Origin of the sequence: Nocardioides sp. CFH 31398 (genome assembly GCF_022436705.1) — a bacterium.
Taxonomy (GTDB): Bacteria; Actinomycetota; Actinomycetes; order Propionibacteriales; family Nocardioidaceae; genus Nocardioides.
The window spans coordinates 1-57671 of sequence record NZ_JAKUHT010000025.1; the positions used below are offsets into that span (position 1 = coordinate 1).

The following is a 57671-nucleotide window of genomic DNA, read 5'->3' on the forward strand; positions in this document are numbered from 1 at the left end:
CTCGCCCCGCGCCGAGCAGCCCGCCCCCGCGCCGGAGCGCGCGGCGCCGCGACCCGCCGCGGTCGCCGACCTCGCCGAGCGGCGTCGTCCCACCCCCGCCGCGCCCGCCGTCGCGGAGCTCTCCAAGATCACGACGCTGCACCCGCGCACCTACAACGAGGCCCGCACCGTGGGGGAGAACTTCCGCGAGGGCACGCCCGTGATCATGAACCTCTCGGAGATGGACGACGCGGACGCCAAGCGCCTCGTCGACTTCGCCGCGGGGCTGGTCTTCGCCACGCGTGGCACCATCGAGCGCGTGACCAACAAGGTGTTCCTGCTCTCGCCCCCGAACGTGACCGTGGCCGCCGAGGACAAGCAGCGTCTCGTCGAGGGCGGCTTCTTCAACCAGAGCTGACGGCGTACCCGTGGTCCTCGTCGGACAGGTCGTCCACACGATCCTGTGGATCTTCATCGCTCTGCTCTGGATCCGGTTCGTCGTCGACTGGGTGCAGGTCTTCGCCCGCTCCTGGTCGCCCTCGGGCCCGCTGCTGGTCGTGCTCGAGGTCGTCTACTCGACGACCGACCCGCCGATCAACGCGCTCCGCAAGGTCATCCCGCCGCTGCGCCTCGGCTCGGTCGCGCTCGACCTGAGCTTCCTGATCGTGCTCCTCGGCGCCTACCTGCTGCTCCAGCTCAACTCCGCGACGCTGCTGAGCGCCTGAACGCTCCCTGAGACCCGGCGTCCGCGCACGCCGCGACTTCGCAGGTCACGGGCGTCAGGCGCTATGGTCGTGCGGATGGGTCCGTCGTGAGGCGGGCCCGGCAATGCTGTCTATCGAATGGGTGAGGTCATGCCGCTGACGCCTGAGGACGTGAGCAACAAGCGCTTTACTCCCGTCCGGCTCCGCGAGGGCTACGACATGGGCGAGGTCGACCAGTTCCTCGACGAGGTCGAGGCCGAGCTGGCCCGACTGGTGCGGGAGAACGAGGACCTGCGCTCGAAGCTCGCGGCCGCCCAGTCGGGCGGCGGCTCCCCGGCGTACGGCGGCGCGGCCGCCCAGTCCGCGCCGGCCGCCCCCGAGCCGGCCCCGCAGCTGCAGAAGCAGCCGGAGCCCACGCCGGAGCCCACGCCGGAGCCCACGCCGGCCCCCGCGACGCAGCCCGTCGCGGTCGCCGCGGCCCCGAGCGGTCCCGGCCCGGTCGAGACGATCCGTGTCGAGACGGTGCCCGAGGCGTCCAACGCCGCGGCGCGCCTGCTCGAGATCGCCACGCGCAACGCGGACGAGCTCGTGGAGGAGGCCAAGAACGAGGCCGACAAGATCGTCGGGGCGGCCCGGACCAAGGCCGACCGGCTCACGACCGAGTCGAAGGCCAAGGCCGACCAGCTCGAGTCCGACGCCCGCACCCGCGCGCAGATGCTCGACCAGGAGACCGCCGAGCGTCGTCAGCAGGTCTTCGGCGACCTGGAGCGCGAGCGGGACAAGCTCAACAGCGAGGTGGAGAACCTGCGCTCCTTCGAGCGTGAGTACCGCTCGCGCCTGAAGAGCTACTTCACCCAGCAGCTGGAGGCCCTCGGCAGCCCGTCCGAGACGCCGTCGCAGCCCGCGGAGGGGACGCCGGCGCCGAAGCGCCTGCGCTCCATCCTGGGCGACGAGGAGGCCTGAGCCTCCGTCCGGCCGCCGCCGGGCACCAGCACCGCACGCACGGCCCCGAGCCCCACGCCACACGTGGGGACCGGGGCCGTCGTCGTCGGTGCGGCGTGCCGTCGCGGGCCGTCCCCGACGGCCCCCAGGCGGTTGTGGTCGTGGGTCGCCCTGCCACTAGGGTGCTGCTCGCCACGTGCGTCGGGGACCCTCCGTGGACTTGTCCGGGGCCGTCGGGGGTACGGCGGTGGGTGCACGTCGTGCCACGGCACGGACGCACCGGCAGACGGGGCCTGCGGCCCACGGCACGAACGACGAAGAGGGCCACCGTGACCAAGTCCGACGCGACACCCGAGAGCATCTCGGCCGACGCCGTGGCACCGCAGCTCGCGGTGGCCGCGGGCGACGACCCCTGGACCGCCGCCGAGGTGCAGGAGGTCCTCGACGAGCTCAACGAGGCCCGTCAGCGACTCGGTGCGCTGGTGCGGGGCCAGGAGGAGGAGCTCGCCGGCCTCATGCGCGACGCCGGCGACGGCGCCGGCCACGACCAGGCCGACGTGGGCGCCACCAGCTTCGAGCGCGACCACGAGCTCACCGTCGTCAACAACGAGCGCGAGGCGCTCGAGCGGATGGACCACGCGCTGGCGCGGATCGCGGACGGCACCTACGGGCTGTGCGAGTCCTGCGGCAACCCCATCGGCAAGGCCCGGCAGATGGCTTTTCCCCGTGCGTCACTGTGTATGACGTGCAAGCAGCGCGAGGAACGCCGCTGACGTCCGCGGACGCCGCCCCGGGCGAGGACGGTCCCGGCGAGGTGACGGCGAGGTCCGGGTCGCGCCGGCGCGCGCCGTACCTCGGGCTGCTCGCCGTGGTGGCCGCGGCGGCGTACACCCTGGACGTGGTGACGAAGGTCCTGGCCGTCGAGCGCCTGGACGGGACCTCGAACGTCCCCGTCGTGGGCGACTGGCTCACGCTGACCCTGGTCCGCAACCCCGGTGCGGCGTTCTCGACGGGCACCGAGTTCACCGTCGTGCTGAGCGTCATCAGCATCACCGCCGCCCTCGTCGTGCTCTGGGTGGCACGGCGGGTGGGCAGCCGCTGGTGGGCTGTCGGGCTGGGCCTGCTCCTGGCCGGGGTGCTGGGCAACCTCACCGACCGGATGCTGCGCCAGCCGGGCCCCTTCGAGGGCCACGTGATCGACTTCCTGCGGATCCCCAGCTGGCCGGTCTTCAACGTCGCGGACATCTGCATCAACGTCGCGGCCGGCGTCATCATCCTGCAGGCCTTCCGCGGGGTCCGTGTCGACGGCACCCGCGAGGGCGACCACGCCGCGCGCGGGGACGCCGACGAGGACGCCGACGAGGGTCACGCCGAGGCCGGCGCCGACGCGGACGCGCGGCGGGCGGGGGAGAGGGCCGAGTGACGGCGTCCTCCGAGCTGCGGGTCGTGCCCGTCCCGGACGGGCTCGCCGGCGAGCGCGTGGACGCCGCGATGGCGCGGATGTTCGGGTTCTCCCGCAGCCGCTGCGCCGAGCTCATCGCCCAGGGCCTCGTCGTGCTGGACGGCGAGACCGCGGCGAAGTCGACGCGGGTCGGGGGCGGGTCCCTGCTGGAGGTCACCATCCCCGAGGAGGCGGACCCGCTCGCGGTGCGCCCCGAGGTGGTCGAGGGCGTCGGGATCATCCACGACGACGACGACATCGTCGTGGTCGACAAGCCGGTCGGCGTCGCCGTCCACCCGTCACCGGGGTGGACCGGCCCCACGCTGGTCGGGCACCTGCGCGCCGCGGGGTTCACCATCGCCACCAGCGGCGCCTCGGAGCGCCAGGGCATCGTGCAGCGGCTCGACGTCGGCACCTCCGGCGTCATGGTCGTCTGCAAGTCCGAGCACGCGTACTCCGTGCTCAAGCACGCCTTCCGCGACCGCGAGGTCGACAAGACCTACCACGCGCTCGTGCAGGGCCACCCCGACCCGCTCGAGGGCACCGTCGACGCCCCGATCGGCCGCCACCGGGGCGCGGACTGGCGCTTCACCGTGCGCGAGGACGGCAAGCCGTCGATCACCCACTACGCCACCCTCGAGGCGCACCGGTTCGCCAGCCTGCTCGAGGTGCACCTCGAGACCGGTCGGACCCACCAGATCCGCGTCCACATGTCCGCCCTGCGCCACCCCTGCGTCGGCGACCTCACCTACGGCGCCGACCCCACGCTGGCGGCGCGCGTCGGGCTGGAGCGGCAGTGGCTGCACGCCGTCCGGCTCGGCTTCACGCACCCGGGCGACGGGCAGTGGGTGACCTACGAGTCGCCCTACCCGGCGGACCTGGCGCGCGCCCTGGACGTCGTGCGGGGCAGCGCGTGAGGCGGGTGGGCCGGTGACCGCCGTCCGGCTCGCCGAGACCCACGAGCTGCCCGCGGTGGCCGACCTCCTCCTCTCCGCCCGGTCCGCGGCGGCGGGGTGGATGCCGCCCGTGCCGGAGCAGGCCGTCCCGCTGGTGAGGCGGGACCTCGCCGGCTGGGACCTCGACGTCCGCGAGGTGTGGGTGGCGACCGAGGCGGACCACGGCGGCGGCGAGCGGGTGGTCGCCTTCGCGGCCCTCGTCGACGACTGGCTCGAGGCGCTCTACGTCGACCCGGCCGCCCAGCGCGGCGGCCTCGGCACGATGCTGCTCGACGTGGTCAAGGCCCGCCGTCCCGAGGGCTTCTGCCTGTGGGTCTTCGAGGCCAACCGCCCCGCCCGGGCCTTCTACGGCCGCCACGGCCTGCTGGAGCTCGAGCGCACCGACGGCTCGGCCAACTCCGAGCGCACCCCCGACGTGCGCATGGTCTGGCCCGGCGCCGACCCCCTGGCGACCCTGCGCCGTCTCGTGGACGACGTCGACCACGAGCTCGGCGACCTGCTGGCCCGCCGGGTGGCGCTCAGCCGGGTCATCCAGGACCACAAGGCCGACGCGACCCGGGACCCCGGGCGCGAGGCCGAGGTGGCCCGCCGGGTGGCCTCCCGCGTGCCCGAGCTGGGGGAGCAGCGGGTGGCCCGGATCATGGCCGCGGTGATCGCCGAGAGCCTCGACGCGGCCCGCGCCGAGGGCACCCAGGACCCGCTGTCGGTGGTCCCCGGCAGGCTCGACCCGCTGGCGTAGGCTGACGGCCTTCCCCGCCTGATCGTCACTCCACGCGCAGCACCGCGCCCGTCGGCGCACCCCGCTCCACCGTCCTGCCCCTTCGACCCGGCGAGGAACCCGGCACCACGATGGCGACCCCCGCGAGCGACCAGTTCGTCCACCTGCACGTCCACACCGAGTACTCCATGCTCGACGGCGCGGCCCGGCTCGGGGCGCTGACCCAGCGGGCCGCGGAGCTCGGCCAGCCGGCGGTGGCGATGACCGACCACGGCAACGTGTTCGGCGCCTACGAGTTCTACAAGAAGGCGAAGGACGCCGGGGTCAAGCCGATCATCGGCATCGAGGCCTACTTCACGCCGAACAGCTCGCGCTTCGACAAGTCGGGCCACTTCTTCTACGACGGACGCAAGGACCCCCGCGGCGACGTCTCCGCCGGTGGCGCCTACACCCACATGACCCTGCTGTCGGAGACGACCGAGGGCATGCACAACCTCTTCCGGCTCTCCACCGGCTCCTGGCGCGACGGCTACTTCAAGCAGCCCCGCATGGACCGCGAGCTGCTGAGCGAGCACGCCCGCGGGCTCATCGGCACGACCGGGTGCCCCTCCGGCGAGGTGCAGGTCCACCTGCGCCACGACAACTACGAGGCGGCCCGCGCGGTGGCGGGCGAGTTCCAGGACATCCTCGGCCGTGAGAACTACTTCCTGGAGCTGATGGACCACGGGCTGTCCATCGAGACCGTGGTCCGCGACGGGTTGCTGCGCTTGGCGAAGGACCTGCGGATCCCGCTGCTCGCGACGAACGACTCGCACTACGTGATGAAGGCCGACGCCGCCTCCCAGGAGCACCTGCTCTGCATCAACTCGGGCTCGACGATGGACGTGCCCGCCGGCGACGGGCCGGGGCAGCGGTTCGCGTTCTCGGGTGACGGCTACTACCTCAAGAGCGCCGCCGAGATGCGCGAGGTCTGGCGCGACCTGCCGGAGGCGTGCGACAACACGCTGCTGGTGGCGCAGCGCTGCGACGTCGAGTTCACCCCCGGCAACGGCACGTACATGCCCCGCTTCCCCGTGCCGGAGGGCCACACGGAGCAGACCTGGCTGGTCGAGGAGGTCGACCGCGGCCTGGCCGTCCGCTACCCGCACGGCGTCCCGGACAAGGTGCGCGCGCAGGCGGACTACGAGCTGGGCGTCATCACGACGATGGGGTTCCCCGGCTACTTCCTCGTCGTCGCCGACTTCATCAACTGGGCGAAGGACAACGGCATCCGCGTGGGTCCGGGTCGTGGTTCCGGCGCGGGCTCGATGGTGGCCTACGCCATGCGGATCACCGACCTCGACCCGCTCGAGCACGGCCTGATCTTCGAGCGCTTCCTCAACCCCGACCGCGTCTCGATGCCCGACTTCGACATCGACTTCGACGAGCGCCGTCGCGGCGAGGTCATCCGCTACGTCACCGACAAGTACGGCGATGACCGGGTGTCCTACATCGTCACCTACGGCACGATCAAGGCGAAGCAGGCCGTCAAGGACTCCAGCCGTATCCTCGGCTACCCCTTCGCGATGGGCGACCGCATCACCAAGGCGATGCCGGCGTCGGTGATGGGCAAGGACGTCCCGCTGCAGGAGGTCTTCGACCCGAACCACAAGCGGTACGGCGAGGGCGGCGAGTTCCGGTCGCTGTACGAGCAGGAGAGCGACGTCAAGCGGGTCGTCGACACCGCGATCGGCATCGAGGGCCTGAAGCGCCAGTGGGGCGTCCACGCGGCCGGCGTCATCATGTCCAGCGAGCCGCTGATCGACGTCATCCCGCTGCTGAAGCGGCCCGCCGACGGCGCCATGATCACGCAGTTCGACTACCCGACCTGCGAGTCGCTCGGCCTGATCAAGATGGACTTCCTGGGGCTGCGCAACCTCACGGTCCTCGACGACGCCGTGAAGAACATCGAGCTGAACCGCGGCGAGACCGTCGTCCTGGAGGAGCTCGACCTCACCGACGGCCCGACCTACGAGCTGCTGCAGCGGGGCGACACCCTCGGGGTGTTCCAGCTCGACGGCGGCCCGATGCGGGCGCTGCTGCGCTCGATGAAGCCGGACACGTTCGAGGACATCTCCGCGGTCGGTGCGCTCTACCGGCCGGGCCCGATGGGGGCGGACTCCCACAACAAGTACGCCCGCCGCAAGACCGGCCGCGAGGACGTCGTGCCGATCCACCCCGAGCTGGCCGAGCCGCTCGAGGACATCCTGGGCGAGACGTACGGCCTGATCGTGTACCAGGAGCAGGTCATGGCCATCGCCCAGAAGCTCGCGGGCTACAGCCTCGGACAGGCGGACATCCTGCGCCGCGCGATGGGCAAGAAGAAGAAGGAGGAGCTGGACAAGCAGTACGTCGGCTTCTCCGGCGGCATGAAGGAGCGGGGCTACTCCGAGGCCGCCGTCAAGACGCTGTGGGACATCCTGCTGCCGTTCTCCGACTACGCCTTCAACAAGGCGCACTCGGCGGCGTACGGCCTGGTCTCGTACTGGACGGCGTACCTCAAGGCGAACTACCCCGCGGAGTACATGGCGGCGCTCCTGACGTCCGTGAAGGACGACAAGGACAAGATGGCGGTCTACCTCAACGAGTGCCGCCGCATGAAGATCCAGGTGCTGCCGCCGGACGTCAACGAGTCGCAGGCGACGTTCACCTCGGTCGGGCCCGACATCCGCTTCGGCCTCACCGCCATCCGCAACGTCGGCGCGAACGTCGTCGACGGCATCGTCGCCGCCCGCGCCGAGAAGGGCCGCTACACCGGGTTCGACGACTTCCTCGACAAGGTCCCGGCGCCGGTGTGCAACAAGCGCGTCGTGGAGTCGCTGATCAAGGCGGGCGCCTTCGACGACATGAAGCTGCGCCGCCGGGCGCTGGTCGCCGTCCACGAGGGCGCGGTCGACCAGTACGTCGACATCAAGCGCAACGAGGCGATCGGCCAGGACTCGCTCTTCGCCGGGCTGGACGACGGCGACGGTGGCGCCGGCTTCGGCGTGAGCGTCGCCGTGCCGGACCTCGACGAGTGGGACAAGACGACGCTGCTGGGCCACGAGCGCGACATGCTCGGGCTCTACGTCTCCGACCACCCGCTGCTCGGGATGGAGCACGTGCTGTCGCGGGGCACCGACTGCACCATCGGCGCCCTGCTGCTCGACGAGGACCGGCCGGACGGCGCGATGGTGACCGTCTGCGGCCTCGTCACCTCCGTGCAGCGCAAGATCACGAAGCGCGGTGACGCGTGGGCGACCGTGACCCTGGAGGACCTCGAGGGTGCGATCGAGGTGCTGCTGTTCCCCAACAGCTACCAGCTGGCGGCGCCGTTCCTCGGCCAGGACGCCATCCTCAGCGTGAAGGGCCGGCTCTCCCGCGACAAGGAGACCCCGGAGCTGCGCGGGCAGGAGGTGACGGTGCCGGACCTCAGCCAGGGCAGCTCGGGGCCCGTCGTCCTGTCGCTGCCCTCGACGCGGTGCACGCCGCCGGTCGTGGCCTCGCTCAAGGCGGTCCTCGGGACCCACCCCGGGACCACCGAGGTACAACTGAGGCTGATGGCCCGTCAGCAGACCACCGTGCTCCGGCTCGACGACGCGCTCCGCGTGACGCCGAGCTCGGCGCTGTTCGCCGACCTCAAGCAGCTCCTGGGTCCGGGGTGCCTCGCGGGGTGACGTCGGACGTGGAGGCGCGGGGCCGGGTGGCCTGGCCCGCCGTGGTCGCCGTGGCCCTCGTCGGCGCCGGTGCGCTGGCCGGGGTGCTGTGGTGGGCGCTGTGGACCCCGCCGACCGGGGTGGCGCTGGCCGGCCGCTTCGTCCTGGACTCCGACGGGGCGCGGGCGGACTTCGACGCCACCGGCACGTACGTGGTGATCGCCCTGGTCCTGGGGCTGGTCGCCGGACTGGTCGTCGGCTGGGTCACCCGCCGTGACGAGCTCGTGGTGGTCGGGGTCGCCCTGGTCGCGGCCGTCGCCGCCGGGCTCCTGATGTACGCCGTCGGCCACCTCCTGGGCCCGGCGGACCCGGCCTCCCTGGCCGCCGACGCCGAGGACTACGCCCCCCTCGAGGGCGACCTCCGGCTCGCGGGGTCAGCCCCCTTCCTCGCCCTGCCGGGCGGGCTGCTCGTCGGCCTCGTGGTCACGCTGCTCGGCTTCGCCCGCCACGGCGGACCCGCCCCGACGCCCCCGGACCCGGGTCGCCCCGACGACTCCGCCGGGCTCAGCATCACCCCGGGTCGGCCCGGACGCGCGCGCTGACGACGCCGACCCCGCGCGCCGGGGCCGGGCGTCCGGGCCGACCCGGGCTACCGGGGGCGGCCGACCCGGGCGGTGGCGGCGTCGGTGAGACGGACGAGGTCCGCGGGGGCGAGCTCGAGGTCGAGTCCGCGGCGACCGCCGGAGACGAAGACGGTGTCGTGACCCAGGGCTGTCTCGTCGAGGACGGTGGGCAGGGGCCGCTTCTGGCCCAGCGGGGAGATGCCGCCGACGACGTACCCGGAGGAGCGCTCGGCGTCGGCGGGGTCCGCCATCTCCGCCCTGGGTGCGCCGAGCGCGCGGGCGACGGCCTTGAGGTCGAGGCGCTCGGTGACGGGGAGCACCGCGACGGCCAGCCCGGCGGCGGTCCGGACGACGAGCGTCTTGAGCACCCGCTCCGCGGCGACGCCGAGACGTTCGGCGAGCACGTCCGCCGCCTCCTCGCCGTACGACGCGCTGCGCGGGTCGTGCTCGTAGGGGTGGCCGACGACCTCGACCCCGGCGGCCGCGGCCGCCCTGGTGGCGGGGGTCTCCGGGGAGCCCGCGCCGCGTCGCGACGAGCGGCGGCTCAGTTGGGGGACCAGCCCGTGCGGGCGACGTCCGTCGCGGGGAGGGACGGGATGGCGTTCATGGCGCGGAGCTCGGAGCGCAGCATGTCGGTCACCATGTCGAGACGGACGGCGACGTCGTCGGCCTCGAGCAGCCGCTGCCGGTCCGGGTGGGGCAGGGGAGCGGTGGCGGCCAGGACCCACGACAGCATGACCGGGTCGTGCGGGAGGCGGCCGGTGTAGGGGTCGCCGCTGATCTGGGCGAGGGTCGCCCGGTAGGCCGTGAACGTCGACTTCACCCGCTCGACGGTCTCGGGGGCGACGGCGACGTCGTTCTCGGCCAGCACCTCCACCTGGCCGACGGGGAAGTCGCCCGAGGTCTCGAGGCCGTCCAGGCGGATCCGGTCACGGGCCGTCGCGACGACGGTGAAGCCGCCGTCACCGGTCTCCTCGACGTCGCCCAGCTGCAGGCGGCAGCCCACGCGGTGCAGCGACTGGCTCCCGTGGTCGCCGACCTCGAAGCCCTCACGGATCGCCACCGACCCGAAGAGCCTGCGGGCCGGGTCGGACTCGGTCAGGAGGTGGCGGACGAGCGCGGTGTAGCGGTCCTCGAAGACCCGCAACGGGACCCGTGCGCCGGGGAACAGGACGCTGTTCAACGGGAACATCGGCAGCGCCTCGGTCACCCTGCGACTCTAGACCCCGCGTCCCCGGTCCCGGCCCCGCGCCGGTCCCGCCCACGGCCCCTGCCGTTTCGCGACGGCCCCGCCGCCCCGCCTAGAATCGGGGTCATGTTGCGACGCATCGACCTCCGGACGACGGCTGCCACCCCGGGCGCCGAGCACGGTCATGTCGACTACCGCGACGCGCTCCCGCGGGCCGACTTCGACATCGAGGCCGCGATCCCCGCCGTCCAGGCCATCTGCGACGAGGTGCGCCGGCGCGGTGTCGTCGCGATCACGGAGTACTCCGCCCGCTTCGACGGCGTCGAGCAGACCGACATCGCCGTCCCGCCCGAGGCGTGCGCGAAGGCCCTGGCCGAGCTGGACCCCGCCGTCCGCGCCGGCCTCGAGGAGTCGATCCGCCGGCTCCGGGCGACCTCCGAGGCCGAGCTCGAGTCCGACACCGTCTCGAGCCCCGCCGACGGCGCCCAGGTGCGCACCCGCGTCGTCCCCATGGGCCGTGTCGGCCTCTACGTGCCGGGCGGGATCGCGCCACTGGTCTCCAGCGTCGTCATGAACGTCGTCCCGGCCCAGGTCGCCGGCGTCGGTGAGATCGCACTGGCCTCCACGCCGCAGAAGGAGCACGGCGGGCTGCCGCACCCCACGATCCTCGCGGCGTGCGCGCTGCTCGGCATCGACGAGGTGTACGCCGTCGGCGGTGCCCAGGCCGTCGCCATGTTCGCGTACGGCGCTGGCCCCTGCCGCCGCGTCGACCTCGTGACCGGACCCGGCTCGATCTGGACCGTCACCGCCAAGCGTCTCCTCAAGGGCGTCGTCGGCATCGACTCCGAGGCCGGCCCCACGGAGATCGCCGTCCTGGCCGACGACACCGCCGACCCGGCGCACGTCGCGGCCGACCTGCTCAGCCAGTCCGAGCACGACCAGCTCGCCGCGAGCGTGCTGGTGACGCCGTCCGAGGCGCTCGCCGACAAGGTCGAGGTGGCGCTGGAGGAGCAGGTCTCCCGCACCCGCCACGAGGAGCGCATCCGCACCTCGCTGCGCGGCCCGCAGTCCGCGATCGTCATGGTCTCCGACCTCGAGCAGGGCCTCGCCGTCGTCGACGCGTACGCCGCGGAGCACCTCGAGATCCAGACCGCCGACGCCGAGGAGTGGGCGCTGCGCGTGCGCAACGCCGGCGCGATCTTCGTCGGCCCGCACACCCCGGTGAGCCTCGGCGACTACTGCGCCGGGTCGAACCACGTCCTGCCCACCGGCGGCTGCGCCTGCCACTCGTCCGGCCTGTCGGTGCGGGCGTTCACGCGCACCGTCCACATGGTCACCTACGACCACGCCGCGCTGCGCGACGTGGCGCCCCACGTGGTCGCGCTGGCCGAGGCCGAGGACCTGCCCGGCCACGGCGAGGCCGTCCGCATCCGGGTCGAGCCCCGGTGACCGCCACCGGAGCAACGGACGCGGCCTGGCCGCCGATCCGTCCGGAGCTGCGCGGGCTCGAGCCGTACGGCGCCCCGCAGCTCGACGTCGCTGTGCGCCTCAACACCAACGAGAACCCGTACGGGCCCTCGGAGGCCGTCGCGGCCGACATCGCGGCCGCCGCCGGACGAGCCGCGGTCGGCCTCAACCGCTACCCCGACCGCGAGCACGTCGCGCTGCGGCAGGCGCTGGCGGCGTACCTCGAGCGCGACACCGGTGTCGCGCTCGACGTCGACCAGGTGTGGGCCGCCAACGGGTCCAACGAGGTCATGCTGCAGCTGCTCATGGCGTTCGGCGGCCCGGGCCGGACGGCCCTCGGCTTCACGCCGACGTACTCGATGTACCCGGAGTACGCCCGCGGGACCTCGACCACCTGGGTCACCGGCCACCGCGAGGCCGACTTCACCCTCGACCTCGACCACGTGCGGGCGCTGGTGGCCGAGCACCGGCCGTCGGTGGTGCTCATGCCGAGCCCGAACAACCCGACCGGCACCGCGCTGGCGCCCGAGACCACCGACGTGGTCTGCACGGCGGCCGCGGAGGTCGACGGGCTCGTCGTCATCGACGAGGCGTACGGCGAGTTCCGCCGCACCGGCACCCCGAGCGCGATCGAGCGCCTGGGCGCGCACCGCAACCTCGTGGTGTCCCGCACGATGAGCAAGGCGTTCGCCCTCGCCGGCGGGCGGGTGGGCTACCTCGCCGCGGCACCGGAGATCTGCGACGCGCTGCGCCTGGTGCGGCTGCCGTACCACCTGTCGTCGCTGACGCAGGCCGCGGCGCTCGCCGCCCTGGACCACGCCGACGAGCTGCTGGGCCGCGTGGCCGACCTGCGCGCCGAGCGTGACGCGCTGGTCGACCACCTCCGCGGCGCGGGCCTCCAGGTCGCCGACAGCGACGCCAACTTCATCCTGTTCGGGCGCTTCGACGACCGCCACGCGGTCTGGGAGTCGCTGCTGGCCCAGGGGGTGCTGGTCCGCGAGACCGGCCCCGAGGGCTGGCTGCGGGTCTCCGTCGGCACCCCGGACGAGAACCAGGCCTTCCGCGACGCGCTGGCCGCCACGCTGAAGGAGAACGTGCGCCCATGAGCACCACAGCCAGGACCGCCCGCATCGAGCGCGCCACGAAGGAGTCCTCGATCACGGTCGAGCTCGACCTCGACGGCACCGGCCGCGCCGACGTCTCGACCGGCGTCGGCTTCTACGACCACATGCTCGACGCGCTGGCCCGCCACTCGCTGGTCGACCTCACCGTGCGCGCCGAGGGCGACGTCCACATCGACGGCCACCACACCGTCGAGGACACCGCCATCGTCATCGGCCAGGCGCTGCGGCAGGCCCTCGGCGACAAGTCCGGGATCCGGCGGTACGGCGACGCCACGGTCCCGCTCGACGAGGCGCTCGCGCACGCGGTCGTCGACGTCTCGGGTCGCCCGTACTTCGTCCACTCCGGCGAGCCCGACGGCCAGCCCTACGCGCTCATCGGCGGCTCGGGCGTGCCGTACGCCGGCTCGCTGACCGCCCACGTGCTCGAGTCGCTCGCCCACCACGCGCACCTGACCCTCCACGTGCGCCTGCTCGGCGGCCGCGACCCGCACCACATCGTCGAGGCGCAGTTCAAGGCCGTCGCCCGGGCGCTGCGCGACGCGATCGCGTTCGACCCGCGCGAGACCGGCGTGCCCTCGACCAAGGGTGCGCTCTGAGCGGCGCGAAGCGGGTCGTCGTCCTCGACTACGGCTCGGGCAACCTCCGCTCGGCGGTCCGCGCGGTCGAGCGCGCCGGTGCCGAGGTCGAGCTCACGGCGGACCGTGCCGCCGCGATGGACGCCGACGGCCTGCTGGTGCCGGGCGTCGGCGCGTACGCGGCGTGCATGGCCGGCCTGCGCGCCGTCCGCGGCCACGAGACGATCGGCCGCCGCCTCGCGGGCGGCCGCCCGGTGCTGGGCATCTGCGTGGGCATGCAGGTGCTCTTCGAGCGGGGGATCGAGCACGGCGTCGACACCGAGGGCTGCGGCGAGTGGCCCGGCACCGTCGAGCGGCTCCGGGCACCCGTCGTCCCGCACATGGGGTGGAACACGGTGCAGGCCCCCGAGGGCACCGAGATGTTCGCGGGCCTCACCGACGAGCGCTTCTACTTCGTGCACTCCTACGGGGTGCGCCGCTGGGAGCTCGTCACCGACGGCCGCACCCGCGCACCGCTGGTGACCACCACGACCCACGGCACCGAGGACTTCGTGTCCGCCGTCGAGAACGGCCCGCTGTGGGCCACCCAGTTCCACCCCGAGAAGTCCGGCGACGCCGGCGCCGCGCTGCTGCGCAACTGGATCCAGACCCTCTGAACAGAGCGGTGGTCGAGGTGCGAGGAGCTCCGGCGACGAGCCTCGAAACCCCGCGAGGAGAACGATGACCTACCTCCAGCTCCTGCCCGCCGTCGACATCACCGAGGGCCGGGCCGTCCAGCTCGCCCAGGGCGTCGCCGGCTCCGGCAAGACCTACGGCGACCCGGTCGCCGCCGCGATGCGGTGGCAGGACGCCGGCTCGGAGTGGCTGCACCTCGTCGACCTCGACGCCGCCTTCGGCCGCGGGCAGAACCGCGCGCTCCAGGCGGAGATCGTCGGCGCCCTCGACATCGACGTCGAGATGAGCGGTGGCATCCGCGACGACGAGTCCCTCGAGGCCGCGCTGGCCACGGGCTGCCGGCGCGTCAACATCGGCACCGCCGCGCTCGAGCAGCCCGAGTGGTGCGCGAAGGTGATCGCGGAGCACGGCGACCGGATCGCGATCGGCCTCGACGTCCGCGGCCGCACCCTCGCCGCGCGCGGCTGGACCCGCGACGGCGGCGACCTGTACGACGTCCTCGCCCGGCTCGACTCCGAGGGCTGCGCGCGCTACGTCGTCACCGACGTCAACAAGGACGGCATGCTCGCCGGGCCGAACCTCGAGCTGCTGCGCGACGTCTGCGCGGCCACCGAGGCGCCGGTCATCGCGTCGGGCGGCGTCACGACGCTGGACGACCTCCGCGCGCTGATGGGCCTGGTCGACTCCGGCGTCGAGGGCGCCATCGCCGGCACCGCGCTCTACGAGGGCCGGTTCACCCTCGAGGACGCGCTCGCGCTGACCCGCGGGGACCACCCCGCCGGACCGACGTCGTGAGCCTCGCCGTCCGCGTCATCCCCTGCCTCGACGTCGACGCCGGGCGCGTGGTGAAGGGCGTGAACTTCGTCGACCTCCGCGACGCCGGCGACCCCGTCGAGCTGGCCCGGACCTACGACGCCGAGGGCGCCGACGAGCTCACGTTCCTCGACATCTCCGCCTCCCACCAGGGCCGCGAGACGACGCTCGAGATCGTGTCCGCGACGGCCGAGCAGGTCTTCATCCCGCTGACCGTCGGTGGGGGAGTGTCGTCGACCTCCGACGTCGACCGCCTGCTGCGGGCGGGCGCCGACAAGGTCGCGGTCAACACCGCTGCCATCCACCGCCCGGAGCTGGTCGCCGAGATCGCGGACCGCTTCGGCAACCAGGTGCTCGTCCTGTCGGTCGACGCCCGGCGTGCGGCCGGCACCGACAGCGGTTTCGAGGTCACCACCCACGGCGGGCGGAAGTCCGCCGGCCTGGACGCCCTGGCGTGGGCCGTCCGCGCCGCCGAGCTCGGCGCCGGCGAGATCCTGCTCAACGCGATGGACGCCGACGGCACCACCGACGGCTTCGACCTCGAGCTGATCGCCGCCGTGCGCGCGGCGGTCACCATCCCCGTCATCGCCTCCGGTGGCGCCGGGCGCGCCGAGCACTTCGCCCCCGCCGTCGACGCCGGCGCGGACGCCGTCCTCGCCGCCACCGTCTTCCACTTCGGCGACGTCTCCATCGGCGAGGCCAAGTCCGCCCTCGCCGCCGCCGGTCACCCCGTGCGCTGACCAGCCGGCCGAGGAGCCGGGTCGTCCGACGTCCGTGAGGCCCGGACGACGGCCCGGATCGTTGTCGGTGCCCAGGAATACCGTGCGCGGGGTACGACTTGTCCATCGGCACGGACCCCACCGTGCGCGCAGCGCCAGGAGGGCACAGGGCTTGAGTTCCGACACGTCGCAGGGCGCAGCGCCCGGCACCACGGAGAGCGAGCAGCCGGAGGAGTCGCTCGACCCCGAGCTCGCGCCCGACCACGGTGCGGCGCGCTCGGTCTCGATGCGCGACGGGCTGCACGTGCTCGCCGTCGGCATCCGTCGCCAGCCGTGGGTGTTCGCGATCTCGACCTTCGGCGGCGTGCTGTTCGGCGCGCTGACCGTCGCCGACGCCTGGGTGCTCGGGTGGGCCACCCAGAACGCCCTGATCCCGGCGATGCGCGACGGCGAGGTCGGCACCGGCGTGCTCGTCTCGGTCGTCGCGCTGTTCGTCGGCGTCGCCCTGCTGCGCGCGGTCGGGATCGTCGCCCGGCGCCTCGGGGCCGGGATCATGCAGTACCGGCTGCAGGCGGCGTACCGCCGCGAGGTCACCCGGCAGTACCTCGCCCTGCCCATGTCGTGGCACGCCCGCCACCCCACCGGCCAGCTGCTGAGCAACGCCAACGCGGACGTCGAGGCGGCCTGGTCGCCGATCGCGCCGCTGCCCATGGCGCTCGGCACCGTCGCGATGATGGTGATCGCCGTCGTCCAGATGCTCGCCGCCGACCTCGTCATGGCCGCAGTCGGTCTGCTCGTGTTCCCGGCCGTGATCGGCGTGAACCTCGTCTACCAGCGCCTCACCTCGCCCCTCATCACGCGCGCCCAGCAGCTCCGTGCGGAGGTCAGCGAGATCGCCCACGAGTCGTTCGACGGCGCCCTGGTCGTCAAGACGCTGGGTCGTGAGGCCGAGGAGACCGAGCGCTTCGGCGAGCGCGCCCGCGAGCTGCGCGACACCCTCGTCCGCGCCGGCCGCATCCGTGCGGCCTTCGACCCGGCGCTGGCGGCGCTGCCCAACCTCGGGGTCATGGTCGTGCTCGTCGTCGGCGTCTCGCGGGTGCTGAGCGGCGCGACCGACCCCGGCGCCGTCGTCACGGTCGCCTACCTGCTCACCGTCGTCTCGTTCCCCATCCGCTCGATCGGCTGGCTGCTCGGCGAGTTCCCGCGCAGCGTCGTGGGCTACCGGCGCGTCCACCACGTGCTCGACGAGACCGCCCGCATGCCGTACGGCGACGCGACCCTCCCGGAGCCGACCCGGGCCGCCAGCGGCACCCGGTTGGACGTCGAGCGGCTCGCCTTCTCCCACGTGCCCGGCCAGCCGCTGCTGCGCGACCTGTCCTTCAGCGTCGAGCCCGGGCGCACCGTCGCCCTCGTCGGCGCCACGGCCAGCGGCAAGAGCACCCTGACCGACCTCGTGACCCGTCTCGTCGACCCCGACGGCGGACGCCTGCTCGTCGACGGCGTCGACCTGCGCGACCTCGACCACGGCCAGCTGTCCACCGCGGTCTCCGTGGTCCCGCAGACCGCGTTCCTGTTCGACGACACCGTCCGCGGCAACGTCACGCTCGGCCACGACGTCACCGACGACGAGGTGTGGGCGGCGCTGCGGACCGCGCAGGCCGACGGGTTCGTCGCCGCGCTGGCGGGGCCGAACGGGGTGGGCCTCGACGCCCGCCTCGGCGAGCGCGGGACCAGCCTGTCGGGCGGCCAGCGGCAGCGCATCGCCCTGGCCCGCGCCCTCGTCCGCCGGCCGCGACTGCTCGTCCTGGACGACGCCACCTCGGCCGTCGACCCCGAGGTGGAGGGCCGCATCCTCGCCGCGCTCCGGGGCGCCGAGGACGAGGCCGGGGCGACCCTGCTCGTCGTCGCCTACCGCAAGGCCACGATCGCGCTCGCCGACGAGGTGCTCCACCTCGAGGGCGGACGGGTCGTCGGCCGGGGCACCCACGCCGAGCTGCTCGCCACGAGCCCGTCGTACGCCCGGCTGGTGAACGCCTACGACAGCGACCCCGACGTCGAGCCGGCCGGCGCCGCGGGGGGTGCACGGTGAGCACCCGCATGGACTCCGGCGACCAGATCGGCATGTGGGCGACGCTGCGCCGCGGCGTCGAGCACTCCCCGGAGCTGAAGCAGGGCATCGTCGGCACCCTGCTGCTGGCGCTGCTCTCGACCGGCGGCCAGGTCGTCGTCCCGATCGCCATCCAGCAGACCCTGGACAACGGGCTGGGCGCCGACGGCGGCCCCGACGTCGGCTTCACCGTCCGCATGGGGATCCTCGCGGCCGCCGCGGTGCTGCTGACCGGGGTGGCGTCCTACCTCATGACGACGCGGCTGTTCCGCACGGGCGAGGCGGGTCTGGCGACCCTGCGCACCGAGGCGTTCCGCCACGTCCACGACCTGCCGCTGCTGACCCAGAACACCGAGTCCCGCGGCGCCCTCGTCTCCCGCGTCACCAGCGACGTCGACCAGGTCAGCCAGTTCCTCGTCTTCGGGGGCATCCTCTTCGTCGTCAGCGTCGGGCAGGTCCTCGTCGCCACCGTCGTGATGGCGGTCTACTCCTGGCAGCTGACGATCGTCGTCTGGCTCGCCTTCGCCCCGCTGTTCCTGTCCCTGCGCTACTTCCAGCAGCGCCTCTCCGCGGCGTACGGCGTGGTGCGGCGCCAGGTCGGCACCATGCTGTCCGCGATCTCGGAGCCCGTCGTCGGCGCGGCCGTCGTCCGCACCTACGCCGTCGAGGACCGCACCCAGGCGCGCATCGACGAGGCCATCCGCCGCCACCAGCAGGCCAGCACCCGCGCCCAGGGCTTCACGGCCGTCTCGTTCTCGCTCGGCGGGCTCTCGGGCGGCCTGGCGAACGCCGGCGTGCTCGTCGTGGGCATCCAGCTCGGCCTCGCGGGGGACATCACGGCGGGGGAGGTCCTCGCGTTCGCCTTCATCGTCACGCTGTTCGTGGGACCGGTGCAGATGGGCACCCAGATCCTCACCGACGCCCAGCTCGCCATCGCCGGCTGGCGGCGCGTGATCGGGATCCTGGACACCCCGGCCGACCTCGTCGACCCCGGGGCCGACGGGGCCACGCTGCCCCGCGGGCCGATCGACGTCCGCTTCGACCACGTCACCTTCGCCTACCCCGGCGGCCCGCCGGTGCTGCGCGACGTCGACCTCGGGGTCGCCGCGGGGACCCGCCTGGCGGTCGTCGGGGAGACCGGGTCGGGCAAGTCGACCTTCGCCAAGCTGCTGACCCGGCTCATGGACCCGGCCGAGGGCGCCGTCCTGCTCGACGGCGTCGACCTGCGGCGCATCGACCAGCGGTCCCTGCGCTCGAGCGTCGTGCTCGTGCCGCAGGAGGGCTTCCTGTTCGACGACACGGTCGGCGCCAACATCCGCTATGGCCGGCTCGCCGCCACGGACGCCGAGATCCTCGAGGCGGCCCGCGACCTCGGCCTCGACGACTGGCTCGGGGGCCTGCCGCGCGGCCTCGCCACCCGCGTCGGGCAGCGCGGCGAGGCGCTGTCGGCGGGGGAGCGGCAGCTGGTCAGCCTGCTGCGCGCCCGCCTGGCCGACCCCGACCTGCTCGTGCTCGACGAGGCCACCAGCGCGGTCGACCCCGCGCTCGAGGTACGGATCGGCCGGGCGCTCGAGCGGCTGCTCGTCGGCCGGACCTCCGTGACCATCGCCCACCGGCTCACCACCGCCGAGAACGCCGACGAGGTCCTCGTCGTGGACGCCGGCCGCGTGGTCCAGCGCGGACCGCACGCCGCCCTGCTCGCCGAGGGCGGTACCTACGGCGCCCTGCACGCCTCCTGGGTCGCCCAGCAGGCGGTGTCGTGAGCGTGGGGACGCCCGCCGATACTGGGGCGGTGAGCTCCCTGGACCCCGCCGTCGCCGCCCGGCTGACCCGCAACGCCGACGGGCTGCTGCCCGCCGTCGTGCAGCAGCACGGCAGCGGCGAGGTGCTCATGCTGGCCTGGGTGGACGACGAGGCGCTGGCGCGCACGGTGGCGACCGGCCGCGCGACGTACTGGAGCCGGAGCCGCCGGGAGTACTGGGTGAAGGGCGAGACCTCCGGCCACCGGCAGTGGGTCCGCGAGGTGCGCCTCGACTGCGACGGCGACACCCTGCTGCTCGTCGTCGACCAGGAGGGCGCCGCCTGCCACACCGGCGCCCGCACCTGCTTCGAGGCCGACCTGGTGTGGAGCGCCGGTGACTGAGCCGGCCGACGGGCCGGACGCCGCCCCCGCGCAGCACACCGACACCCCGCCACGCCGCCGCAGCACGATGGGCCCGACGCTGCTCGTCGCCCTGGCGTCGGGGGCGCTGCTCGCCGTGGCCGGCGACCGGCCCTGGGTGGACGTCGAGGGCGCGCCCGAGCCCGTCGAGGGCGCCGGGCAGCAGGTCGTCACCGGTCTCGACCTCGCCACCACCAACCCGACCGTCACCGCGCTCGCCCTCGTCGCCCTGGCCGCCCTCGGGGTGGTGCTCGTGGTCCGCGGCGTGGTGCGCCGGGTGGTCGCCGGCGTCGCGCTGCTCGCCGCGCTCGGCGTCGCCGCGACCGTCGTCACCGGCTTCCTCGGCGTCGACGACCGTGTGGCCGCGGAGGTCGCCGACGGGCCCCTCGACGGGGCCGCCACCAGCTGGACCGCGTGGGCCTGGGCCTCGGCGCCCGCGGCGCTGCTGCTCGTCGTCGCGTGCGCCGTCGCCGTCCGCGACGTCCGGCGCTGGCCGGAGATGGGGCGGCGGTACGACGCCCCCACGACCACCGCGACCGCCCGCGGGCCGGCGACGAGCACGACCGACCTGTCGGAGCGCAGCGCACTCGAGATCTGGCGCGACCTCGACGAGGGTCGTGACCCGACGGAGGGCCCCCGCCCCTAGACTGTGCGTGGCATTCGCGCGACGACGAGGAGCACCCGGCATGGCCAGCAACCACGGCAACACCCCTGCGGCGTGGACGGCCGTCACGGTCGGCATCCTCGGGTTCGTGGTGGGTGGCATCGCCCTGATGCTGAGCCCCGTGAGCATGACCCTGTTCTGGGTCGGCGTCGCCCTCGGCATCGGCGCCCTGCCGGTCTTCGCCATCATGGCGAAGCTCGGCATGCACTGAGGACCACCACCTCGTGGGCGCCCGGGCCCGGCGCCTCGCCTCACCCCTCGCGGCGGGCGGCCTCGTGCTCGTCGCGACGGTCGCCCTCGCCGTCCGGGACCCGCACGAGCAGGGCTCCTGGGGGGTGTGCCCGACGGCGCTGCTCGGGTTGGACTGCCCCCTGTGCGGCAGCCTGCGGGCCGTCCACGACCTGACCGCGGGCGACCTGGGCGCCGCGGCGTCCTCCAACCTGCTGCTCGTGGTGGCCCTGCCGGTCGTCGTCGCCCTGTGGGTGCGGCGCGTCGTGCTGCTCAGCCGGGGCCCGGTGCCGCCGGTCGACCTGTCACGGGTGCCGCGCGGCGCCTGGTGGACGCTGGGCCTCGCCGTGGTCGCCTTCACCCTGCTGCGCAACACCGGCGTCCCGCCCGGGCCCTGGCTGGCCTCCTAGGGAGGGCACCCAGCCGGGTGAGAGACTGGGCCTGGCCCCCCGCCCCCGCTCGGGGCCGCACCCGTCCAGGAGGTCCGCAGATCATGTCGGTGCTCGACGACATCGTCGTCGGAGTCCGCGACGACCTGGAGCGCCGCCGAGCGGCGGTGCCCGCGGCCGACGTCCGCGCCGCCCTCGCCGACGCCCCCGCGCCCCGCGACCCGATGCCGCACCTGTCCGGTGGCGGCTCCAGCGTCATCGCCGAGGTCAAGCGCCGCAGCCCCAGCAAGGGCCACCTCGCGGAGATCCCCGACCCGACGGCGCTGGCCCGCGCGTACGCCGCCGGCGGCGCCGCGGCGATCAGCGTGCTCACCGAGGAGCGGCGCTTCGGCGGGTCGCTCGCCGACCTGGTCGCCGTCCGCGCGGCCGTCGACGTCCCGCTGCTGCGCAAGGACTTCGTGGTCGACGACTACCAGGTGCTCGAGGCCCGCGCCGCCGGCGCCGACCTCGTGCTGCTCATCGTGGCGGCGCTGGCCGACGACGACCTGCGGCGTCTGCACGACCTGGTCCGCGAGCTCGGCATGACGCCCCTCGTCGAGGTCCACGACGCGGAGGAGACGACCCGCGCGGTCGACCTCGGCGCCGGTCTCGTCGGGGTCAACGCCCGGAACCTCAAGACGCTGGAGGTGCACCCGGGGGTCTTCGCCGAGCTGGCGCCCCTGGTGCCCGCCGAGACGCCCCTGGTCGCCGAGTCCGGCGTCACCGGGGTCGCCGACGCACAGGCGTACGTCGACGCCGGGGCCCGCGCGGTCCTCGTCGGCGAGGCCCTGGTGCGCCACGGCGACCCCACCGGGGCCGTCGCCGCCATGACCGGCCTGAGGGCCGGCGTCCCGACCGAGATCGGAGGAGCACGATGACCGACGTCGTGAGCGAGCCCACCACCGTCACCGGGGTGGACACGCCCCCCGCCTCGCCCGCCCGGGGCCGCTGGGACGCCGACGAGCACGGCTGGTTCGGCGACTTCGGCGGGCGGTGGATCCCCGAGGCCCTCGTGGCCGCGCTCGAGGAGCTGACCGTCGCCTGGAAGGACGCGATGGCCGACGAGTCCTTCCTCGCCGAGCTCGACGCCGTCGGCCGGGAGTACGCCGGGCTGCCCAGCCCGCTGTACGAGGCCAAGGCGCTCTCCGAGAAGGCCGGCGTCCGGGTCCTGCTCAAGCGCGAGGACCTCCTGCACACCGGCGCGCACAAGATCCGCAACGTGCTCGGCCAGGCGCTGCTGACCAAGCGGATGGGCAAGAAGCGCGTCATCGCCGAGACCGGCGCCGGCCAGCACGGCGTCGCCAGCGCGACCGCGGCCGCCTTCTTCGGCCTCGACTGCACCGTCTACATGGGCGCGGTCGACACCCGTCGCCAGGCCCTCAACGTGGCCCGGATGCGGCTGCTGGGTGCCGAGGTCATCCCGGTGGAGTCCGGCAGCGCCACGCTGAAGGACGCCATCAACGAGGCCATGCGCGACTGGGTCGCCAGCGTCGACGAGACGGCGTACCTCTTCGGCACCGCGGCGGGGCCCCACCCGTTCCCGTCGCTGGTGCAGTCCTTCACCCGAGGCATCGGCGACGAGGCCCGCGCGCAGTGCCTGGAGCGCTACGGCCGCCTGCCCGACGCCGTGGCCGCCTGCGTCGGCGGCGGGTCGAACGCCATCGGCCTGTTCACCGCGTTCCTCGACGACCCCGACGTCGCCGTCTGGGGCTTCGAGGCCGGCGGCGACGGCGTCGACACCGACCGCCACGCCGCCACCATCGTCGGCGGGGGAGCCGGGGTGCTCCACGGCAGCCGGACCATGATCCTCGCCGACTCCGACGGGCAGACCGTCGAGTCGCACTCGGTCTCCGCGGGGCTCGACTACCCGGGCGTGGGCCCCCAGCACGCCCACCTCGCCGCCACCGGGCGCGCGTCCTACGAGGCGGTCACGGACACCGAGGCCATGGACGCCCTCGCGCTCCTGGCACGGACCGAGGGGATCATCCCCGCGATCGAGTCGGCGCACGCGATCGCCGGTGCCCTGAGGATCGGGCCGAGGCTGGCGGCCGAGCACGGCCCGGACGCCCTGCTGCTCGTCAACCTGTCGGGTCGCGGCGACAAGGACATGGTCACCGCCACCCGCTGGTTCGGCCTCGACCCGGAGACGGCCACCACCGACCCGGTCGGCGACCCCGACTCGGACCCCCGCGCATGAGCGCCACGACCCCGTCGGCGGCCCCGACGGCGGCTGCCGGCCGCACGATGGCCGACGCGTTCGCCACCGCCCGCGCGGAGGACCGCGCCGTCCTGCTCGGCTTCCTGCCCGCCGGCTTCCCCGACGTCGAGACGTCGGTCCGCGCCATGACCACGATGGTCGAGGCGGGTGTCGACGCGATCGAGGTCGGCCTGCCCTACACCGACCCGGTGCTCGACGGCCCCGTCATCCAGGCGGCCGCGCAGCAGGCGCTCGACGGCGGCTGCCGCACCGCCGAGGTGCTGCGGATCGTCTCCGAGGTCGCCGCGACCGGGGCGCCGACGCTCGTCATGACCTACTGGAACCCCGTCCTGGCGCACGGCGTCGAGCGGTTCGCCGACGGCCTCGTCGCCGCCGGGGGAGCGGGACTCATCACGCCGGACCTCACCCCCGACCACGGCGCCGACTGGATCGCCGCCGCCGACGACCGCGGCCTCGACAAGGTCTTCCTCGTCGCGCCCAGCTCGACCGACGCCCGCGTCGCCGAGACCGCGCGGGCGTGCCGGGGCTTTGTGTACGCCGCCGCCGTCATGGGCGTCACCGGCGCGCGGACGACGACCAGCTCGCTCGCCGGCCCGCTCGTGGCCCGCACGCGGGCCGTCACCGACACCCCCGTCGGCGTCGGCCTGGGGGTGTCGAACGGCGACCAGGCCGCCGAGGTGGCGTCGTACGCCGACGCCGTCATCGTGGGCTCCGCGTTCGTGCGCTGCCTGCTCGACGCCCCCGACACCGAGTCCGGCCTCGCCGCCCTGCGCGACGCCGCCACCGACCTGGCCGAGGGGGTCCGCCGGCGTGCGTGAGCGACTCCGCAGGACCGCGGCCGCCCTCGCCGTGGCCCCGCTGCTGCTGCTCGCCGCCTGCGGCGGCACCGAGCAGCTGGGCGACGCCGCCCCCGGCGCCCAGGGCGACGGGATGAACGGCGACGTCCTCGACGACCCGTACGTCGTCCCCGACGTGACGCTGACCGACACCGACGGCGCCCCCTACGACCTGGCCGCCGACACGACCGACCCGCTGACCCTGGTGTTCTTCGGGTTCACCAACTGCCCCGACATCTGCAACGTCGTGATGTCGTCGCTCGCGTCGGCGCGCACCCGGCTGTCGGACGCGCAGCGCGACGAGCTCGAGGTCGTCTTCGTGACCACCGACCCCGCCCGCGACGACGAGGACACCATCCGCGCCTACCTCGACCGGTTCGACCCGTCGTTCACGGGCCTGACCGGCGACCTCGGCTCCCTGCAGGAGGCCGCGGCCGCGTTCAGCATCTTCTTCGAGAAGGGCGAGAAGCTGCCCTCCGGCGGGTACGACGTCGCCCACGGCTCCTACGTCGCGGCCGTCGACGGCGACGACCGGGTCCCCGTCGTGTGGGACGAGCAGACGTCGGCGGCCGAGCTGGCCGAGGACGTCTCCGCCCTGCTCGAGGGGACCGAGCCCCGGTGACCGGCGTCCTGTCCATCCCGAGCCCCGCCACCGGGGTCTGGGAGCTGGGGCCCGTGCCGCTGCGCGGCTACGCGCTGTCGATCGTGCTCGGCGTCGTCCTGGCGATCTGGCTGTCGGAGCGCCGGTGGGCCGCCCGCGGCGGGCGCCGCGGCGAGATCAGCGACATCGCGCTGTGGGCGGTGCCGTTCGGGCTCGTCGGCGGCCGGCTCTACCACGTGGTCACCGACTGGCGGCTCTACTTCGGCGAGGGCCGTAACCCGGTCAGCGCCCTCTACGTCTGGAACGGCGGCCTCGGCATCTGGGGCGCCATCGCCCTCGGCGCCCTCGGCGCCTACATCGGCGCCCGCCGTGCCGGCATCCGCGTGGCGCCGGTCATGGACGTCCTGGCCCCCGGCGTGCTGCTCGGCCAGGCGGTCGGCCGGTGGGGCAACTGGTTCAACCAGGAGCTCTACGGCCGGCCCACCGACCTGCCGTGGGGCCTCGAGATCGACCCCGCGAACTGGCCGTCGGGGCAGGAGTTCGAGCCGGGGACGACGTTCCACCCCACGTTCCTCTACGAGTCGCTGTGGAGCCTCGCCGGCGTCGCGCTGCTCCTGCTGCTCGACCGCCGCCTGGCCATGGGCCGCGGGCGGCTGGTCGCGGCGTACGTGATGGTCTACACCGCCGGGCGCGGCTGGATCGAGATGCTGCGCATCGACGACGTCCAGATGAACGACGTCGGCGGCCTGCGCCTCAACGTGTGGACCTCCATCGTCGTCTTCGCGCTCGCCGCGGCGTACCTGCTGTGGACCCGCAGCCACCCGCCCGCGGACCCCGAGCCGATCTACACCGACGCCCGCCTCGGCCGCGACGCCGCCGAGACGGACGCCGGGCCCCCGGAGTCGACCACCACCACGGGGACCACACCCACCACGCCCGGCACGCCCACCACCACCGGGGCCGAGGGCGAGGACGCCGCCGCCGAACGGCGCACCGACTGACGCCGACCCCGGCGGGGAGGGTCCGGCGGGGGAGGGCCGGGGGCGTCCCCGTCCCGGGCGGGCCTCGCGGGGGTGGAGGCTGCACCACTCACTGATAATCTTCACGGTGGCGCATGGGCCAGCGTTGTCCCCTGCCCGCCGTGACCCACCGACTCGGCCGCACTCGCGACCGTCGACACGGGAGGCTTGCCACGTGCACCAGCCGTCCGCACCACCGCGCAGCTCCACCGGCTCCTTCGCCGGGGACCTCCCCGAGGCCCAGGGCCTGTACGACCCCGCCCGAGAGCACGACGCCTGCGGCGTCGCGTTCGTCGCGCGCATGTCCGGCGAGCCCGGGCACGAGGTCGTCCAGCAGGCCCTGACGGCCCTGCGCAACCTCGACCACCGCGGCGCCGCCGGCGCCGAGGTCAACTCCGGCGACGGCGCGGGCCTGCTGATGCAGGTCCCCGACGCCTTCCTCCGTGAGGTCGTCGACTTCGACCTGCCGGCCGCCCGCACGTACGCCGTCGGCACGGCCTTCCTGCCCGGCGACGCCGAGGAGGTCGCCAAGGCGCAGTCGCGCATCGAGGAGCTGGCCTCCGAGGAGGGCCTCACGGTCCTCGGGTGGCGCGACGTCCCGGTCGACCCCAGCGAGCTCGGCTCGATGGCGATCGGCGTGATGCCCACCTTCCGCCAGCTGTTCGTGGGCGGTGCCGGCGCGACCGTGACCGGGATGGCCCTGGAGCGGAAGGCCTTCTGCCTGCGCAAGCGCGCCGAGGCCGAGACCGGCGTCTACTTCCCGTCGCTGTCGTCGCGCACCCTGGTCTACAAGGGGATGCTCACCACCGAGCAGCTCGACGGCTTCTTCGCCGACCTCCGCGACGAGCGCGTCGCGACCGCGCTGGCCGTCGTCCACTCGCGGTTCTCGACCAACACGTTCCCGAGCTGGCCGCTGGCGCACCCGTTCCGGTTCATCGCCCACAACGGCGAGATCAACACCGTGATGGGCAACCGGAACTGGATGCGCGCCCGCGAGGCGCTGCTCGAGTCCGACCTGCTGGGCGGCGACCTCGAGCGCCTCTTCCCGATCTGCACCCCGGGCGCCTCGGACTCCGCCTCGTTCGACGAGGTCCTGGAGCTCCTGCACCTCGGCGGCCGCTCGCTGCCCCACTCGGTGCTGATGATGATCCCGGAGGCCTGGGAGAACCACACCGAGATGGACCCCGCGCTGCGGGCGTTCTACGAGTTCCACTCGACGATGATGGAGCCGTGGGACGGCCCCGCCTGCGTCGTCTTCACCGACGGCTCGCAGATCGGCGCCGTGCTCGACCGCAACGGCCTGCGCCCCTCGCGCTACTGGGTCACCGACGACGGCCTCGTCGTCCTCGCCTCCGAGGTCGGCGTGCTCGACATCGACCCGGCCACCGTCGTGCGCAAGGGCCGGCTCAAGCCGGGCCGCATGTTCCTCGTCGACACCGAGGAGCACCGCATCGTCGAGGACGAGGAGATCAAGGCGGACCTCGCCGCCGAGCACCCGTACGACGAGTGGCTGCACGGCGGCATGCTCCACCTCGACGACGTCCCGCAGCGCGAGCACGTCGTCCACACCCACGCCTCGGTCACGCGGCGCCAGCAGATCTTCGGCTACACCGAGGAGGAGCTGCGGGTCCTGCTGACCCCGATGGCCAACACCGCCGCCGAGCCGATCGGCTCGATGGGCACCGACACGCCCATCGCGGCGCTGTCGACCAAGCCCCGGCTGGTCTTCGACTACTTCAGCCAGCTGTTCGCGCAGGTCACCAACCCGCCGCTGGACGCCATCCGGGAGGAGCTCGTCACCTCCCTGCACGGCTCCATCGGGCCCGAGGCCAACCTCCTGGAGCCGACGCCGGCGTCGTGCCGCCAGCTGGTCCTGCCGTTCCCGGTGTTCGACAACGACGACCTCGCGAAGATCCGCCACATCAACCGTGACGGCGACATGCCGGGCTTCGAGGTCCACATCGTCCGGGGCCTGTACGACGTCGAGGGCGGCGGCGAGGCCCTCGCGGCCCGCCTCGACGAGCTGTGCGCGGAGGTGTCGGAGGCCATCGCCGGTGGCGCCCGCGTCATCGTCCTCTCGGACCGCCACTCGACGCGCGAGCTCGCGCCGATCCCGTCGCTGCTGCTGACCGGCGCGGTCCACCACCACCTGGTCCGCGAGAAGACCCGCACCCAGGTCGGTCTCCTCGTCGAGGCCGGCGACGTCCGCGAGGTCCACCACGTGGCCCTGCTCGTCGGGTACGGCGCCGCGGCGGTGAACCCGTACCTCGCGCTCGAGTCCGTCGAGGACCTCGCCCGCGAGCACTACTACGTCACCGCCGAGCCCGAGCAGGCCCTCAAGAACCTCGTGAAGGCTCTCGGCAAGGGCGTGCTCAAGGTGATGTCGAAGATGGGCGTCTCCACCGTGGCGTCGTACACGGGGGCGCAGATCTTCGAGGCCGTCGGCCTGAGCCAGGCCGTGGTCGACCGGTACTTCACGGGCACGACGTCCAAGCTCGGCGGCGTCGACCTCGACGTCATCGCGCAGGAGGTCGCCGCGCGCCACGCGACGGCGTACCCCCGCGGCGGCATCGCGCCGGCCCACCGCGAGCTCCTGGTGGGCGGCGAGTACCAGTGGCGTCGCGACGGCGAGCCCCACCTCTTCGACCCCGACACGGTCTTCCGGCTGCAGCACGCCACCCGTCAGGGCAAGTACGACGTGTTCAAGCAGTACACGGAGAAGGTCGACGGCCAGTCGGCCCGCCTGATGACGCTGCGCGGCCTGTTCGCCCTGCGCAACGCCGAGGAGGTCGGCCGCCAGCCCGTCCCGATCGACGAGGTCGAGCCGGTCAGCGAGATCGTCAAGCGGTTCTCGACCGGCGCGATGAGCTACGGCTCCATCAGCGGCGAGGCCCACGAGACCCTCGCGGTCGCGATGAACCGCCTCGGCGGCAAGTCGAACACCGGCGAGGGCGGCGAGGACGCCGACCGTCTCTACGACCCGACCCGGCGCAGCTCGATCAAGCAGGTCGCCTCGGGCCGCTTCGGCGTGACGGCGGAGTACCTCACCAACGCCGACGACATCCAGATCAAGATGGCGCAGGGCGCGAAGCCCGGCGAGGGCGGCCAGCTGCCCGGCCACAAGGTGTACCCGTGGGTGGCGAAGACCCGGCACTCGACGCCGGGCGTGGGGCTGATCTCCCCGCCGCCGCACCACGACATCTACTCGATCGAGGACCTCGCCCAGCTGATCCACGACCTGAAGAACGCGAACCCGCAGGCCCGGGTCCACGTGAAGCTGGTCGCCGAGGTAGGCGTCGGCACGGTCGCCGCAGGCGTCTCGAAGGCCCACGCGGACGTCGTCCTCATCTCCGGTCACGACGGCGGCACCGGCGCGGCGCCGCTCACCTCGCTGAAGCACGCGGGCGGGCCCTGGGAGCTGGGCCTCGCCGAGACCCAGCAGACCCTGCTGCTCAACGGGCTGCGCGACCGGATCGTCGTCCAGGCCGACGGCCAGATGAAGACCGGCCGCGACGTCGTCGTCGCGGCGCTGCTGGGCGCCGAGGAGTTCGGCTTCGCGACCGCGCCGCTGGTCGTCTCGGGCTGCATCATGATGCGGGTCTGCCACCTCGACACCTGCCCGGTGGGCGTGGCGACGCAGAACCCGGTGCTCCGCGAGCGCTACTCGGGCAAGGCCGACTTCGTCGTGACCTTCTTCGAGTACGTCGCGCAGGAGGTGCGCGAGTACCTCGCCGAGCTCGGCTTCCGCAGCCTCGACGAGGCCATCGGCCACGTGGAGTCCCTCGACACCCGTCGCGCGGTGGAGCACTGGAAGGCCGCCGGGCTCGACCTGGCACCGGTGCTGCACAAGCCCGAGCTGCCCGAGGGCGCCGCGCTGCGGTGCGTCACCAGCCAGGACCACGGCCTCGGGGCGGCGCTGGACAACCGGCTCGTCGAGATCGCCGAGCCGGCGCTGGAGCGCCGCGAGCCCGTCCGGGCGCAGCTCGAGATCCGCAACGTCAACCGCACGGTCGGCACGATCCTCAGCCACGAGGTGACCAAGCGGTACCGCGGCGAGGGCCTGCCCGACGGCACGATCGACCTGACCGTGACCGGCTCGGCCGGCCAGTCGTTCGGGGCGTTCGTGACCTCCGGCATCACGCTGCGCCTCGAGGGCGACGCCAACGACTACGTCGGCAAGGGCCTGTGCGGCGGCCGCGTCGTCGTCCGCCCCGACCGCGCGGCGACGTTCGAGGCGCGGCACCAGATCATCGCCGGCAACGTCATCGGGTACGGCGCCACCTCGGGTGAGATCTTCATCCGCGGCGGCGTGGGGGAGCGGTTCTGCGTCCGCAACTCCGGTGCCCTCGCCGTCGTCGAGGAGGTCGGCGACCACGCGCTGGAGTACATGACCGGCGGGCGCGTCGTCGTCCTCGGTCCCACGGGCCGCAACGTCGGCGCGGGCATGTCGGGCGGGGTCGCCTGGATCCTCGACCTCGACCGCGGCCGCATGAACACCCAGGCCATGGACGGCGGCCAGCTCGAGCTGGGCCCCGTCGTCGAGGAGGCGGCCGAGGAGCTGCACGACCTGGTGCGGCGCCACCACGAGGAGACGGGCTCGGACGTCGCCGAGGAGCTGCTGGCCGACTGGCCCGCCGCCCTGGAGCGGTTCACCGAGGTGGTCCCGACCGAGTTCCGCAAGGTGCTGGACGCGCAGGCCGCCGCCGAGGCCGAGGGCCTCGACGAGCAGCAGACCGCCCAGAAGATGATGGAGGCGTTGCATGGCTGACCCCAAGGGCTTCCTCAAGGCCGGCCGCGAGGTCGCGGACCGCCGTCCCGTCGAGGAGCGGAAGAACGACTGGCACGAGGTCTACCCGGGCTCCCCGGGCCGGGCGCTGCTGCCGATCATCACCGAGCAGGCCGGGCGGTGCATGGACTGCGGGATCCCGTTCTGCCACCAGGGCTGCCCGCTGGGCAACATCATCCCGGAGTGGAACGACCTGGTCTGGCGCGACGACTGGGACGGCGCGATCGAGCGGCTGCACGCGACGAACAATTTCCCGGAGTTCACCGGGCGGCTGTGCCCCGCCCCCTGCGAGACCGCCTGCGTCCTGGGCATCAACCAGGACCCGGTCACCATCAAGAACGTCGAGGTCTCGATCATCGACCGCGCCTGGGAGTCCGGCGCGGTGCGCCCGCAGCCGCCGGAGTGGCTCTCGGGCCGCACGGTCGCGGTGATCGGCTCCGGCCCGGCCGGGCTAGCCGCCGCCCAGCAGCTCACCCGGGCCGGCCACACCGTGGCGGTCTACGAGCGCGCCGACAAGATCGGCGGCCTGCTGCGCTACGGCATCCCCGAGTTCAAGATGGAGAAGCGGCACCTCGACAAGCGCCTCGACCAGATGCGCCGCGAGGGCACGGTCTTCCGCGCGGGCGTGGAGGTCGGCAAGGACCTCTCCGCCGAGGACCTGCGCCACCGCTACGACGCCGTCGTGCTCGCCATCGGCTCGACCATCGGCCGGGACCTGCCGGCGCCGGGGCGCGACCTCGGCGGCATCCACCAGGCCATGGACTTCCTGCCCCAGGGCAACCGCGCCGCGCTCGGCGAGGAGGTCACCGGCCAGGTCACCGCCGAGGGCAAGGACGTCGTCATCATCGGTGGCGGCGACACCGGCGCGGACTGCCTGGGGACGTCGATCCGCCAGGGCGCCCGGTCCATCACGCAGCTCGAGATCATGCCCCGCCCCGCCGACGAGCGCCCGTCCGCGCAGCCGTGGCCGACGTACCCGATGACCTACAAGGTCTCCTCGGCCCACGAGGAGGGCGGCGACCGCGTGTACGCCGTCTCGACCAAGGAGTTCCTCGGCGACGACGACGGCAACGTCAGCGCGCTGCGGCTGGTCGAGGTCGAGATTCGCGACGGCCGCTTCGAGGAGGTCGAGGGCTCGGAGCGCGAGATCCCGGCGCAGCTCGTGCTGCTGGCCATGGGCTTCACCGGCCCCGAGCAGGGTGAGCTGGTCCCGGGCCTCGGGGTGGAGCTCGACGAGCGCGGCAACGTCCGCCGCGACGACGCCTACGCCTCGTCGGTGCCGGGCGTGTTCGTGGCCGGCGACGCCGGTCGCGGCCAGTCGCTGATCGTGTGGGCCATCGCCGAGGGCCGCGCGGCGGCCGCCTCGGTCGACGCCTACCTCACCGGCTCGACGAACCTGCCGAGCCCGATCCGCGCCTCGGAGCGACCGCTCACCGTCTGACGCCGTTCACGTCGGCCTTACCGGTTTGAACGTTCAAACCGGTAGGGTCGACGTGTGCGTAGAGCCAAGATCGTCTGCACCCTCGGCCCGGCCACCTCGAGCGAGCGCCGCATCCGCGAGCTCGTCTACGCGGGGATGGACGTCGCCCGGCTGAACATGAGCCACGGCACCCACGACGACCACCGCGAGAGCTACCGGCTGGTCCGCGAGGCCGCCGACGCCAGCGGTCACGGCGTGGCGATCCTCGCCGACCTGCAGGGCCCGAAGATCCGCCTCGGCCGGATCGCCGACGGCCCGGTGACCCTGCACCGCGGCCAGGAGTGGACCATCACCACCCGCGACGTCCCGGGTGACGCCGAGATCGCCAGCACGACGTACGCCGGCCTGCCGGGCGACGTCGCGACCGGCGACCCGATCCTCATCGACGACGGCAAGGTGCGCCTGCGGGTGCTCGAGGTCGTGGACGGCACCGACGTGCGCTGCGAGGTCCTCGTCGGCGGCCCGGTCAGCAACCACAAGGGCATCAACCTGCCCGGTGTCGCCGTCTCCGTCCCCGCCCTGAGCGAGAAGGACGTCGACGACCTCCGCTTCGCGCTGCGCCTCGGCGTCGACTTCATCGCCCTGAGCTTCGTGCGCGACGCGGCGGACGCGGCCGACGTCCGGGCGATCATGGACTCCGAGGGCGTCCACCTCCCGATCATCGCCAAGATCGAGAAGCCGCAGGCGATCGAGAACCTCGACGCGGTCGTCGAGGCGTTCGACGCGTTCATGGTCGCCCGCGGCGACCTGGGCGTGGAGTGTCCCCTCGAGGAGGTGCCGTTCCTCCAGAAGCGGGTGATCGACAAGGCCCGGCGCAACGCCAAGCCCGTGATCGTGGCGACGCAGATGCTCGACTCGATGATCCACAACCCGGCCCCGACCCGCGCGGAGGCCACCGACGTCGCGAACGCCGTCCTCGACGGCGCGGACGCCGTCATGCTGTCCGGCGAGACGAGCGTCGGCGACTACCCCGTGCACACGGTCGAGACCATGGCGCGCATCGTCGGGGCCACCGAGGACCACGGCCGCGACAACATGGTCAAGATCGAGTGGAACCCCCACACCCGCGGCGGCGTCATCGCCAAGGCGGCCGCGGAGGTCGCGGAGCGGGTCGGTGCCAAGTACCTCGTGTCCTTCACCCAGAGCGGCGACTCCGCGCGACGCCTGTCCCGCCTGCGCGGGCCGATCCCGACGCTGGCGTTCACCCCCGAGGACCGGGTCCGCTCCCAGCTGGCCATGACCTGGGGCGTCGAGACGTTCCGCACCGCCGCGGTCGAGCACACCGACGAGATGGTCCGCCAGGTCGACGAGCAGCTCCTGCGCATCGGCCGGGTCACCGAGGGCGACCTCGTCGTCATCATCGCGGGCAGCCCGCCCGGCATCCCCGGCTCCACCAACGCGCTGCGCATCCACCGCATGGGCGACGCGATCAACGAGGTGGCGCCGGCGTACCGCCGGGCCTGAGCCGCTGCCGCCGGTGCCCCGGGTGGGATTCGAACCCACACTGGACGGTGTTTGAGACCGCTTCCTCTGCCGTTGGGATACCGGGGCCGGTGCGAACGGCAGGCTACCGGGCGCCTCACCGCCCCCGGCCGCCGACTAGCCTGCTCCCGTGAGCAGCCCCGCCGGAGCCGAACCGACCCGGCCGCGCGTCGTCATCGCGGAGGACGAGGCCCTCATCCGCATGGACCTCGCGGAGATGCTCGCCGAGGAGGGGTACGACGTCGTCGGCGAGGCCGCGGACGGCGCCCGCGCCGTCGAGCTCGCCACCGAGCTGCGTCCCGACCTCGTCGTGATGGACGTCAAGATGCCCGTGCTCGACGGCATCAGCGCGGCGCAGAAGATCGCCGAGGCCCGGATCGCCCCGGTCGTCATCCTCACCGCCTTCTCGCAGCGCGACCTGGTCGAGCGCGCCCGCGACGCCGGGGCGATGTCGTACCTGGTGAAGCCCTTCGGCGCCTCGGACCTCGTGCCCGCCATCGAGATGGCGCTGAGCCGGTACGCCGAGATCGCCGCGCTGGAGGCCGAGGTGGCCGCCCGCGACGAGCAGCTCGCCACGCGGAAGGCCGTCGACCGCGCGAAGGGTGTCCTCGCCGACCGGCTGGGCCTCGGGGAGGCCGAGGCGTTCCGCTGGATCCAGAAGACCGCGATGGACCTGCGCCTGCCGATGAGGCAGGTCGCGGAGGGCGTCGTGGAGCACGGTCCCGGCATCGCCGGCACCTCCGGCGACAGCGGGTCGTCCGCCGTCTAGGTCACGGTTCGGCAACAGGCGTAACTGTGACCCTCCCGTGACACCGCGGGGGGGCCGGAGAAGGCTAATTTTCTCCCGCAGCACCAGCCCGGTGGGCGCTACCACCCGGGCTCTTCGACCTAGTGAGCCGGAGGCCACATGACCCGCAGAACCCGCGCCATCCGCTATGGCGCACCACTCGCCGTAGCGGCGCTGATCATGACCGCGTGCGGTGCGGAGGACGACTCGTCCGACGGCTCCGGCAGCGAGGGCGGCTCCAGCTCCGAGGAGTCCTCGGACGCCTCGGGCGGCGACTTCCCCGAGGGCGACGGCGTCTTCACCGTCGGCTCGCTGCTCCCCCAGACCGGTGACCTCGCGTTCCTCGGCCCCCCGGAGTTCCAGGGTGTCGACCTCGCCATCGAGGACATCAACGCCGCCGGTGGCGTGCTGGGCCAGGACGTCGTCGGCATCAAGGCCGACTCCGGTGACGGCACCCCCGACATCGCGGGCGCCGAGGTCGACAACCTCCTCGCCGAGGACGTCGACACCATCATCGGTGCCGCCGCCTCCGGCGTCTCCGTCAGCGTGATCGACAAGATCACCGGCGCGGGCGTCGTCCAGTTCTCCCCGGCGAACACCGCCGCGGGCTTCGACACCTACGACGACGGCGGCCTGTACTTCCGCACCGCCCCGTCCGACGTGCTCCAGGGCGAGATCCTCGCCAACCTCGTGGTCGAGGACGGCGCCTCGAACGTCGCCATCATGGGTCGCCAGGACTTCTACGGCGAGGGCCTCGCCGAGCGCGTCCAGGAGGTCGTGGAGGAGAAGGGCGCGTCCGTCGCGGACTTCGTCCTCTACGCGGCCGACGCCCAGAACTTCACCGCCGAGGTGAACCAGATCGCGGCCACCGAGCCCGACGCCCTGGTCCTGGTCGCGTTCAACGAGACCACGAAGATCATCCCGCAGCTGATCTCCAAGGGGATCGGCCCGCAGGACATCCCGATCTACTTCGTGGACGGCAACCTGGCCGACTACTCCGCCGAGAACTTCGACCTGACCGGCGTCAAGGGCACCGCACCCGGTGCTGCCGAGCCGGACCCGGACTTCGAGGACCGTCTGCGCGAGAACCCGGACGTCGACGACCTGACCTACGGCGCCGAGTCGTACGACGCCGTCGTCATCTCGGCCCTGGCCGCCATCGCCGCGGGCAACGACTCCGGCGAGGCGATCGCCTCGGAGATCGTGAACGTCACCCGCGAGGGCACCGAGTGCACCGAGTTCGAGGAGTGCGCCCAGCTCCTCGAGGACGGCGAGGACATCGACTACAACGGCAAGTCGGGCCCGACCGACATGACCGACTCCGGCAGCCTCGTCTCCGGCACGTACGGCATCAACGAGTACGACGGCAACACCTACGAGCGCATCGACACCGTCTCCGGCGTCGTCCCCGAGACCAGCTGATCCTCGGCTCGTAGCGCACCACCCCGCACCACCACCGGAGCCCCCGGCCGCCCCTCGCGGCCGGGGGCTTCGTCGCGTCCTGGGTCGTGGCTTGGCCCTGGCCGGCGCGGGCCCGCCCGCCGGGGCCCCCAGCCGGTCGCCCGCAGCCCGCCGGTCGAATCCTCACGGTAGGTCTCTCTTTCGACACTCCACACGACGAATTCGCCGTGTGGAGTGACAACCCGTCGTGGGACCGTGGGGAACTGACCGGGCCGCCGCAGCCGCGCCGATGGGCCACGCGACGTCCACAGGTGCCGGCGTGCGTCGCTCCTGCACAGGACGCCGGCGCCGGGCGGTCCGCGGCCCGCGGCGCGGGGATCCTCGTCGCCATGGACGCAGTGGACGCACCGTTGGCGCAGAGGGGCTTCGTGACGCGTGCCGAGGCGCTGGCCCGGGGCATGACGGACAAGCAGCTGGGGGCCGAGGTGCGGGCGGGCAACCTGACGCGGTTCCGGCAGGGGACGTACGCGAGCACCCAGCAGTGGCGCTCGCTCGACGCGCAGGGTCGACACCTGCTGCGGCTCAGTGCGGTGATGGCCTCGCTGGGCGACGCCGTCCGGGCGAGCCACGTGTCGTCCGCGCTCATGAACGGCCTCGACGTCTGGGGTGTCGACCTCAGTCGGGTGCACGTCACGAGGGTGGACGGCGGCGCCGGGCGTCACGAGGGTGACGTGGTCCACCACGTCGGACAGGTCGACGAGGCGGCTGACGTGGTGGTGGTCGACGGGATGGGATGCACCGCACCGACCCGGGCCGCCGTCGAGGTCGGCCTGATCTCCACGCCCGAGAGCTTCCTGGTCACCGCGGACTCGCTGCTGAGGAAGGGCCTGGCCACGCACTCGCAGCTCGCGCGCCGGTACGGCGACATGGAGTGCTGGCCGGAGTCGCAGAAGCTCCAGCTCGCCGTCCGCATGGCCGACGGCGCTGCCGGCAGCGTGGGGGAGTCCCGGCTGCGCTGGCTGCTCTGGGGCCACGGCATCCCGGCGCCCGTGCTGCAGTACGAGGTGCGGCGCCCTGGCGTCGACCCCACCTGCAGGCCGTTCGCGACGTGTGACCTGGCCTGGCCGGAGCTGGGACTGATCATCGAGTTCGACGGCCTCGTGAAGTACGGCCGGCTCCTCCGGCCGGGCCAGACACCCTCCGACGCCGTCATCGCGGAGAAGCTCCGCGAGGACGGGATCCGAGAGTGCACCGGCTTCCAGGTCATCCGCGTCACCTGGGCCGATCTGGAGCACCCGTCGGCCTTGGTCGCCCGCGTCCGCCGGGCCCTGGGCCTGACCGCGGCGGCCTGAGGTCGAAACCCCACGGTGACCAGGCGGGTTGTCGCTTCTCACGACGAATTCGTCGTGTGAAGTGACAAGACAGGGACTTACCGTGGGGATTCGACCTCAGGTCCCGCGGCGCCGACCCACCAGGACGAACCACGCCCCCGCGCCGAGTACGGCGCGGGGGCGGTGGGTGGAGCGGGCGGGGGGTCTCAGTCCTGCCCGAGCGTGCCCAGGTAGAGCTGGATGACCTTGGGGTCGTTGGCGAGGGACTTGCCCGTGCCGGTGTAGGCGTTGCGGCCCTGGTCGAGGACGTAGCCGCGGTCGCAGATCTGCAGGCAGCGCTTGGCGTTCTGCTCGACCATGATCACCGAGACGCCGGCCCGGTTGATGCGGCGGGTCTGGACGAACACCTCGTCCTGGAGGACGGGGGAGAGGCCGGCGGACGGCTCGTCGAGGAGCAGGACGGACGGCTCCATCATCAGCGCCCGGCCCATCGCGACCATCTGGCGCTCACCGCCGGACAGCGACCCGGCGCGCTGGGCGCGGCGGTCGATCAGGGCCGGGAACAGGTCGCCGACGAACTCGAAGCGCTTCTTGAACGACGACGGCCGCTGGAACGAGCCCATCTCCAGGTTCTCCTGGATGGTGAGCGACGGGAACACGTTGTTCGTCTGGGGGACGAACCCGATGCCCTTCGAGACCAGGACGTCGGCGCGGGCGTTCGTGATGTCGTCGCCCTTGAGGGTCACCGTGCCGGTCTTGATCCGCACCAGGCCGAACAGCGCCTTGAGCAGCGTGGACTTGCCGGCGCCGTTGGGGCCGATGATGCCGACGAGCTCGCCCTCGTGGCAGTAGAGGTCGGCCCCGTTGAGGATGTTGACGCCGGGCAGGTAGCCGGCGATCAGCTCGTCGGCCCGCAGGATGGCGCCGTCGGCGGCCCCGAGGTGCGCGCTGCGGTCGACGGCGGGGACGCCCTCGGTCGCTCCCTCGGTCGCCGTGGTGTCGGCGACGGTGCTGTCGCTCACTTCGTCTCCTCGGGGTGCTCGGCGTCGATCTCGGCCTGGGCCTCGGCGAGGATCTGCTCCTCGACGTCCTCGCTGAGGTCCTGGTCGTGGTGGGAGCCCAGGTAGGCGTCGATGACGCGCTGGTCGCTCATCACGGTGTGCGGGGGGCCCTCGGCGACGACCTTGCCCTGGGCCATGACGACGACCCAGTCGGAGATGTCGCGGACCATGTCCATGTCGTGCTCCACGAACAGGACCGTGCGGCCCTCCTCGCGCAGCGACTTCACGTGGCCCAGCAGCGACTGCTTCAGTGCCGGGTTCACGCCCGCCATCGGCTCGTCGAGCATGACCAGCTCCGGGTCGGCCATCAGCGCCCGGGCCATCTCGAGCAGCTTGCGCTGGCCGCCGGACAGCGAGCCCGCGAAGTCCTCCCGCTTCTTGTGCAGCAGGAACCGCTCGAGCAGCTCGTCGGCCTTGACGGTGTTGTCCTGCTCCTGGCCGCGCCACAGCCACGCGAACATCGCGGACAGCAGGCCCTCGCCGCGCTGGTCGGTGGCCCCCACCCGCATGTTCTCGATCACCGTGAGGCGCGAGAGGACCTTGGTGAGCTGGAAGGTGCGCACCATGCCCATGCGGGCGACCTTGTATGCCGGCACCTTGTCCAGCGCCTGGCCCTTGAACGACCACGTCCCCTCGTTGGGGCGGTCGAACCCGGTCAGCAGGTTGAAGAACGTCGTCTTGCCCGCGCCGTTGGGACCGATGAGGGCGGTGATGACGCCCTTCTGGATCTCGAGGTGCTCGACGTCGACGGCCGTCAGGCCGCCGAACTGCCGGCGGATGCCGTGGGCCACCACGATCGGGTCCGGCTTCTTGGCGCCGGGCTCGTGCTCGACGCCGGCCAGGGCTGCACGCGCCTCGGCGCTGCGGGTGGCCGCGGGGGCGGCGGTGCCGCCGCCCTTCGTCAGGGTCGGTTCGGTCTCAGCGGGCATCGATCGCCAGCTCCCTCCGGTCGCCGAAGATCCCCTGGGGTCGGAAGATCATCAGCAGCATCAGTCCCAGGCCGAGGAAGATGAAGCGCATCAGGCTGGCCTGGGTCGGGTCCATGATGGCCTCGGGGATGAGCGGGTCGGACCCCGCGGTCGCCTGGCTGAAGAAGCCGCCGAGCGCCGTGATGAGGAACCAGAAGATGATCGCGCCGACGACGGGCCCGAAGACACGCGCGGCGCCACCGATCAGCAGCACCGTGTAGGCGAAGAACGTGACGTCGGTGGCGAAGAACGACGGTCCGACGGCCGCGGAGCGCAGCGAGACCATGAAGCCCGCGAGCGCGCCGAAGATGCCGCCGATGACCAGCGCCTGCATCTTGTAGGCGTAGACGTTCTTGCCCAGCGAGCGGACGGCGTTCTCGTCCTCGCGGATCGACTTCAGCACGCGGCCCCAGGGGCTGCGCATGAGCAGGAAGACGATGAGGCAGCTGATGGCCACGAGCAGCCAGCCGACCGTCATCACCCAGATGTCGAAGGCGCTCCAGCGGAACAGGCCGGGGATGCCGACCGAGCCGGAGTACGGGTTGGCGTCGCGGAAGCCGGCGATGAAGTCGGTGACGCCGTCCTGACCGCCGAAGTACTCGGAGAAGGACGCCGCCGCGATCGTCTGGCGGATGATCTCGGCGCTCGCGATCGTGACGATGGCGAGGTAGTCGGCCCTCAGCCGCAGTGTCGGGACGCCGAGCGCGAGCGCGAGCAGCGCCGCGAGCACCAGCCCGACGAGGACGCCGAGCCACAGCGAGCTCGCGAAGATGGTCACGGCGCACGCGATCGCGTAGCCGGCGACCATCATGAACCCGGCCTGGCCGAAGTTGAGCAGGCCGGTGTAGCCGAAGTGCACGTTGAGGCCGATGGCGGCCAGGCAGTAGATGATGGCGGTGGGTCCGAGCGCCTGCTGGATGGCGCTGCCCAGGATGGCCACGAAGTCCATGTGTACGTGTCCCTTTCCTCAGCCGACCCGCTGCGCGCGGCCCAGCAGGCCCTGCGGTCGGACCAGCAGCACCAGGATCAGCACCAGCAGCGCGCCCACGAACTTGAACTCCGCGGGGACGAGCAGGGTGGTGAGCTCGGTGAACGTGCCGATGATGAAGGCGCCGACGATGGCGCCCCAGATGGTGCCGAGACCGCCGAGGACGACGGCCGCGAAGACGAGCAGCAGCAGCTTGAAGCCGATCTGGTAGTCGAAGCCCTGCGTGACGCCGAGCAGCGCCCCCGCCAGGCCCGCGAGCGCGGCGCCACCTATCCACACGATGGAGATGACGCGCTCGACGTTGATGCCGGTGGCGGCGGACAGCGCCGGGTTGTCGGCGACCGCGCGCGTCGCCTTGCCGGTGCGCGTGTACTTCAGGAACGCGGTGGTGGCGAGCAGCACGGCGACCGCGACCAGGAAGACCGCGATCTCCTTCAGCGTGATCTGCACCGGGCCGACCTGGATCGGCGTGACGGCGGAGTACTGCGAGTAGTTCTGGCTCTGCGCGCCGGCGAAGTACTGGAAGACGTTGCGCAGGAAGATCGACAGACCGATGCTGACGATCATCATCGCGATGATGCCGGTGCCGCGCCTGCGCAGCGGCCTCCACAGCGCCGCGTCGTTCAGCCAGCCGAAGGCGGCCGAGACGACGAACGCCGCGATCACGCCCACGATCACCGTGATGTTCAGCCCGCCGATCGAGATCTGGCCCGGGAGGCCGTCGACCGCGAAGGCGACCAGCGCCCCGAAGGTGATCAGCTCGCCGTGGGAGAAGTTCGTGAGGCCGGTGGTGCCGAAGATCATCGACAGGCCGAGGGCCGCCATGGCCAGCAGCGACGAGAAGACCAGGCCGCCCACGGTGAGCTGGAGCGCGAGGGTGAGGCCGCCCGCGGAGCCCGGCAGGGGGTCGCCGATCGGGAACGCCACGGACTGGTCGGAGTCGGTGTTGACGGTGATCGTCTGCTCGACGTCGTCGGGGTTCCGCAGCCCTGAGCCCTCCGGGAGCGTGTCCTCGTCGACGGCGACGGTGTAGTCCTTGCCGAGGGCGCTGATGGGGTCGCCGGGGATGGCGACCGCGAAGGCGCCGTTCTCGTCGGACTCGGCCTGGGCGAGCTCGTTGCCCTCTGCGTCGCTCAGCGTGATGCCCACGCCGGGGACGGGTGCGGGCGGCTCCTCGCGCAGGTCCCGCAGGCACCCCACGATGTAGATCGACGGGTCGGACTCGTCACGCTCCGGGGCCTGGCAGACGCTACCGGCGTCCGCGGTGGTGAGCGGTGCGGCAGGACTCGACGCGGTGGCCGCGGCGGCGGGCGCGAGCAGGGCGAGCACCGCGATCACGAGGACTCCGACCGCCCCGAGGAGGTGGCGAGGAGGCCGGAACAGTAGGGAGCGCAAGGGTTCCTCCGTATCGTCGCCCGAGGGGTGGTGGGCGGCATGGGCAGACGGGACTCTAGCGCCGGATCTGCCCGGATCACCGCGCGGGAAGGCGGTGTTTGCGAGTTGTGACCTTCGGGGCCGCGGAGCCCCCCGGCGCCGGCCTCAGAACGACGAGACGGCCCACACGAGCAAGGGCGCGACCAGCAGCGAGGGCAGCAGGTCGGCCACCTTGACCTGCTTCAGGTCGAGCAGTCGCAGGGCGACCCCGATCAGCAGCAGACCCCCCGTGGCGGTCATCGCCGCGAGCTGGGCGTCGGGGACGACGTCGCCGAGCGTGGCGCCCAGGAGCGTCAGTCCTCCCTGGACGACGACGAGCGACACCACGGACGCCGCGACGCCCCAGCCGAAGGCCGCGGCGAACGCGATCGACGCGAACAGGTCGAGCGCGGACTTCAGCAGCAGCTGCTCGGGGCCGCCCCCGAGTCCCTCCTCCACCGAGCCCAGGATGGTGAGAGGACCGACGCAGAAGACCAGCGACGAGACGACGAACCCCTGGACGAAGCGCACCCGGGCCTCGTCGGGCGCGCCGCCTCCCGCGGGTCCGCGGCGGACGAGCACCCGCTGCAGCAGGGCTCCGAGGTCCTCGAGCCGGTCCTCGAGCCGCAGCAGCGACCCGGTGATGCCCCCGAGCAGGATCGCTCCGAGCACGATCAGCATGGGCGCGGAGCCACCCACGGCCCGCGCCAGCGCCGGGTCCGTGACGGCCACCGCGGACGACGCGGCGATGAGCAGCGTGACCAGCCCGAGGCCGTCGGTCACGACGGTCCGGGTGCGCTCCGGCAACCGGTCGCCGGCGAGTGCCCCGACGGCCGAGCCGAGGAGCACGGCGAGGACGTTGACGAGCGTGCCGACCCCGGGGAACACGGGCGCCATCGTGGCACCCTCCGCGGCCCCCGGCGCCCGCGGAGGGGTGTCGGTGTCCTGTGGCAGAGTCGCCACGTGAGCCCGACCGTGACCTCCGGCCCTGCCGTCCCCCGTCCTCGGCTGCTCCTCGTCGACGGGCACTCGCTGGCGTACCGGGCGTTCTTCGCGCTGCCCGTCGAGAACTTCTCGACCACGACGGGCCAGCACACCAACGCGGTCTACGGCTTCACCTCGATGCTCATCAACGTGCTCCGCGACGAGGAGCCGACGCACCTCGCCGTCGCGTTCGACGTCTCCCGCCAGACGTTCCGCTCGGAGGCGTACTCCGACTACAAGGCGAACCGGTCCGCGTCGCCCTCGGAGTTCAACGGTCAGGTGTCGCTGATCAAGGAGGTCCTGGACGCGCTGAACGTCCCGTACCTGGAGAAGCCGGGCTTCGAGGCGGACGACGTCATTGGCACCTTGGCCACCCAGGCCCGCGCGGACGACTTCGAGGTGCTGATCTGCACGGGTGACCGCGACTCGTTCCAGCTCGTCGACGAGCACACCACCGTCATCTACCCGATGCGCGGGGTGTCGGAGATGAAGCGCATGACGCCCGCCGCCGTCGAGGAGCGGTACGGCGTGCCGCCGGGCCGCTACCCGGAGCTCGCGGCCCTGGTGGGGGAGACCTCCGACAACCTGCCCGGCGTCCCGGGGGTGGGTCAGGGGTTCGCGGCCAAGTGGATCAACGCCTACGACGGCCTCGACAACGTGATCGCCCGCGCCGACGAGATCACGGGCAAGAAGGGGGAGTCGCTCCGCGCGCACCTCGACCAGGTGATGCGCAACCGCTCGCTCAACGCCCTGGTGACCGACCTCGACCTCGAGCAGGCCCCGAGCCAGCTGGCCATGCGCCCCTGGGACCGCCAGGCGGTGCACACCGTGTTCGACAGCCTCGAGTTCCGGGTGCTGCGCGACCGGCTGTTCGAGACGCTGACGTCGGCGGAGGAGATCGACGACTCCGGGTTCGACCTCGCCGGCACCCGGCTGGGCGCCGGCGAGGTCGCGGCGTGGCTCGACACGCACGCGCAGTTGGGGGAGCGCACCGGGCTGATCGTGGAGGGCACCTGGGGCCGCGGGACAGGGGAGGTGACGGGTCTCGCGCTGGCCACCGCCGAGGGCGCGGCCGCGCACGTGGACGTGGTCACCCTCGACCCGGAGGACGACGCGGCCCTGGCCGCCTGGCTCGCCGACCCCGCGGTGCCAGTGGTGCTCCACGACGCGAAGGGCCCGATGCTCGCCCTGGCCGCCCGCGGCTGGCCGTTGGGCGGTCTCGAGCGCGACACCGCGCTGTCCGCCTACCTGGCCCGGCCCGACCAGCGCTCCTACGACCTGGCCGACCTCGTGGTGCGCTACCTCAAGCGCGAGCTCAAGCAGGGCGTGACGGACGACGGGCAGCTGGCCCTCGACGTCGACGGCGAGGAGGCGAGCGAGGCCGCGGAGGCCTCGATGCTGCACGCCCGGGCGGTGCTCGACCTCGCCGCCGCCCTCGACGACGAGCTCGAGGAGCGCGGGGGCACCCGGCTCCTCGCCGACGTCGAGCTGCCGCTGATCGACGTCCTGGCCCGCATGGAGCAGGTGGGCATCGCCGCCGACGTCGAGCTGCTGGAGGGTCTCGAGTCGCATTTCGGCGAGGGCGTCCGCGAGCAGGCGCAGGCGGCGTACGACGTCATCGGGCGCGAGATCAACCTGGGCTCGCCCAAGCAGCTGCAGACGGTGCTGTTCGACGAGCTGAACATGCCGAAGACGAAGCGGACCAAGACGGGCTACACCACCGACGCCGACGCGCTGAAGACGCTGCAGGAGAAGGAGCCGCACCCGTTCCTCGAGCACCTGCTGGCGCACCGCGACGTCATCCGCCTGCGCCAGACCGTCGAGGGCCTGCTCAAGACGGTCGCGGAGGACGGTCGCATCCACACGACGTTCAACCAGCTCATCGCCGCCACCGGACGCCTCTCCAGCACCGACCCCAACCTCCAGAACATCCCCGTCCGCACGGAGGCGGGCCGCCGCATCCGCGAGGCCTTCGTGGTCGGCTCCGGCTACGACACCCTGATGACGGCCGACTACTCGCAGATCGAGATGCGCATCATGGCGCACCTGTCCGAGGACGCCGGCCTGATCGAGGCGTTCCGGTCCGGCCACGACTTCCACTCGGTGACGGCCGCGCGGGTGTTCGGCGTGGACGCCGGGGCGGTGACGCAGGAGATGCGCGCCAAGATCAAGGCGATGAACTACGGCCTGGCCTACGGCCTGTCGGCCTACGGCCTGTCGCAGCAGCTGCGCATCGACACCTCCGAGGCCCGTGGCCTCATGGACGAGTACTTCGAGACCTTCGGCGGCATCCGCGACTACCTCTCCGGGGTCGTCGACGAGGCGCGCCGCAGCGGGTTCACGGAGACGATCCTGGGCCGCCGTCGCTACCTGCCCGACCTCACCAGCGACAACCGGCAGCGCCGCGAGATGGCCGAGCGCATGGCGCTCAACGCCCCCATCCAGGGCTCGGCGGCCGACCTGATCAAGGTCGCCATGCTGCGGGTGGACGCCGCGCTGCGGGAGGCCGGCCTGGCCTCGCGGATGCTGCTGCAGGTCCACGACGAGCTGGTCCTCGAGGTGGCACCGGGGGAGTCCGAGGCCCTGGAGGCGCTGGTGCGCGAGCAGATGGCCGGGGCCGCGGACCTCGCGGTCCCGCTGGACGTGTCGGTCGGCACCGGAGCGAGCTGGCACGAGGCCGCGCACTGAGAGCGCGCCGGGACCGTTCGGTCAGCCCGCGTTCTCGGTGAGGTCGCGGACGCCGGGGACCGGTGCTGCCGCCTCGTCGCGCCGGGTGCGGGTGGCCACGAGCAGCCCGACCAGCACGAGCACGTCGACGGCGGCGACGGCCGCCAGCAGGCGCGGCTCGGTCGTCGCGACCGGGGCCGCGGCGAGCAGGGCGGCCATGCCCGCCCAGAGCACCAGCACCGCACGACGGTGCTGGTCGGCGACCACCTGGTAGACGAGGATCTGGATCATCGCCAGCAGCGTCCCCACCGCGGCGAAGACCCAGACCAGCGGCTCGATCTCGCGGTAGGCCGCGCCGCCGACGAACACGACGGCGAGCCCGCTCAGCAGCGCGGCGCCGGCCGTGGCCACGGCACCGATGACGGCGGTCGCCAGCAGGGACAGGCGGGTGGCACGGGTGCGGTCGGCCCCGGAGGCCATGCGTGGGAAGGCCACGACCACGACGAACTGCGGCAGGAACAGCACTGCCTTGGTGAGGATGAGGCCCCCGGCGTACAGCCCGGCGTTCTCGGCGTCGAGGACCACCCGGGCCAGGACGACGTCGACGTTGGACAGGGCGAAGAACGCCAGCAGGGCGTGGGAGTTGTGGCCCACCTCGCGCAGCACCACGCGCGTGGACGAGGGCGGAGCCGGGGCGGTACGACGGCGCCGGAGCACCCGGGCCCCGACGAGGACCGGGACGACCGCGCCGACGGCGACGCCGGCCATCGCTCCCGTCGCGTCGCCGAGCAGCAGCAGGCCCAGCCCGCCGAGCACCAGTCGTCCGGTGCCCGCGGCGACGTAGATCGCCGACAGCGGACCCCAGTCCTCCTCGCCCTGGAACACCCCGGCCTGCGCGCCCATCATGCTGAGCGGCGCCGCCGCGAGGGCGACGAACACTGCGGCCAGCGGGGAGGTGAGGTCGAGCACGATCGTGACCACCGGCGCGAGCGCGAGGCACACGAGGGCCAGCGCGAGCCCCGAGCGCCGGCCGGCGCGCAGGATGCGGGCCTCGATCGCCTCCCGTGCCTCCGGCGCAGCGGCGACCTGCCGGGCGCCGGTGGCCTGCAGGCCGAGCGATACCACGTTGATCACCAGGAGGAGCCCCATCAGGGCGGCCACGGCGCTGTACTCCGCGGGACCCAGGGCGCGCGCCGCGAGGATCGTGAAGCCGTAGGTCGTCAGGTTGAGGACGGCCATGGCCACCGCCACGCCGGCGCCGCCCCGCAGCAGCCGGCGCAGGCCACCGCCCGCGTTCACGTCGCGCTCACGGGGCCGAGCCTAGGAGGGGCGCCCACGAGGACGACGGCCGACCGGCCGGGGATGCAGCACCCGGTCCGGTCGGCCGTCGGCCTCGTGACCGGCGTCAGCGGCGGGGGTTCTTCGGCGTCGAGCGGGCGCTCGTCGGGTCGGAGCCCTTCCGGATCTCCTGGCCGTCGCCGACCTTGCCCCGGTCGGTGTCGTAGTTGGTCGGGTCGGTCCTCCGCCTGTCGAACTTCGTGTTCCTGCTGCCGGTCCTCTCCTGCTTGTCGGTCAGCGAGTCCCCGTCGGTGTCCTTCCGGGTGGGGTCGCTGCGCCGCTTGCCCACGACGTAGCTCCCACCACGGACCTGGATCCTCTGGTTGATCGCGTAGCCCGTGACCTCGACCCGGTCGGCGATGCCGTCCCGGTCGGTGTCGCGGCGACACGGGTCGGTGCGGACCGTGCCGATCCGGGACGTCCTGCCCCCGGCGCGGATCACCTTCTGGGTGATCGTCACGCCACGGACCTCCTGGCCGTCGCTCAGGCGGTCGCCGTCGGTGTCCGCCTTCAGCGGGTCGGTCCCCGAGGCGCAGGAGCCCGGCGACTGGTTCACCTCGCGGCCGTCGCTCAGGCCGTCGTCGTCGGTGTCCGGGTCGTCCGGGTCGGTGCCCAGCTGGGCCTCCTCGGCGTCGGTCAGCCCGTCGCCGTCACTGTCGGCCGGCGGGGGCAGGTCGTCGGTGCCGTCGAGCGGGTCGGTGCCCCGCTCCACCTCGGCCCCGTCGCTGACGCCGCCGCCGTCGGTGTCGAGGTCCAGCGGGTCGGTCCCGAGGTCGACCTCGGCGCCGTCGGCCAGGCCGTCGTCGTCGGTGTCGGCGTCGTCGGGGTTCGTCCCGAGCTCCGCCTCCTCCTCGTCGGTGAGGCCGTCACCGTCGGAGTCGCCGGTCGGCGGCACGTCGTCGGCCGGGTCGTTCGGGTCGGTGCCCGCGCCCACCTCCGTGCCGTCGTCCACCCCGCCGCCGTCGGTGTCCGCCGCCAGCGGGTCGGTGTCGTACTCGAGCACCTCCTGGCCGTCGGAGAGGCCGTCGTCGTCGGAGTCGCTGTCGTCGGGGTCGGTGCCCAGGCGCTCCTCCTGCGCGTCGGTCAGCCCGTCGCCGTCGCCGTCCGCGTCGGACGTCGGGAAGTCGTCCGTCGGGTCGAGCGGGTCCGTGCCGCGCTCCACCTCGGCTCCGTCGAGGACGCCGCCCCCGTCGGTGTCGGGGTCGTCCGGGTCGGTCCCGAGTGCGGCCTCCTCGGAGTCGGTGAGCCCGTCGTCGTCCGAGTCGACCTCGACGGCCGGCAGGTCGTCGGTGCCGTCGAGCGGGTCGGTCCCGCGGTCGACCTCGGCGCCGTCGAGGACGCCGCCGTTGTCGGTGTCCGCGTCCAGCGGGTCCGTCCCCAGGCCGACCTCACGGCCGTCGGTGAGCCCGTCGTCGTCGGAGTCGGCGTCCTCGGGGTCGGTGCCGAGCTCGGCCTCCTCGTCGTCGGTCAGCCCGTCGTTGTCCGCGTCGTCGTCGAGGACCGGCTGGTCGTCGGTGCCGTCGAGCGGGTCGCTGCCGCGGTCGACCTCGGCGCCGTCCAGGACGCCGCCGTCGTCGGTGTCGGGGTCGAGCGGGTCGGTGCCGAGACCCACCTCGACGCCGTCGGTGAGGCCGTCGTCGTCGGAGTCGGCGTCGTCGGGGTCGGTCCCGAGCCCGGCCTCCTCGGCGTTCGACAGTCCGTCACCGTCGGGGTCGCCGTCGACCACCTCCTCGTCGTCGGTGCCGTCGAGGGGGTTGCTGCCCCGGTCGACCTCGGCGCCGTCGCCGACCCCGCCGTCGTCGGTGTCCGGGTCGAGCGGGTCGGTGCCCAGGCCGACCTCGCGGCCGTCGGTCAGCCCGTCGTCGTCGGAGTCGGCGTCGTCCGGGTCGGTGCCGAGGTCGGCTTCCTCGTCGTTCGACAGGCCGTCGCCGTCGGGGTCGGTGTCGACGACCGGCTGGTCGTCGGTGTCGTCGAGGGGGTCGCTGCCGCGGTCGACCTCCGGGCCGTCGAGGACGCCGCCGCCGTCGGTGTCGGGGTCGAGCGGGTCGGTGCCGAGGTCGACCTCGACGCCGTCGGTCAGCCCGTCGTCGTCGGTGTCGGCGTCCTGGGGGTCGGTCCCCAGGCCGGCCTCCTCGTCGTTGCTGAGGCCGTCGCCGTCGGGGTCGCCGTCGACCACGGGGAAGTCGTCGGTCCCGTCGAGCGGGTCGGTGCCCTGCTCGACCTCGGCGCCGTCCAGCGCGCCACCGTCGTCGGTGTCCGCGTCCAGCGGGTCCGTCCCACGCTCGACCTCGTCGCCGTCCGACAGGCCGTCGTTGTCGGTGTCGGGGGCCGTCGGGTCGGTGCCGGCGTCGACCTCGTCGCCGTCGTTCAGTCCGTCGTCGTCGGTGTCGGCGTCCTCGGGGTCAGTGCCGAGCTCGGCCTCCTCGTCGTCGGTGAGGCCGTCGTTGTCGGCGTCGTCGTCGACGACCGGCTGGTCGTCGGTGTCGTCGAGCGGGTCGGTGCCGCGGTCGACCTCGTCGCCGTCGCTGACGCCGCCGTCGTCGGTGTCGGCGTCGAGCGGGTCGGTGCCCAGCTCCACCTCGACGCCGTCGGTGAGGCCGTCGTCGTCGGAGTCGGCGTCGTCGGGGTCGGTGCCCAGGTCGGCCTCCTCGTCGTCGGTGAGGCCGTCGTTGTCGGCGTCGTCGTCGGCGACCGGCTGGTCGTCGGTGCCGTCGAGCGGGTCGGTGCCCCGGTCGACCTCGGCGCCGTCACTGACGCCGCCGTCGTCGGTGTCCGGGTCGAGCGGGTCGGTCCCGAGGCCGACCTCGCGGCCGTCGCTGAGCCCGTCGTCGTCGGAGTCCGCGTCGTCGGGGTCGGTGCCGAGGTCGGCCTCCTCGTCGTTGCTCAGGCCGTCGCCGTCGGGATCGGTGTCGACGACCGGGAGGTCGTCGTTCCGGTCGAGCGGGTCGGTGCCGCGGTCGACCTCGGCGCCGTCGCTGACGCCGCCGTCGTCGGTGTCGGGGTCGAGCGGGTCGGTGCCGGAGTCCACCTCGACGCCGTCGGTGAGGCCGTCGTCGTCGGAGTCCGCGTCGTCGGGGTCGGTGCCGAGGTCGGCCTCCTCGTCGTTCGTGAGGCCGTCGTTGTCGGGGTCTGTGTCGACGACCGGCTGGTCGTCGCCGGCGTCGAGCGGGTCGGTGCCGCGGTCGACCTCCGGGCCGTCGAGGACGCCTCCGCCGTCGGTGTCCGGGTCGAGCGGGTCGGTGCCCAGGTCGACCTCGACGCCGTCGGTCAGCCCGTCGTCGTCGGAGTCCGCGTCGTCGGGGTCGGTGCCCAGCCCGGCCTCCTCCTCGTTGCTCAGACCGTCGCCGTCGGGATCGGTGTCGACGACCGGGAGGTCGTCGCCGGCGTCGAGCGGGTCGGTGCCCCGGTCGACCTCGGCGCCGTCGCTGACGCCTCCGCCGTCGGTGTCGGGGTCGAGCGGGTCGGTGCCGGAGTCCACCTCGACGCCGTCGGTCAGCCCGTCGTCGTCGGTGTCGGCGTCCTGGGGGTCGGTGCCCAGCCCGGCCTCCTCCTCGTTGCTCAGACCGTCACCGTCCGGGTCGTCGTCGATCGGGGTCGCGTCGTCGCCGGCGTCGAGCGGGTCGGTGCCGCGGTCGACCTCGGGTCCGTCCAGCACGCCGCCGTCGTCGGTGTCGGGGTCGAGGGGGTCGGTCCCGAGGTCGACCTCGCGGCCGTCGGTGAGGCCGTCGTCGTCGGAGTCCGGGTCCTGGGGGTCGGTGCCGAGCCCGGCCTCCTCGTCGTTGGTCAGGCCGTCGTTGTCGGGGTCGGTGTCGACGACCGGGAAGTCGTCGGTGCCGTCCAGCGGGTCGGTGCCGCGGTCGACCTCCGGGCCGTCGAGGACGCCGCCGTCGTCGGTGTCGGGGTCGAGGGGGTCGGTCCCGAGGTCGACCTCGCGGCCGTCGGTGAGGCCGTCGTCGTCGGAGTCCGGGTCCTCGGGGTCGGTGCCCTGGTCGGCCTCCTCGTCGTTGCTGAGGCCGTCGTTGTCGGGGTCGGTGTCGACGACCGGCTGGTCGTCGCCGGCGTCGAGGGGGTCGGTGCCGCGGTCGACCTCGGGTCCGTCGAGGACGCCGCCGCCGTCGGTGTCGGGGTCGAGCGGGTCGGTGCCCAGGTCGACCTCGCGACCGTCGGTGAGGCCGTCGTCGTCGGAGTCGGCGTCCTGGGGGTCGGTGCCGAGGCCGGCCTCCTCGTCGTTGCTCAGACCGTCGCGGTCCGGGTCGGTGTCGACGATCGGGAAGTCGTCGGTCCGGTCCAGCGGGTCGCTGCCACGGTCGACCTCGGGCCCGTCGAGCACGCCGCCGTCGTCGGTGTCGGGGTCGAGGGGATCGGTGCCCAGGTCGACCTCGTCGCCGTCCGTCAGTCCGTCGTCGTCGGTGTCGGCGTCGTCCGGGTCGGTGCCGAGCCCCTCCTCCTCGTCGTTCGTGAGGCCGTCGCGGTCGGGGTCGGTGTCGACGACCGGCTGGTCGTCACCGGCGTCGAGCGGGTCGGTGCCGCGGTCGACCTCCGGGCCGTCGAGGACCCCGCCGCCGTCGGTGTCGGGGTCGACCGGGTCGGTGCCCAGGTCGACCTCACGGCCGTCGGTGAGGCCGTCGTCGTCGGAGTCCGGGTCCTGGGGGTCCGTCCCGAGCTCCCCCTCCTCGTCGTTGGTCAGGCCGTCGCCGTCGGGGTCGCGGGCGCCGGGGTCGCAGTCGACGCCACCGGTCGGGGCGTCGGCGCTGACGGAGAGGCGGCCGAGGTCGAGGTCGACGTCGACGAGCCGCCCGGCGAGGGCGGTGCTCACGGTGAGGTCGATGCCGACGACGGCGTCGAGGTCGCCCACCGCCCGGGACCCGGTGCTGGTGTCGCGGGGGGAGAACGCGGCGACACGGAGGGTCACGCTCGCGCCGGGCAGGGTGACGGCGATCGGCACCGGCGTGCCGTTCGCGGCGATCTCCGTGACGGTGCCGTTGGCCCGGCGCACCCGGACCACCGAGCTCTGGACGTCCACGGTGCCGGTGGAGCCGTCGGAGCGGGCGGTCAGCGAGACGGGCCGGACGACCTCGACCGTGACGCCGCCATTGGCGGCGCCGCCGAGGACACGGACGTCGCCGACGGACGTGGTCGCCCGCGACACCATCGCCGAGGTGCCGTCGGGCCGGTCGACGAGCGACGTCGTGCCCGTGGTCTCCGAGGCTCCCACCGACAGGACGCTGGTCAGGCCGAGCACGCTCACCAGGTCGAGGCCGGCGAGCGTGGTGCGCGAGGTCCCGAGCGGCCGCACGCCGTTCACGGCCGCCACGCACTGGTTGGCGCTCACGTACGACGCCCCCACGTCGCCCTCGATGACACCGGCGTTCGCGACCGGGCTGAGGTTGACGGCGGCGAGCCGGCGCGGCGGCGGGTCGGACGGCGGCGGTGCGGTCGCGACCTGCGAGTCGGGGCTCACGCTGCCTCCCGCGAGGCCGGCCTCGACGTTGCTGCTGGTCGCGCGGACCGGTGTGGCCGTCGTGCTGTTGACGACGGCGCGGGCGTGACCGACGAACAGGTCGGCCAGGCCGGCGCCCCCCAGCCCGGACCGGAAGCGGACGACGTCGCCGTGGGCGTCGCCGCTGTACGGCGCGGGCAGGGGAGCGGCGGCCAGGCCCGCCAGGGTCGGGGTGGCCGGGCCCGCCGTGGCCGCGCCCGACGTGGGCGGGGCGATCAGCGAGAGGGCGGCGGCGGTGCTGAGGACCACCGCCGCGTGGACGATGCGGCGGGGCGTGCTGTGACGGGACATCCGAGCTCCAGGGGCACACGGGGATACCTGTGGAACCGGAGTATTGTTGGCACAACCAAGGTTTGTGCGGTTTTCAGGAAATCCGTCCGATCCGGTGCCGGTCGTCGTCGGCACGGGTCGCGAGATCGGCCACGAAGAGGGCGGTGCCCGGGATGAGGACTCCCCGGAGACGGGACCATCCGCCCCAGGTGCGGTCGTGCTGGTCCGGCCAGCGCGGCTCGAGGAGGTCGACGAGCACGAAGCCGTGCGCGTGGAGCAGCCGCACCCAGTCGCCGAGGGTGCGGTGGTGCTCGACGTACGCCACGGTGTCGGTGGCGTCGTCCACCTCGACGTAGGGCGTCCGGTCCCAGTACGACGACGTCGCCGTCAGGCCGGGGGAGTCCGGGTCGTCCGGGAAGGACCACCGGGTGGGGTGGGTGATCGAGAACGCGAAGCGGCCCCCCGGGCGCAGCACCCGCGCGGTCTCCGCCAGCGCGTCCTCGATGTCGGCGACGAACTGCAGGGCCCCGAAGGAGCAGAAGACGACGTCGAACGCGGCGTCCGCGAAGGGCAGCGCCGTCGCGGTGCCCCGGACCGCCGGCACGGTGATCCCGGTGGCGTCGTCGAGGCGCCGCGAGTGCTGCAGCTGTCGGTGGGAGAGGTCGAGGCCGACGCCGCGCCCGCCCTGGGCGCTCACCCACCGCGAGCACTGGCCGGCTCCGCTGCCGACCTCGAGGACGTCCAGGCCGCGGACGTCGCCCAGCGCGCCGGCCTCGGCCTCGGTGAGGCCCTCGGGGCCCCAGAGGAACCCCACGTCACCGAGGTAGTCGCCGTGGGTGGCCTGGTACTCGTCGGCGTAGGCGTCCCAGTCGGGCCCGTTGGCCTCCCGCGACTCCCGCTCGTCGACGGGTCGCCGCTCCACCCGGATGGGTCGGCCCGTCACTCGCTCGCGCCGCCCGAGGACGACGACCCGAGGGCACGGCGCCGCGGCCCGCCGGGAAGGCGCGTGGCGAGGTCGCCCAGGGGGCCGACCGCGCGGTGCAGGCTGTCGGCCGTCTCGGCCAGCGACGGGATGACCGCGGCCAGCTCGCGCAGCCGGGGCTCGACGGCCTCCAGGGCGGGCCCCAGCGCCACCAGGCGGTCGAGGGTGCCGCCGTCGGCGACCAGGGTCTCGACGAAGCCGTCCTCCACGAGCATCCGCTCGACGAGGCCGCCGGGCGCCAGCACGCGCTCGAGCACCCCGTCGTCGCGGGTCAGCCGGTCCAGGACCCCGTTCGGCGCCAGCAGGCGGTCCACGAAGCCGTCACCGTCGATGAGGCGCTCGACCGGGCCGCCCGGGGCCAGCAGCCGGTCGATGGTCCCGTCGGGCTGGGTGAGCCGGTCGACCGCGCCACCCGGCGCCATCAGCCGGTCGAGGGGCCCGTTCTCCGCGGAGAGGCGGTCCAGCACGCCGCCCGGCTCGGCCAGGCGCAGCACCGGGCCGTCCTCGTCGAGCAGGCGGTCGAGGGTGCCGCCGCGCCGCAGCATCCGACCGAGCGGACGGTCCGCGGCGAAGACGGAGTCGAGGGTCCGCACGATCCGCATCACGGCGGCGTCGTCGGCCAGGAGCTCGTTGACGCGCTCCGACGTGCCGCCCTCGCCGATCAGGCCGCGGACCATGTCGGCGTACCCGCCGGGGCGCCGGACCGGACCGTCCGGGTGCGTCAGCGTGCCCAGCACGAGGGTGGTCCGGGTGGCGGCCACGCCGAGCCGGAAGGGGAGGGTCACCAGGTCGGGCAGGGCCATGTCGGCAGACTAGTCCGCAGGCTCCGATCCCCCGGGACCCTCAGGTTGGACGGTGCCGGAGGCTGCGCGTAGTCTTGACGTGCGCTGAGCCTGCTGTGCCCGCGGACCGAAGCGGAGCCCAGGCCCATCTCTCGATCGGGACCAGCCTCACGCGCGCCCGCACGACTCCATTGACCCCCAAGGACCCACCCACTCCATGACGAGCACCCTCTCGACCTCTCCCGACCTGCACGATGGCGACGCCCCCCAGGTGGCGGTGAACGACATCGGGTCGGAGGAGGACTTCCTCGCTGCGATCGACCTCACGATCAAGTACTTCAACGACGGCGACATCGTCGACGGCACCATCGTCAAGGTGGACCGCGACGAGGTCCTCCTCGACATCGGCTACAAGACCGAGGGCGTCATCCCCTCGCGCGAGCTGTCGATCAAGCACGACGTGGACCCCAACGAGGTCGTCCAGGTCGGCGACGCCGTCGAGGCGCTCGTCCTCCAGAAGGAGGACAAGGAGGGTCGCCTGATCCTGTCCAAGAAGCGCGCCCAGTACGAGCGCGCCTGGGGCACGATCGAGCAGGTCAAGGAGGAGGACGGCGTCGTCGAGGGCACCGTCATCGAGGTCGTCAAGGGCGGCCTGATCCTCGACATCGGCCTGCGCGGCTTCCTGCCGGCGTCGCTGGTCGAGATGCGTCGCGTCCGCGACCTGCAGCCCTACGTCGGCCAGCAGCTCGAGGCGAAGATCATCGAGCTCGACAAGAACCGCAACAACGTCGTCCTCTCGCGTCGTGCGTGGCTCGAGCAGACCCAGTCCGAGGTCCGCCAGTCCTTCCTCACCCAGCTCCAGCGCGGCCAGATCCGCAAGGGCGTCGTGTCGTCGATCGTCAACTTCGGTGCGTTCGTCGACCTCGGCGGCGTCGACGGTCTGGTCCACGTCTCCGAGCTGTCCTGGAAGCACATCGACCACCCCTCCGAGGTCGTGGCCGTGGGCGACGAGGTCACCGTCGAGGTCCTCGACGTCGACATGGACCGCGAGCGGGTCTCGCTGTCGCTCAAGGCGACGCAGGAGGACCCCTGGCAGCACTTCGCGCGCACCCACCAGATCGGTCAGATCGTCCCGGGCAAGGTCACCAAGCTGGTGCCGTTCGGCTCGTTCGTCCGCGTCGAGGAGGGCATCGAGGGCCTGGTCCACATCTCCGAGCTGGCCGAGCGCCACGTGGAGATCCCGGAGCAGATCGTCAACGTCAACGACGACGTCATGGTGAAGATCATCGACATCGACCTCGAGCGTCGCCGGATCTCGCTGTCGCTGAAGCAGGCCAACGACACGGCCACCGCCGCGGACGCCGAGGAGTTCGACCCGACGCTGTACGGCATGACCGCGTCGTACGACGACCAGGGCAACTACATCTACCCGGAGGGCTTCGACCCGGAGACGGGCGAGTGGCTCGAGGGCTACGACGAGCAGCGCGCCGCCTGGGAGGAGCAGTACGCCAAGGCGCACGCCCGCTGGGAGGCCCACGTCAAGCAGCAGGCCGAGGCCCGTGCGGCCGACGCCGAGGCCGGCGAGGCGACGTCGTACTCCTCCGGTGGCGACACCGGCGGCGCGGCGCGCTCCGACGACGGTGACACCGGCTCCGGCGGTGGCTCCCTGGCCTCCGACGAGGCCCTGCAGGCGCTGCGCGAGAAGCTCACCGGCGGGGGCAGCTGACCCGCGGCTCGACCTGACGAAGACGAACGGCCCCACCTCCTCGGAGGCGGGGCCGTTCGTCGTTCCCGGTGTCGGTGGGAGTGGGTGGGGGATCGGTCACGCGGCGAGGTCCCAGGGCGAGGCGAAGGAGTCGGGCACGTGGCTGCGCGGTGGCGTGGTCCGGGGCCCGGGGGTGTCGCGGAACACGACGTGGACGGTCCAGGCCAGGAGGACCAGCGAGAGGGCGGCGACGGCGAGGAGGACGGCTGCGGTAGTGGTCATGGCAGTAATCCTGCGCCCGTCGCGATCGTGCCACCAGTGGCAGAAAGGTCGACGCTCGTTGATTTCCTGCCATCTCTGCGCCAGGCTGGAGGCATGCGCAAGGTGGCGGTGCTGGTCCAGGACGGGGCCGAGGCGTTCGGTCTCGGGGCGATGTGCGAGGTGTTCGCCGAGCCCTACCACCCGGAGGACGACAACCCGGTGTTCGACTTCGTCGTCGCCACGCCGCGTCCCGGCCGCGTCGAGGGGTCGTCCGGCTTCGACCTGCACGTGGACGCCGACCTCTCGGCGGCGGACGACGCCGACCTCGTCATCGTCACCCCGAAGCGGGACTACCTCGAGCCCTCGCCCGAGGTGGCGGCCGTCGTCAGGGCGGCGCACGACCGGGGCGCCCTGGTCCTCGCCCACTGCACCGCGGTGTTCGTGCTGGGGGAGGCGGGCCTGCTCGACGGGCGCCGCTGCGCCACCCACTGGCGGCACGCACCCGCCCTGACCGCGCGCTTCCCGGACGCGCTCGTCGACCCGGACGTGCTGTACGTGCAGGACGGCACCGTCGTCACCGGTGCCGGCTCCGCGGCCGGGCTGGACGCCGCGCTCCACCTCCTGCGGCAGGTGTTCGGCGCCCGGCACGCCGCGATGGCCGCCCGGCGCATGGTCGTCCCGCCCCACCGCGACGGGGGGCAGGCGCAGTTCATCGCCCGGGCCGTCCCCGCCTGCGACACCGAGTCGCTGGGTGGCCTGCTGCCCTGGATCGCCGAGCACCTCGCCGACGACCTGAGCGTCGAGGCCCTCGCACGCGTCGCCCACATGTCGCCACGCACGTTCGCTCGTCGCTTCCGTGACGAGACGGGCGAGACCCCGCACGCCTGGGTGACCCGCCAGCGCGTGCACGCCGCGGAGGAGCTGCTGGAGCGGACCGACCTGGGCGTCGAGCAGGTGGCCCACATGGTCGGCTTCGGCAACGCCGCGGCACTGCGTCACCACTTCACCCGGGTCCGCGGCCTCGCACCGCTGGAGTACCGGCGCCGCTTCGGCGCCGCCTGAGCCGGGCGCTCCGGGGGAGACTGGGTCCATGCCCGTCGAGATCACGGTCCGCGGCAAGCACGAGCTGCGCCGCCGGCCCGAGCGCGCCACCGCCCGGGTGCTCGTCCGCGTCGAGGGCTCCTCGGGCGCGGAGGCGGCGGCCCACCTCGCGGCCTCGGCGGCCCGCGTGGCGGACTCGCTCCGCGCCCTGCACGACGCCGAGGCGGGCCCGGTGACCTGGTGGGCGAGCGACGCCGTCCGTACCAGTGCCCACCGCCCCCACCACGACAAGGGCAAGCAGCTGCCGCTGGTGCACCAGGCGACGCAGGGGTTCGGCGCCAAGTTCTCGGACTTCGCCCGCCTGGGCGGATGGCTCACCGAGACCGCGCAGGTGCCCGGTTTCACCGTCTCCGGGGTGCAGTGGGCGCTCACCGAGGTGACGCGGGACTCGCTGGTGACCCGGACCCGTCACGAGGCGGTGCTCGCGGCCCGGGCGAAGGCCCAGGACTACGCCGACGCGGCCGGGCTGGGGCCGGTGCGGCTGGCGGCGGTGGCGGACGCCGGCATGCTCGGCGACGGGTTG

48 protein-coding genes and 1 tRNA gene (1 of these 49 running past the window's edge) are annotated in these 57671 nt (G+C 73.3%); 36 read left to right on the forward strand and 13 right to left on the reverse strand.

Annotated features, from left to right (window positions below; genetic code table 11):
- The 9 genes from MJ876_RS17295 to MJ876_RS17335 form a co-directional block, all read left to right on the forward strand.
- A partial coding sequence (locus MJ876_RS17295; protein ID WP_240238275.1) for a cell division protein SepF occupies window positions 1-397 on the forward strand: 397 nt, incomplete at its 5' end.
- Window positions 398-407: 10 nt separating this feature from the next.
- The gene (locus MJ876_RS17300) at window positions 408-704 is read left to right on the forward strand and encodes a YggT family protein (RefSeq protein WP_240238276.1); all 297 of its coding nucleotides are present in this window, start codon (window positions 408-410) and stop codon (window positions 702-704) included.
- Between the two features lie 129 nt (window positions 705-833).
- Entirely contained in the window at window positions 834-1646 is an 813-nt protein-coding gene (locus MJ876_RS17305; protein WP_240238278.1) for a DivIVA domain-containing protein, read from the forward strand.
- Between the two features lie 308 nt (window positions 1647-1954).
- On the forward strand, window positions 1955-2398 hold the full coding sequence (locus tag MJ876_RS22340) for a TraR/DksA family transcriptional regulator (RefSeq protein ID WP_240238280.1): 444 nt from the start codon (window positions 1955-1957) through the stop codon (window positions 2396-2398).
- Complete coding sequence (lspA, locus tag MJ876_RS17315) at window positions 2371-3048, forward strand: signal peptidase II (protein ID WP_240238282.1); 678 nt, start codon at window positions 2371-2373, stop codon at window positions 3046-3048. The genes MJ876_RS22340 and lspA overlap by 28 nt, the downstream gene beginning before the upstream one ends.
- A 14-nt stretch (window positions 3049-3062) precedes the next feature.
- Window positions 3063-3983: an RluA family pseudouridine synthase gene (locus tag MJ876_RS17320; RefSeq protein ID WP_275695232.1), complete on the forward strand. Its 921-nt coding sequence runs from the start codon at window positions 3063-3065 to the stop codon at window positions 3981-3983.
- Between the two features lie 13 nt (window positions 3984-3996).
- The gene (locus MJ876_RS17325; protein ID WP_240238283.1) at window positions 3997-4761 is read left to right on the forward strand and encodes a GNAT family N-acetyltransferase; all 765 of its coding nucleotides are present in this window, start codon (window positions 3997-3999) and stop codon (window positions 4759-4761) included.
- 110 nt (window positions 4762-4871) lie between these two features.
- Window positions 4872-8435 carry a DNA polymerase III subunit alpha gene (gene dnaE / locus MJ876_RS17330; protein ID WP_240238284.1) on the forward strand — a complete coding sequence of 1188 codons (3564 nt, stop codon included), beginning with the start codon at window positions 4872-4874 and terminating at the stop codon, window positions 8433-8435.
- Window positions 8432-9016 carry a hypothetical protein gene (locus MJ876_RS17335; protein ID WP_240238285.1) on the forward strand — a complete coding sequence of 195 codons (585 nt, stop codon included), beginning with the start codon at window positions 8432-8434 and terminating at the stop codon, window positions 9014-9016. Before dnaE ends, MJ876_RS17335 begins: the two co-directional genes overlap by 4 nt.
- 47 nt (window positions 9017-9063) lie before the next feature.
- Here MJ876_RS17335 and ybaK read toward each other — a convergent pair whose 3' ends face one another.
- Window positions 9064-9597, reverse strand: a complete 534-nt coding sequence (gene ybaK, locus MJ876_RS17340; protein ID WP_308192620.1) for a Cys-tRNA(Pro) deacylase — start codon at window positions 9595-9597, stop codon at window positions 9064-9066.
- Entirely contained in the window at window positions 9582-10247 is a 666-nt protein-coding gene (locus MJ876_RS17345; protein ID WP_240238286.1) for an LON peptidase substrate-binding domain-containing protein, read from the reverse strand. Before MJ876_RS17345 ends, ybaK begins: the two co-directional genes overlap by 16 nt.
- A 105-nt stretch (window positions 10248-10352) precedes the next feature.
- Here MJ876_RS17345 and hisD point away from each other — a divergent pair, with 105 nt between their 5' ends.
- The 20 genes from hisD to pyk all read left to right on the forward strand — a co-directional run bounded on the left by hisD (window position 10353) and on the right by pyk (window position 33591).
- Entirely contained in the window at window positions 10353-11675 is a 1323-nt protein-coding gene (gene hisD / locus MJ876_RS17350; protein ID WP_240238287.1) for a histidinol dehydrogenase, read from the forward strand.
- Window positions 11672-12799: a histidinol-phosphate transaminase gene (locus MJ876_RS17355; protein ID WP_240238288.1), complete on the forward strand. Its 1128-nt coding sequence runs from the start codon at window positions 11672-11674 to the stop codon at window positions 12797-12799. Before hisD ends, MJ876_RS17355 begins: the two co-directional genes overlap by 4 nt.
- Complete coding sequence (hisB, locus tag MJ876_RS17360; protein ID WP_240238290.1) at window positions 12796-13413, forward strand: imidazoleglycerol-phosphate dehydratase HisB; 618 nt, start codon at window positions 12796-12798, stop codon at window positions 13411-13413. Before MJ876_RS17355 ends, hisB begins: the two co-directional genes overlap by 4 nt.
- Complete coding sequence (hisH, locus tag MJ876_RS17365; protein WP_240238425.1) at window positions 13410-14048, forward strand: imidazole glycerol phosphate synthase subunit HisH; 639 nt, start codon at window positions 13410-13412, stop codon at window positions 14046-14048. The genes hisB and hisH overlap by 4 nt, the downstream gene beginning before the upstream one ends.
- A gap of 64 nt (window positions 14049-14112) precedes the next feature.
- Window positions 14113-14862: a bifunctional 1-(5-phosphoribosyl)-5-((5-phosphoribosylamino)methylideneamino)imidazole-4-carboxamide isomerase/phosphoribosylanthranilate isomerase PriA gene (gene priA, locus MJ876_RS17370; RefSeq protein WP_240238292.1), complete on the forward strand. Its 750-nt coding sequence runs from the start codon at window positions 14113-14115 to the stop codon at window positions 14860-14862.
- Window positions 14859-15620, forward strand: a complete 762-nt coding sequence (gene hisF / locus MJ876_RS17375; RefSeq protein WP_240238294.1) for an imidazole glycerol phosphate synthase subunit HisF — start codon at window positions 14859-14861, stop codon at window positions 15618-15620. Before priA ends, hisF begins: the two co-directional genes overlap by 4 nt.
- Window positions 15621-15771: 151 nt before the next feature.
- Window positions 15772-17688: an ABC transporter ATP-binding protein gene (locus tag MJ876_RS17380; RefSeq protein WP_308192617.1), complete on the forward strand. Its 1917-nt coding sequence runs from the start codon at window positions 15772-15774 to the stop codon at window positions 17686-17688.
- Window positions 17685-19469, forward strand: a complete 1785-nt coding sequence (locus MJ876_RS17385; RefSeq protein WP_308192618.1) for an ABC transporter ATP-binding protein — start codon at window positions 17685-17687, stop codon at window positions 19467-19469. The genes MJ876_RS17380 and MJ876_RS17385 overlap by 4 nt, the downstream gene beginning before the upstream one ends.
- 29 nt (window positions 19470-19498) lie before the next feature.
- The gene (gene hisI, locus MJ876_RS17390) at window positions 19499-19849 is read left to right on the forward strand and encodes a phosphoribosyl-AMP cyclohydrolase (protein WP_240238296.1); all 351 of its coding nucleotides are present in this window, start codon (window positions 19499-19501) and stop codon (window positions 19847-19849) included.
- On the forward strand, window positions 19842-20513 hold the full coding sequence (locus MJ876_RS17395) for a Trp biosynthesis-associated membrane protein (RefSeq protein WP_240238298.1): 672 nt from the start codon (window positions 19842-19844) through the stop codon (window positions 20511-20513). The genes hisI and MJ876_RS17395 overlap by 8 nt, the downstream gene beginning before the upstream one ends.
- A gap of 40 nt (window positions 20514-20553) precedes the next feature.
- Window positions 20554-20742 carry an HGxxPAAW family protein gene (locus MJ876_RS17400; protein WP_240238300.1) on the forward strand — a complete coding sequence of 63 codons (189 nt, stop codon included), beginning with the start codon at window positions 20554-20556 and terminating at the stop codon, window positions 20740-20742.
- A gap of 13 nt (window positions 20743-20755) precedes the next feature.
- The gene (locus tag MJ876_RS17405) at window positions 20756-21169 is read left to right on the forward strand and encodes a DUF2752 domain-containing protein (RefSeq protein WP_240238302.1); all 414 of its coding nucleotides are present in this window, start codon (window positions 20756-20758) and stop codon (window positions 21167-21169) included.
- A gap of 83 nt (window positions 21170-21252) precedes the next feature.
- Complete coding sequence (gene trpC / locus MJ876_RS17410; RefSeq protein WP_240238304.1) at window positions 21253-22065, forward strand: indole-3-glycerol phosphate synthase TrpC; 813 nt, start codon at window positions 21253-21255, stop codon at window positions 22063-22065.
- Window positions 22062-23384 (forward strand): tryptophan synthase subunit beta, encoded by a 1323-nt coding sequence (gene trpB / locus MJ876_RS17415; protein ID WP_240238306.1) that lies wholly within the window; start codon window positions 22062-22064, stop codon window positions 23382-23384. Before trpC ends, trpB begins: the two co-directional genes overlap by 4 nt.
- On the forward strand, window positions 23381-24223 hold the full coding sequence (gene trpA, locus MJ876_RS17420) for a tryptophan synthase subunit alpha (protein ID WP_240238308.1): 843 nt from the start codon (window positions 23381-23383) through the stop codon (window positions 24221-24223). Before trpB ends, trpA begins: the two co-directional genes overlap by 4 nt.
- On the forward strand, window positions 24216-24863 hold the full coding sequence (locus tag MJ876_RS17425) for an SCO family protein (RefSeq protein ID WP_240238310.1): 648 nt from the start codon (window positions 24216-24218) through the stop codon (window positions 24861-24863). Before trpA ends, MJ876_RS17425 begins: the two co-directional genes overlap by 8 nt.
- Entirely contained in the window at window positions 24860-25843 is a 984-nt protein-coding gene (gene lgt / locus MJ876_RS17430; protein WP_240238312.1) for a prolipoprotein diacylglyceryl transferase, read from the forward strand. Before MJ876_RS17425 ends, lgt begins: the two co-directional genes overlap by 4 nt.
- Window positions 25844-26162: 319 nt before the next feature.
- Window positions 26163-30629: a glutamate synthase large subunit gene (gene gltB / locus MJ876_RS17435; RefSeq protein WP_240238431.1), complete on the forward strand. Its 4467-nt coding sequence runs from the start codon at window positions 26163-26165 to the stop codon at window positions 30627-30629.
- A complete protein-coding gene (locus tag MJ876_RS17440) occupies window positions 30622-32088 on the forward strand; it encodes a glutamate synthase subunit beta (protein WP_240238314.1) in 1467 nt (488 codons plus the stop codon). Before gltB ends, MJ876_RS17440 begins: the two co-directional genes overlap by 8 nt.
- Window positions 32089-32142: 54 nt before the next feature.
- Window positions 32143-33591: a pyruvate kinase gene (gene pyk / locus MJ876_RS17445; protein ID WP_240238316.1), complete on the forward strand. Its 1449-nt coding sequence runs from the start codon at window positions 32143-32145 to the stop codon at window positions 33589-33591.
- Between the two features lie 14 nt (window positions 33592-33605).
- On the opposite strand, the gene MJ876_RS17450 is transcribed toward pyk, so the two are convergent.
- A tRNA-Leu gene (locus tag MJ876_RS17450) sits at window positions 33606-33678 on the reverse strand.
- Window positions 33679-33739: 61 nt separating this feature from the next.
- On the opposite strand from MJ876_RS17450, the gene MJ876_RS17455 reads away from it, so the two are divergent.
- The 3 genes from MJ876_RS17455 (at window position 33740) to MJ876_RS17465 (ending at window position 37149) form a co-directional block, all read left to right on the forward strand.
- The gene (locus tag MJ876_RS17455; protein WP_308192619.1) at window positions 33740-34378 is read left to right on the forward strand and encodes a response regulator; all 639 of its coding nucleotides are present in this window, start codon (window positions 33740-33742) and stop codon (window positions 34376-34378) included.
- A 198-nt stretch (window positions 34379-34576) separates the two neighbouring features.
- Entirely contained in the window at window positions 34577-35818 is a 1242-nt protein-coding gene (locus MJ876_RS17460) for an ABC transporter substrate-binding protein (RefSeq protein WP_240238318.1), read from the forward strand.
- A gap of 368 nt (window positions 35819-36186) precedes the next feature.
- Window positions 36187-37149 (forward strand): type IV toxin-antitoxin system AbiEi family antitoxin domain-containing protein, encoded by a 963-nt coding sequence (locus tag MJ876_RS17465; RefSeq protein WP_240238320.1) that lies wholly within the window; start codon window positions 36187-36189, stop codon window positions 37147-37149.
- A gap of 185 nt (window positions 37150-37334) precedes the next feature.
- Here the strand turns inward: MJ876_RS17465 and MJ876_RS17470 are convergent, their stop codons facing one another.
- The 5 genes from MJ876_RS17470 to MJ876_RS17490 form a co-directional block, all read right to left on the reverse strand.
- A complete protein-coding gene (locus MJ876_RS17470; protein WP_240238322.1) occupies window positions 37335-38150 on the reverse strand; it encodes an ABC transporter ATP-binding protein in 816 nt (271 codons plus the stop codon).
- Window positions 38147-39118, reverse strand: a complete 972-nt coding sequence (locus MJ876_RS17475; RefSeq protein ID WP_240238324.1) for an ABC transporter ATP-binding protein — start codon at window positions 39116-39118, stop codon at window positions 38147-38149. Before MJ876_RS17475 ends, MJ876_RS17470 begins: the two co-directional genes overlap by 4 nt.
- Complete coding sequence (locus MJ876_RS17480; protein ID WP_240238326.1) at window positions 39108-40106, reverse strand: branched-chain amino acid ABC transporter permease; 999 nt, start codon at window positions 40104-40106, stop codon at window positions 39108-39110. The genes MJ876_RS17475 and MJ876_RS17480 overlap by 11 nt, the downstream gene beginning before the upstream one ends.
- Before the next feature lie 18 nt (window positions 40107-40124).
- Entirely contained in the window at window positions 40125-41483 is a 1359-nt protein-coding gene (locus MJ876_RS17485) for a branched-chain amino acid ABC transporter permease (RefSeq protein WP_240238328.1), read from the reverse strand.
- Window positions 41484-41684: 201 nt separating this feature from the next.
- Window positions 41685-42455 (reverse strand): DUF554 domain-containing protein, encoded by a 771-nt coding sequence (locus MJ876_RS17490; RefSeq protein ID WP_240238330.1) that lies wholly within the window; start codon window positions 42453-42455, stop codon window positions 41685-41687.
- A 66-nt stretch (window positions 42456-42521) separates the two neighbouring features.
- Here MJ876_RS17490 and polA point away from each other — a divergent pair, with 66 nt between their 5' ends.
- A complete protein-coding gene (gene polA / locus MJ876_RS17495) occupies window positions 42522-45230 on the forward strand; it encodes a DNA polymerase I (protein ID WP_240238332.1) in 2709 nt (902 codons plus the stop codon).
- A gap of 21 nt (window positions 45231-45251) precedes the next feature.
- On the opposite strand, the gene MJ876_RS17500 is transcribed toward polA, so the two are convergent.
- From MJ876_RS17500 to MJ876_RS17515, 4 genes are all read right to left on the reverse strand, one after another.
- Window positions 45252-46508, reverse strand: a complete 1257-nt coding sequence (locus tag MJ876_RS17500; protein WP_240238335.1) for a lipopolysaccharide biosynthesis protein — start codon at window positions 46506-46508, stop codon at window positions 45252-45254.
- Between the two features lie 106 nt (window positions 46509-46614).
- Window positions 46615-52338 (reverse strand): hypothetical protein, encoded by a 5724-nt coding sequence (locus tag MJ876_RS17505; protein ID WP_240238337.1) that lies wholly within the window; start codon window positions 52336-52338, stop codon window positions 46615-46617.
- A gap of 73 nt (window positions 52339-52411) precedes the next feature.
- Window positions 52412-53260 (reverse strand): class I SAM-dependent methyltransferase, encoded by an 849-nt coding sequence (locus tag MJ876_RS17510; protein WP_240238340.1) that lies wholly within the window; start codon window positions 53258-53260, stop codon window positions 52412-52414.
- A complete protein-coding gene (locus MJ876_RS17515) occupies window positions 53257-54102 on the reverse strand; it encodes a hypothetical protein (RefSeq protein ID WP_240238342.1) in 846 nt (281 codons plus the stop codon). The genes MJ876_RS17510 and MJ876_RS17515 overlap by 4 nt, the downstream gene beginning before the upstream one ends.
- Window positions 54103-54298: 196 nt before the next feature.
- Between MJ876_RS17515 and rpsA the strand changes: the two genes are divergently transcribed.
- Window positions 54299-55807: a 30S ribosomal protein S1 gene (gene rpsA, locus MJ876_RS17520; protein ID WP_240238344.1), complete on the forward strand. Its 1509-nt coding sequence runs from the start codon at window positions 54299-54301 to the stop codon at window positions 55805-55807.
- A gap of 96 nt (window positions 55808-55903) precedes the next feature.
- On the opposite strand, the gene MJ876_RS17525 is transcribed toward rpsA, so the two are convergent.
- A complete protein-coding gene (locus MJ876_RS17525) occupies window positions 55904-56068 on the reverse strand; it encodes a hypothetical protein (RefSeq protein ID WP_240238346.1) in 165 nt (54 codons plus the stop codon).
- 93 nt (window positions 56069-56161) lie between these two features.
- On the opposite strand from MJ876_RS17525, the gene MJ876_RS17530 reads away from it, so the two are divergent.
- On the forward strand, window positions 56162-57109 hold the full coding sequence (locus MJ876_RS17530) for a GlxA family transcriptional regulator (protein WP_240238348.1): 948 nt from the start codon (window positions 56162-56164) through the stop codon (window positions 57107-57109).
- 28 nt (window positions 57110-57137) lie between these two features.
- Window positions 57138-57671, forward strand: the 5' portion of a protein-coding gene (locus tag MJ876_RS17535) for an SIMPL domain-containing protein (RefSeq protein WP_240238350.1). The gene runs 135 nt beyond the window's last position; 534 of the gene's 669 nt are visible here — the first part of the coding sequence; its start codon is at window positions 57138-57140; its stop codon lies beyond the right edge, outside the window.

What these genes read in the sequence shown, in the direction of transcription:
- MJ876_RS17490 (WP_240238330.1), bottom strand. Translation starts at nt 42,455, where the DNA reads ATGGCGCCCGTGTTCCCCGGGGTCGGCACGCTCGTCAACGTCCTCGCC.
- dnaE (WP_240238284.1), top strand. Translation starts at nt 4,872, where the DNA reads ATGGCGACCCCCGCGAGCGACCAGTTCGTCCACCTGCACGTCCACACC.
- trpA (WP_240238308.1), top strand. Translation starts at nt 23,381, where the DNA reads ATGAGCGCCACGACCCCGTCGGCGGCCCCGACGGCGGCTGCCGGCCGC.
- trpC (WP_240238304.1), top strand. Translation starts at nt 21,253, where the DNA reads ATGTCGGTGCTCGACGACATCGTCGTCGGAGTCCGCGACGACCTGGAG.
- MJ876_RS17400 (WP_240238300.1), top strand. Translation starts at nt 20,554, where the DNA reads ATGGCCAGCAACCACGGCAACACCCCTGCGGCGTGGACGGCCGTCACG.
- gltB (WP_240238431.1), top strand. Translation starts at nt 26,163, where the DNA reads ATGTCCGGCGAGCCCGGGCACGAGGTCGTCCAGCAGGCCCTGACGGCC.
- priA (WP_240238292.1), top strand. Translation starts at nt 14,113, where the DNA reads ATGACCTACCTCCAGCTCCTGCCCGCCGTCGACATCACCGAGGGCCGG.
- hisB (WP_240238290.1), top strand. Translation starts at nt 12,796, where the DNA reads ATGAGCACCACAGCCAGGACCGCCCGCATCGAGCGCGCCACGAAGGAG.
- trpB (WP_240238306.1), top strand. Translation starts at nt 22,062, where the DNA reads ATGACCGACGTCGTGAGCGAGCCCACCACCGTCACCGGGGTGGACACG.
- MJ876_RS17460 (WP_240238318.1), top strand. Translation starts at nt 34,577, where the DNA reads ATGACCGCGTGCGGTGCGGAGGACGACTCGTCCGACGGCTCCGGCAGC.
- MJ876_RS17480 (WP_240238326.1), bottom strand. Translation starts at nt 40,106, where the DNA reads ATGGACTTCGTGGCCATCCTGGGCAGCGCCATCCAGCAGGCGCTCGGA.
- MJ876_RS17515 (WP_240238342.1), bottom strand. Translation starts at nt 54,102, where the DNA reads ATGGCCCTGCCCGACCTGGTGACCCTCCCCTTCCGGCTCGGCGTGGCC.
- MJ876_RS17465 (WP_240238320.1), top strand. Translation starts at nt 36,187, where the DNA reads ATGGACGCAGTGGACGCACCGTTGGCGCAGAGGGGCTTCGTGACGCGT.
- MJ876_RS17525 (WP_240238346.1), bottom strand. Translation starts at nt 56,068, where the DNA reads ATGACCACTACCGCAGCCGTCCTCCTCGCCGTCGCCGCCCTCTCGCTG.
- MJ876_RS17475 (WP_240238324.1), bottom strand. Translation starts at nt 39,118, where the DNA reads ATGCCCGCTGAGACCGAACCGACCCTGACGAAGGGCGGCGGCACCGCC.
- MJ876_RS17505 (WP_240238337.1), bottom strand. Translation starts at nt 52,338, where the DNA reads ATGTCCCGTCACAGCACGCCCCGCCGCATCGTCCACGCGGCGGTGGTC.
- MJ876_RS17530 (WP_240238348.1), top strand. Translation starts at nt 56,162, where the DNA reads ATGCGCAAGGTGGCGGTGCTGGTCCAGGACGGGGCCGAGGCGTTCGGT.
- hisD (WP_240238287.1), top strand. Translation starts at nt 10,353, where the DNA reads ATGTTGCGACGCATCGACCTCCGGACGACGGCTGCCACCCCGGGCGCC.
- rpsA (WP_240238344.1), top strand. Translation starts at nt 54,299, where the DNA reads ATGACGAGCACCCTCTCGACCTCTCCCGACCTGCACGATGGCGACGCC.
- MJ876_RS17305 (WP_240238278.1), top strand. Translation starts at nt 834, where the DNA reads ATGCCGCTGACGCCTGAGGACGTGAGCAACAAGCGCTTTACTCCCGTC.
- MJ876_RS17440 (WP_240238314.1), top strand. Translation starts at nt 30,622, where the DNA reads ATGGCTGACCCCAAGGGCTTCCTCAAGGCCGGCCGCGAGGTCGCGGAC.